This window comes from Prevotella sp. tc2-28 (genome assembly GCF_900107705.1).
Taxonomy (GTDB): domain Bacteria; phylum Bacteroidota; class Bacteroidia; order Bacteroidales; family Bacteroidaceae; genus Prevotella.
Window position 1 is genome coordinate 57,672 of the sequence record NZ_FNRE01000013.1, and the last position, 52,806, is coordinate 110,477.

Genomic DNA, 52,806 nt, shown 5'->3' on the forward strand with positions numbered 1-52,806 from the left:
TGGCGATGAAAGCAGGTAAACCCGTCTATGTGGAGAAACCGCTTGCTGCTTCGTATGAAGATTGTGCCCGCATCAACCGCGTGAGCGAGGAGACGGGTGTACCCTGTTTTGTGGCTTATTATCGTCGTTACCTGCCTTATTTCCAAAAGGTCAAGGACATTGTGGACAATGGCGTCATCGGCAAGACCATTAACGTACAGATTCGTTTTGCCGTTCCCCCTCGTGAACTGGACTATGCCAAGAATGGACAACTCCCATGGCGTCTGCAACCAGACATTGCCGGAGGTGGTTATTTCTACGACTTGGCTCCTCATCAGCTCGATTTGCTGCAACACATCTATGGCGTCATCACCGAGGCCCGTGGCATTTGTGCTAATCGTGGCGGACTCTATGAAGCAGAAGACTCCGTCTGTGCGTGCTTCGAGTTTGAGGGAGGACTGCCTGGCAGTGGCTCATGGTGCTTCGTGGCTCATGAGTCTGCGCGTGAGGATCGCATAGAGATTATAGGAGACCGAGGCTCTGTCAGTTTCTCGGTATTCGACTATGAGCCTATTAAGTTACATACCAGCGAGGGTTTGGAGACCATTACCATCCCCAATCCTCCCTATGTGCAGTATCCTATCATCAAGAGTGTATGTGAACACCTTCAAGGTATCGGGCTCTGCGAGTGCACCAGTGTGTCGGCAACGCCCGTCAACTGGGTCATGGACCGTATCTTAGGAAAGTTCTGAAAACGAGAGAGGACGAATGCGACGACTGGTGACGATAGTGCTGACGATGATGTGGCTTGGGGCTTGGGCTTCCGATACGCTCAACATTGACCAGCCCGACACGTTGACATTCCAACAGCCCAAGAAGGAGAGCAGCTGGTTGCGCCGCACCATTCGTGGCTTCAGCTATATCGACGAGAATTATGTGGAGCCGCAACACTACAACTGGTCGGTAATGGCACTGGGACGATACACGTGGGACTTCTATCGTCTCCGGTCTACAGGCGAAGAAGGTCAGTCGGTGTCTTTCTCACCACGTCATATCTTCAAGGTGGGTCCCTATTTCGGCTGGCGCTGGATATTCCTGGGCTACACGCTCGACTTGCGGAACATCAGCCTGAACTTCTCCTCCTCAGGATGGAAGGGCATTGATGCCAGTATCTACAGTGCACAGATAGGTGCGGACATCTATTATCACCACACCCGCAACAACTACATGCTGCGTGAGGTGGATTTGGGAAAAGGGGTTAAGGAGCGCCTGCTCGAAGAACTGTCCTTCGATGGTTTCAATGTGGGTACTACAGGAGTCAGTCTCTATTACATCTTCAACCATCAGCGCTTCTCCTATCCTGCGGCCTTTGCCCAGAGTACCTGCCAGAAGATCAGCTGTGGTTCGTGGATGGCCGGACTCGGCTATATGAGCAACAACCTGGAGTTTGATCATGAGGCTTTCCAGGAACTGGTGGACGAGCGCTATGGCAAGCAGAAGGTGAAACTGGATAGTGCACTGATGTTTAACAGCGTGAAGTATTACAACATCAACGCCTCCGTGGGCTACGCCTACAACTGGGTGTTTGCACGCAACTGCTTGTTCTGTGCCAGCGGATCAGTAGCTCTCGCCTACAAGAAGAGTCGTGGTGAGACGGCAAATGACGACAAGGGCGGATTCGATATTGACAATTTCAATTTGGATGCTATCGGACGCTTCGGACTGGTTTACAACAATACCAGATGGTATGCTGGTGCAAGTGCCATCGTGCGCTCCTACAATTATCGGAAAGAGCGCTTTGTGGCAAATAATGTGCTGGGCGAGGTGTGTATCTATATCGGTTATAACTTCGGACTCCGGTCGCGCTATAAAAAGAAATGACTATGAAGAGATATATAATAGGAATGATGGTTCTGCTGTTGAGCCTTTCGGTTTCAGCACAGACAACCTATACGAAGGCTGACAGCCTGACCGTCTGCCGGCTGTTGAAGGAGGCTCCTGCCAATGCTTCCACCTTATGGTTCGCACGCCAATTCCATGGTGTGCCTTATGTAGCACACACCCTGGAGGTGAACGACCGCGAACAACTGGTTGTCAACACTCGACAGTTGGATTGCACAACCCTTGTCGAGACGGTAACGGCATTGACGCTGTGTGTCAAGCAGGAGAAGCGCCAGTGGACTGACTATCTGCAGGCATTGCGCATTCTGCGCTATCGTCAGGGTGTGCTGAACGGCTATCCCAGTCGACTGCACTATTTCACCGACTGGATTCTGGATAAGCAACAGATGGGACTCGTTGAGGAGATTCAGCGGCCCAATCCTCCCTTCACGGCTCTTCAGCACATCAACGTCAACTTCATGAGTCAGCATCCAGGAAGTTATAAGGCACTGAAGGCGAACCCTTCGCTGGTGAAAGAAATTCGCCAGCAGGAAAAGGCGCTCACAGGCAAGACATTCCGCTATATCCCCAAACTTGCTGTCAAGAATACCCAGCTGATGCGGCAGACGGTGAAGGACGGTGATATCATTGCCATTACCTGCAAGAAAAAAGGGTTGGAGATCGCCCACCTGGGCTTTGCCGTATGGCAGAAGGACGGACTCCACCTGCTCAATGCCTCGCAACTGCATCACAAAGTGGTGACAGAACCCATGCCCCTTCGTCAGTATTTACAGAAGCATTCCACCCATACAGGCATTCGTGTCATCAGAATAAAATAGTCAAATAGTCAAATAGTCAAATAGTCAATTGTCAAATAGTAAATAATAAGATGGAATTACCCGATTTTATGAGCTATGCCAACAAGTTCTCTCAGTCGGACTTTGTTGAGAAAATTTCCAGTATTGCCAAGCGCGCCGGCGCAAAGCTGGTGTATGCCGCACTGATTCTTTATTACACGCTGCAGAGCGACAAGGTGAGCACCGCTAACAAGGCGATGATTATCGGAGCACTGGGTTATATGATCAGTCCCCTCGACGTCATCCCCGATGCAATCCCCATTGCCGGTCTTAGCGACGACCTCGCCGTGCTGTTGTTCGTGCTGAAGAAGGTATGGACTGATATCGACCCCGATATCCAGACAAAGGCGAAGGAGAAGCTTGCCAAGTGGTTTGACGAAGACGAGATAGACGAGATTAACGACCTGTTCAAGGCAGAATAATGATACAGGAGTATCAAGTTAGAGTACTGCCTCCTGTAGCTGCTAATGAGCAGTCGCTACGTAGTTGGCTTGCCGACGAGTATGGCTTTGATGTGCGCACGGTGACGAGTGTGCGCATCCTGCGTCGTAGCATTGACGCTCGTCAGCGTACTATCTTTGTCAACCTGAAAGTGCGCGTCTATATCAACGAACAGCCTCAGGACGATGAATACGTTCCTGTGGATTATCCTGATGTCAGCGACAAGCCGCAAGTGATTGTCGTGGGTGCTGGTCCTGGTGGACTTTTTGCTGCGCTCCGACTGATTGAGCTTGGCTTGCGCCCCATCGTGTTGGAACGTGGTAAGGATGTGCATGAGCGCAAGAAGGACTTGTCGCAGATTACCAAGACGCAACAGGTTGACCCTGAGAGCAACTACTGCTTTGGCGAGGGTGGGGCAGGTGCCTATAGTGATGGCAAACTCTACACCCGCAGCAAGAAGCGTGGCAATATCGAGAAGATACTCAACGTGTTCTGTCAGCATGGTGCCTCGACGAATATCCTCGCTGATGCGCATCCGCATATCGGCACAGACAAGTTGCCGCGTGTCATTGAGAATATGCGCAACACCATCCTTCGTTGTGGTGGCGAGGTGCATTTCCAGACGAAGATGACACGGTTGCTGCTTGAAAACAATCGTGTAGTCGGCTGTGCCACAGCCGACAAGGAATATCAAGGCCCTGTTATTCTCGCCACTGGTCATTCTGCGCGCGATGTTTATCGCTATTTGGCAGAGAGCAATATTGAGATAGAGGCGAAGGGCATTGCAGTGGGAGTCCGTTTGGAACACCCGTCGATGCTCATCGACCAGATACAATACCATAACAAACAGGGCAGGGGAAAATACCTGCCTGCTGCTGAATATTCGTTTGTCACGCAGGTCGACGGAAGGGGCGTCTACTCGTTCTGCATGTGTCCTGGTGGCTTCGTCATTCCTGCCGCTACCGACAAGCAACAAATCGTCGTCAACGGCATGTCGCCCTCGAATCGTGGCGGACAGTGGTCCAATAGCGGCATGGTGGTCGAAATTCGACCTGAGGACATCGAGGGGAATGATGCCCTGCGCGTCATGCACTTCCAGGAACAACTGGAGCGCGACTGCTGGCAACAGGGTAATATGCGCCAGACGGCACCTGCACAGCGTATGGCTGATTTTGTGAACAAGCGTCTGAGCTATGATTTGCCTCGTTCCTCTTATGCGCCAGGTTTGATATCCTCCCCCTTGCATTTCTGGTTGCCTAAAAGCATCAGCCATCGCTTGCAGGAAGGCTTCAAGCAGTTCGGTCGTCAGAGTCATGGTTTCCTGACCAACGAAGCACTGATGATTGGTGTGGAGACGCGCACCTCCAGTCCTGTGCGCATTGTGCGCAGTGCCGACACATTGATGCACGTCCGCTTGCAGGGGCTCTTCCCTTGTGGCGAGGGTGCTGGCTATGCCGGAGGAATAGTCTCGGCAGGTGTTGATGGTGAGCGCTGTGCAGAGATGTGTGCACAGTATCTGGGATTATAACAAGCTGTTCAAGCGATTGCGAAGCTGTTCGGCTTCGCTTTTTCTAATAGACAACACGATTTCGCACGTGTTGTCGTAGGTTTGTGAGAGGATGCGAGGATTCATGTCCTTCACGATGCGCATCACATCGTTCATCTGCGGATAGGCAAACGAGTATTTCACGATTTCCTCCACCTGGCGCGTCTCGACGTTAGCGTGTGCTATAGCATCGGCAGCAGCCTCGCGATAGGCTACGATGAGTCCGCTGGTGCCCAGGTTGACACCTCCGTAGTAGCGCACAACGACAATCAGGATGTCCGTCAGTTCGTTCGAGTTGATTTGTCCAAGAATGGGCTTGCCGGCTGTCGATGAAGGCTCTCCGTCGTCGTTGGCTCTGAATTCCAGCCGCTCTGCGCCCAGCATATACGCATAACAGACGTGGCGTGCATCATAGTATTTCTTGCGGTATTGCGCCACGATATCCTTCACCTCGTCCACCGTGCTGACAGGGTGAGCAAAAGCGAGGAACTTGCTCCGTTTCTCGGTGTAGTATCCCTCGCTTGTTGTTGCTATTGTCTTGAATTCGTCAGTCATGCTTTTTCTAGTTCTTCTAGATGCTCTAGATATTCTAGAAGTTCTAGAGCATCTAGAGAATCTAGTTATACCAATTTATGAATGACCAGTCCTGAGCGCAGCTTCGGCTCGAACCACGTAGCCTTTGGAGGCATAATCTTGCCCGAGTCGGCAATGTCCATAATCTGCTGCATGGTGACAGGGTAGAGAGCCAGCGCGGCACGCATCTCGCCACTGTCTACGCGGCGTTTCAGCTCACCCAGTCCACGCAGTCCGCCCACGAAGTCGATACGCTTCGACGAGCGCAGGTCGCCGATGTTCAGTATCTCGTCCAGTATCAGACGGCTCGAGATGTCCACGTCCAGCACACCGATGGGATCGGTATTGTCGTATGTGCCCTCCTTCGCCTTCAGACTGTACCAGTGCTGGTCAAGATAGAGCGAGAACTCGTGCAGCTGCTGAGGCTTGTAGATATCGGTGCCCTTGTCTTCCACGGTGAAGTTCACCTGCAGGGCAGCTAAGAACTCCTCCGAACTGAGTCCGTTGAGGTCTTTCACCACGCGGTTGTAGTCGAGGATAGTCAGCTGTGAAGCCTGGAAGCATACTGCCATGAAGTAGTTGTACTCCTCGTCGCCTTTGTGGTTGGGGTTCTGCTTCTGCTTCTCCTGACCAACCAGTGCGGCAGCTGCTGAGCGGTGGTGTCCGTCAGCGATATAGAGGCTGGGCATCTTGGCAAACTCAGCGGTGATGGTCTGTGTATCCTTGTCGTCGTCGATGATCCAGAACTGATGACGGAATCCGTCGATAGGAGCGATGAAGTCGTACTCAGGCTTCGTGGCGGCATAGCGCATGATGAGCTCGTCGAGCACCTTGTTGTCTGGATAGGCGAAGAACACGGGTTCTATGTTGGCATTGTTCACGCGGACGTGCTTCATGCGGTCTTCCTCCTTGTCACGACGGGTCAGCTCGTGCTTCTTGATGTTACCCTTCTGGTAGTCGTCGGTATGGGCGCACACCACCAGTCCGTACTGCGTCTTGCCGTTCATGGTCTGGGCATAGATGTAGTAGTGCTCCTTGTCGTCCTGCACCAGCCATCCCTTGTCCTGGAACTTCTGGAAGTTCTCAGCAGCCTTCTCATAGACGCGCGGGTCGTATTCCGACGTGCCTACGGGGAAGTCAATCTCAGGTTTGATGATGTGATACAGACTCTTCTCGTTGTCGCCGGCCTCGGCACGGGCCTCCTCAGAGTCCAGCACGTCGTAAGGACGGCTCTCTACCTGCTCCACCAGTTCCTTCGGTGGGCGTATTCCTTTAAATGGTTTTACTATAGCCATGATATTTATTTTCTATTAAACCATTAACCATTAACCGTTAACCATGAACCCTTACAGGTTGGCCTTGATCTTGGCTATCATTTCCTGGTATTCCGCATCCGTGAGATACACCTTGCCCGGGTTCATCTGGAACGTGCCGCCGTAGTCGGGACCATCCACATATTTCGGAGCCAGGTGGAAGTGCAGGTGCGACAGCTTGTCGCTATAGGCACCGTAGTTGATCTTCTCCGGATTGAAGGCCTTCTGCATGGCACGAGTCACCTGTGCTACGTCAGCCATGAAGGCGTTACGGTCCTCGTCGCTCAGCTCGTTCAGGTCGTTCACGTGGTCTTTGTAAGCCACGAGACAACGTCCGCGATAGGTCTGCTCCTTAAAGAGGAAGGCACGTGATACGCGCAGGGTTGCAAACTCAATCATCAGATTGTGTAGGGTCTCATTGTTCGTGCAGTATAGGCACTGCTTGGGGTCACTTTGCATAGTCTTTTTGCTTTAGAGTTAATTTGACGACAAAGGTACGAAATAAAGTGGAATATACAAAATAAAAGCGCTTTTATTTTGAATTGTCGGATATATTGCCTATATTTGCACACAAAACAATTCTAAATAGACAAGACAATGAGAAAACTACTCCATTTGCTTTCAGCAGCTGTTGTGATAGCCCTGTCAGTGACATCCTGTACTCCCGTTGACAACCCCGTTAGTCCTGTTACTCCCCCTGAACCTGTTGTGAAGGCTGACACAGCCCGCCATACCATTATCATGTATGGTGTTGTCGGCGGTGCCAGCGACCCGCAGATAGAAACGGCGTGGGAAATCATGAAGCCCTACCTGAATGACCGGAAAAACGTGCGTTGCGTGGTGTGTTTCAAATATGCCAAGCCCGAACACTTCGCGGGCAAGTATGCCAAGCCCGGCGACCTCGTCCTCTTCGAGCTCACCGACACGACCGACCTGATGAAGATTGGCGAGAACTATGCCATGAAGTGGTCTGACCTCGCCCTCTACGAGGAGTCGACGCTCACCAGCATCATCGACTTGGCTTCCACCGTAGCCCCCGCCCGCGAATACACCTTCCTGACCTATGGTCACGGAGGAGGCTTCGACAAGAACGTCGACTACGAGAAAGACCAGCGCAAGGCCCAGCCTAATAGCAACCGTGCGGTGCTTTACGACGAGTGGATAGAAACCTCCGCCGGACATGAGGCCATGAACATGTATGAGTTCCTGCGCGGCATCAACAATTCCAAGGTGCCCCATTTCAAGAGCATCTTCTTCCACAACTGCCTCATGGGCGGTGTCGAGAGCGTCTTCGACATCTCGCTGTTCTGCGACTACCTCGTTGTCAGCAGTCACTTGCTCGCCATGAATCCCGCCCCCATTCGTCAGTTTATCAAGGCCACGACCGAACAGAAGGACCTCAAGACGGCCTATCTCCAGATGCTTTCGAAGTTGAGTCCTGAGTGGGATAAAGGCTACCAAGGCTATGGCTTCAACGGTGACCTGAAGCTCATCGACTGTCAGAAACTGCTTGACGTGATTGATCCCGCCGCGAAGCTGACCAACCGCCTCAAGGAAATCTATCCCACCCAGAGCGAGATGCTCGACACCGCAATGGTTCATACCTATCAGTATTATAACGAGAAGAACTTCTACGACCTGGAAGACTACGCTGCGCAGGTGGCGAAATACACGGGTGACAGTCAGCTGAAAACCATTTCAGCGCAACTGAGCGAAGCACTCGGCAAAGCCATCCTCGGACGTGCTGAGATGCATTTCTCAACATTGGGCGACCTGCCTAAGTTCACCCTCTCCGTCGTGCTCAGCAGCAACAAGGACTATCAGGCAAAGACCGCGTGGGATTATACCTTCAAGGAGGCTTACGAATACACCAACTGGCATATCTTCACAGGCTTCGGCGATTGGCTCAACACCACGCGTCAGGGTCCCCGCGACCAGAGTGAAGGCTATCAGGGACAGCCTGTCGGACAATGCTTTAACCAACGACCATAGCACGACTAAGCCATGAACAGACTGGCGATTCTAATCATCCTCGTGCTACTGTCACTGACGGCAAAGTCACAGACTGTGGTGAGTGGCAAGGTGACTGACACCGATGGCCAGCCATTGGCACGCGTCAGCGTGATGGTGGAAGGCACGGAGATTCACACTGTGACCAACGACGACGGGATGTTTACGCTGAAGACACCTCAGCAGCCTCGACAGCTGCTGCTGAGCCACATCGGCTACAAGAGTCGCAAGGTGGTGCTGGAGGGTCGTCCGCAACCCCTGCACATACGCATGCAAGGTAATACCGTGGAGCTTGACGAAGTTCTCGTGTCCACTAACGACCCCATGGCAATCCTAAAGGCCGCTATGGCACGCATCGAACAGAACTATTCCAGTGAACCGGAACTGATGCGTTGTTTCTACCGCGAGACGGCACGCCGCGGCTCACGGTTCATCTCAGTAGCCGAAGCCGTCACGGAAATGTATAAAACCGACTATACACTCGGACCAGAGCGCGACGTAGTAGCTATTCTGAAAGGCAGGCGACTGATGAGCATGAAGGCGCGCGACACGCTGGGCGTCAAGATACAGGGCGGACCCGTGCTCCCCTTGATGGTCGATTTGGCTAAGAACCGCGAATACATCCTCAACGACGAGAACCTGGCACACTACAAGCTGCAAATGGAGATGCCCGTGCGCATTGGCGACAGGGCGCAATACGTGATAGGCTTGGAACCCGCCGGCATCCTGCTCTATCCAGTCATGTGGGGCAAGGTGTACATCGACCAGCAGACGCTGACCTTCACCCGTGCCGAACTGCAACTGGACGTGCGCGACTGGCGCTTGGCGTCGGAATATATGCTGGTGCACAAGCCCGCAGGACTGCGCTTCCGTCCCAAGGAACTCACAGTGACCATTGTCTACAACACCGACGAGCAGGGTAGGGCGCGCATGAGCTATGTGCGCAACGAGATGCGCTTCACGTGCGACTGGAAACGCCGTCTCTTCGCATCGCCCTTCACCACCGTCAGCGAGATGGTGGTAACCGATGTCAAGCAACGGGGCGACAGCGTGAAACGACCTCGCGGACGTTCCTCGTTCGGACTGAAGGAGCGTTTCTACGACAGGGTGGAGTATTTCGACGACCCCGACTTCTGGGCCGACTATAACATCATCGAGCCGACAGAGAGCCTGGAGAACGCCATAGGAAAACTGAAAAAGAAAATCAAGGAAACCAACTGATGAAGAAATATGTGTTAACCATGGTCTGCGTCCTGCTGGCGCTAGGCGTTCATGCACAGCCCAAGGGTGTTGTGCTCGACACGCTGAACGTACAGCATATCGACTTCCAAGGGAAAACGCGACAAGGCACCATTATCTGTAATCGGAAGATTACGAACGACCTGCGCGCTATCTTCGAAGCCTTGTACAAGGCGAAATACCCCATCGAGCGCATACAACCCATTTCCGACTACGACAACGACGACGAGCGCTCCATGCAGGCCAACAACACCTCGTGCTATTGCTATCGGCCTATTGAAGGCAGCAAGAAGCTCTCGAATCACGCGCTGGGAATGGCAATAGACATCAATCCCCTCTACAACCCCTGCGTAAAAAGAAGGAAGGACGGCACCCTGCTCATCCAACCTTCTACTGCTCGTCCTTACGTCAACCGCAGCAAGTCGTTTAAGTACAAAATCACGAAACAAGACCTCTGCTACCGCCTCTTCACCCAGCACGGCTTCCAGTGGGGAGGCTCGTGGCACTCCCTCAAGGACTACCAGCATTTCGAAAAATAAAATATTTCATCCCCCTTTGCTGATTCCTCCTACCACATCGTCATTGTCAATGGAGTGTTCCGCCTTCTTCACGCTGGCTTTCAGGGAGCCGAAACGCCAGGTAACGGAAAGGGTGAACGAGCGGGCATTGTTCCAAGACTGTTGGAAATCACGATAGTCGCCATTCACGGTTTCGGCCTCTGTCGTCCAGTATTTGTTGAATGGTGCATTGGCTCCGATGCGAACGGTCAGACGGTTGTCCTTGAGGAAGGAACGTTGCAGCGAGAAGTAATACCCCTGATAGGAGTGCTGCATGTAATAGATTCCATTGGGACTATGACCAATCTTGCCGTATGCCGCCATATAAAGCAACAATTTCCAAGGCAACTTTTGTGAGAGATTAGCATAGAAGTTGTCAGACCACCCAAAGGTGCGATAACCCAGGTTCGGATTCTCGTAGTGTTCGTATCTCAGATTATTGTTGATGACAACCGTTGTTCCATCGAAGGGCTTCCACTGTACATACTGCTCCACCGAGAATCGACGATAGCGAAGGATGTTGTCGTAGGTGGTATAGCGGATGTCGTTCCTGGCTGTCTGAATGGTGCTGATACCTTCTGAGCTGTAGTTGTAGGCAGGTGCTATTTGGAGCGTCAGTTTGGGCAGGATATAGGAATAAATCAGACTGATGCGCTGAGTGTGAGAGCTGACCAAGTTGGCATTACCATAATGAACTGACGTGGGCGACGTCACGACGGCAGGGTTCAGATAGGAGATGCCAGGACGGTTGATGCTAGTAGTATAGCTCAACTTCAAGGATTGTGCATCCGTCAGCTGGTACTTCAGCGACGCCTGTGGCACCCAGTCGCTCAAGTGCTTGTCGAAGGTGTCGCCCTTCCCGTCAGGATACTGCCCTTTCATATAACTGTATTCATAGCGCAGACCTGCCCGAGCCGACCATTTCTTGTGATTGTAGATATAGTCTGCATAACCTGCCAGCACACGAGTGGTATGTTCAAACTCGTTGTCGGTCAGCATGTCAATGCCGGTAAAATTCTGCGTGTTGTGGCTGTTGTTGTTACGATAGATATACTTGGTACCTATCTCTAACTGATGCCCTTTGCCTAGCGGACGGAGCCAGTCTGCCTGGAAGGTGTGTTCCGTGAAGCGTTCGCGTTCGGTTTGCAGACTGCCTGTGTAACAGAATGGTGCATTCACCAGGTCCGAATAGGTGTTCTCCTGATCTGTGTGTTGGCGCGTCAGGGCGAGCATGTAAGAGAGTGTGAGTCGCTCGCCCTTCCGCCGCGTCTTGTGTTCGTAGTCCATTCGTCCGTTCCACGAGGAATGGCTGTATCCTGGCATCCAGTAGTGATTGTTGAAGCTATAGACAGGCAGCCCTGAAGGATTGGTCAGTGCTGTCGAACCGTCACCTTGCACGTTTAGTTTGTAGAAATAACCACCGAACGAGGCAGACAGCAGGTTCAGCGAGTCGATGTCGTAGCTGGCATTCAGATTGCTATAGTGGATAGCGCCGGGATTCGTACCGTCTGAATGGGACTGCATGCGATTGCCTGTATCGAGATACCTGCGGTCTGTGTCTGAAATGCTTACTGTTGAGCGGCTCGACATGCCGCCATAGCCGTAATCAATAGATGCCAGCAGTTTTCCCATTTGTCCTGTCAGCGAAGTGTAGAGATTACGTTGATTATTTGTATTGTAACTTGCCGACACCACACCCGTCATACCCTGCATTTTCGAACCGTCAACCATCACGATATTCAGGATGGCATCCACACCCTCGGCATCCTCTCGAGCACCAGGGTCGGTAATAACCTCTATGCGCTTCACCATCGAGGCAGGCATCGACTTGAACGTCTCTTTGGCGTTCTTCGACAGGTTGGGGTCGTAGTGTCCGTTCTTGTATATCTTATAACTGCTGTTGCCCTTCACCAAGATGTTGTCCTGTCCGTCCACCGTCACCATCGGCACCTTGCGCAGCATGTCCATGACGGTCTGTGTCTTCGACTCCTCGTCAGCCTGCACGTCGTAGCCTATGCGGTCAATTTCTTGCTTGATGAGTTGCTTCTGCGCCTTTACCACTACGCCCTCCAGCTCTTTGCTCCACGTGATGGAGTCGCTACTTACGGTGGTTGAATCCTTCTGTGTTTGGGCCGTAGCTTTCCCTGCTCCCGCTGCCAGAAGCAGCAGGAGTAATATCTTTCCAATATGTTTCATAGCTTTATTTGTTCAGTCGTTCGCTACTCATCTCGAACATCTGTTTGAGGAAATCATCATTAGAAGCCTTCTTCATTTTTTCCAGTTCCTTGAGGACTATCGCCTTCTCTGCATCGTCCAGACAACCGGCATTCTTACATAGCTTGTAGATATGTGATACGTAATAGTTTGTTGCGGTGCCTGTTGGATTCTTCATAAACAGGTTCTTGAAGGTGTTGAACTCGCTGAGCCACGATTCAGGGGTCTTTTCGCGATAGGCCAACAAAGAATCGACGTTAATATTTATACCGTTGTTTATACCATCTTCAATCAGTTCACGAATACCATCGCGGGCAACTTCCATACCATTGATCTTAACGCCATCTAATATGATTCTGTCATCGTCGGCGTTGTCGTCAGAGTTTCTTTTTTTATACTCCTTACCATTAACGATAATGCGACTTACCTTACTCTTCTTTTTGCCATAGCTACTATCGCGTGCTTCTGGACGCAGGGCGTAAGTGACAGCCAGGCGAACCTTGGTCTTTTTTGCTTTCTCTACCCATTCCAATGCGTAGGCATAGCGATAGCGATGCTCGGGATCGTCCTTATCGGCAAAACAGGCATAGATATAGTCGGAACCCTTCATAGTACCGATAGACACAGACGAGTGCTTACCATCGCCTACGAAGAGGCTTACAGAGGGAAAGCCTATGTTTTCGAAAAGACTTGCAAAACTTTCCAGTTCCCCGTCTTCACCGCCTTTTTCTCGAATACCAGAGTTAACGGAATAGGCATCCTTCTTATCTATTTCAAAAGCCTTACGCACATCATCAAGGCGCTCGAGAGCAGACTTGGAGCTAATGGTAAAGTCATAAACATCAGCCATAGCCGTCATACGACCTGTTTCCGGGTCGCGATCAAGCACGTGATTTTCTCTGTTCTCTGTGATCTTTTCATTCAGCAGGGCATCGAATGCTTTCTTGATGTTCTGCTGCGCCATTATGGTTGAAGGCATGGCCAACAACATGGCTGCAAGGATTAAGTTTCTACTCTTCATATGCAATTAAATTTTCTTGTTCGTTAATATATACTATGGTACCATCTTCTTGCATGACTAGAACGTAGCCATAGGCTGCCATCTGGGCATTAAAAATTTCCATCTTTGCCTTGACTTGCTCGGCTTGAGCCGTGGCCTCTACCATCCGTGCCTTAGCCTGCTCGGCTTGCGCCATCAGCGCATAAGCCTTGTCGTAGTCGTGGATAGTGGGTTCGGCCTTACGCAGACTGCGCTTCTTGGTCTTTTTTGCAGGCTGCTGTGGGGTTACTACAGGCATTACGGGGTGAGCAGCTACTGTATCGATTCGTACTGCCGATTGGATATCAGACTCTACTGCCTGCTGGGCTATGGTGTCAACCTGGGCTGTGAGTGATGCTGTGGGCACAAGCTCTGTCTGGCGTGGTGGAACAGCGAGATACAACACTCCTGCCACAACGGCTGCAGCGGCAATGCCCCATACTCCCCAACGATGACGGGCCTTGGGCTGGGGCTTCATCGCTTCTATCTCCTGAAAGAGTTGCTGATAGTCTGCCCACTCCTGAGGAATGTCCTGTCCTCGGAAGTAGTCTGCAAGGATGTATTCTTCCTCGAGCGTCGATGTGCCGTCCATATATTTGTCCAGCAGTTTTGCAATATAATCTTTTGTATATTTTATCATTTATTCCTCCGTTTTATTTCTTCTAACAGTGTTCGTCTTGCCCTTGCCAACAGGGTGCTTACTGAGGTTGTTTCGATACCCAGTAGCTGGGCTATCTCTTCGTGGCTCCGCCGTTCCACTTGTCGCATATAGAGTAGGGTGCGTTGTGTGGTGGGCATCTGTTGCAACTTTTTTTCCAGCCATACTTCGTCCTCTTTTATCTCCAACAACGTCTGAGGACTGGTCTCTATCCGTATCAACTTCGCTTCGTCCAAAGCCTCGTCAGGTTTTCGTCGCTGATGGTTTCTCAGCTGGTGTCTTGCCATGATGGTAACAATGGCCTCAACTGACTGATAGCGCTCCAGTTCGTCGTGCATCTGCCACAGACGGAGCATCACATCCTGTGCGATGTCCTCTGCCTCTTCCTTGCCCGCTCCGTAGTGGAGGCTCGCGCTGACCGCTTTTTCTCGCCACGTGCGGGCTTTCTGTTCAAATGCACTTTTATCCATCTTTTCTTGTTCTACACTTATTAGACACACAAGCCCTACAAAACCAAACAACGTTTAGCAGAGTTTAACATATAGACCTCCATACCTTCCAATCGTCCACTTGCTGAATCAGTCGTTTTACTGCTCTTTCGCAATTGACAGGATATACGAGCATTTGAACGAACCAGAAACGACGGTGGCGTACGAATTTTGAATGGTAACGATAGTTTGGGATTTCGCTTCCGTTAATATATAATGGTCCTGAAAGCATGAATGAATCGTCGTGCATTACTTGTTCTTTGGCGTGATGCAGCTGGGCAAATCGTTTCATCCCTTCCTGCGTAGAAAGACTGTCTTCGTTGGGCACAACGCGCGTAGTCAGTTCTATCTGTACCCAGTTGTCCCAATAGCGAAACAGACTAAAACCTGGCTCGTCAATTAACGAGTCGGGCTGTTGTTCAAAGAATGAGGGATATGATACTTCGTAGTCGTAGTTGGTATCGTGATAAGTGCGCATGCGACAATAATGGATGGCTTCCTCTAATTTCTCAGGAAACTCCCGATGGTCTTCATTGCCACGCCACACCATATAGGATGTCACGCTAACGGCAAGCAAAATAGCTAATACTGTAAATCGGCGTATCGTCATATCGTTCCTTTTTTGTGCAAAGGTAAGTTGTTTGCACAAAAAAGAGAGAAAATAATGCCTGACATTTCTCTGACATTTGTCTGACAAACGGCTATCTATCTGATAGTCAAGCCGTAAGATTTACCTCTGTCAACTTCGATTTTGAGGTCGGAATGCTGTTCGATGATGGGTTTCAGTCTGCGGATAAGGGTATAGAGCGTCTCGCTGGCGTCCTCTTTCTTAGGCCATAGGGCATCGCAAATCTCCGTTTTCGAGAGCTGACGGGTAGGCGACTGCCACAACATTTCCATTAATTGCTGCTGCATAGGTGTTAGTTTCACCACACAGCCTTTGGCGTCAATGAAACGTCCCTGCTGCAAAGCCAAACCGCCATACAGTCCTAATGCCACAGAACGCCTGTGCTGATACAGGCAGAACAATCCCCAGAGCAGTGCAATGGTCCAAAGCATCATGGCTGGACGCTGGTCAGACAATGACAAGATGGTGGCTGTCGATACCTGCGGACGAGGTTGGAAACCCTTCTTGGTGTCTATTGCTAGGTATGCCTTTCCCTTTAGCGCCTCAAATTTCAGATAGCTGTTAAACACCTGAATGGTGTCGGCACTGATCATGTCTGACTGCTGTTCGTCCAACGCCTTCGACAGCGCCTGATTCATATCCTCAGCCACCAACTGTTCCGTAGCCCTATAACTTGTCAGGCTCACCAGGCTCGAAGCCATTATCAGTGCAAACAGCACCACTACTGCATATCTTTGTTTCATAGTCTTTGTTTTATAAACCGCACACAAAGATAATCCAAATTATTCTATTTGCATAGTTCCGTTAGCATAATTTAAACATAATGTGTGTCTTTGTTCCCGAATGATCATTACCACATCATCATGCGGAGGGATTCTTCTGCCGACTGTCGCATAGACTTGGTGGTATTGTTGTATTCCTTGTCCTTGGTGGCGTCGAGGAATCGGCTGAGGTATTCGCGGGCTTTGTCGAACTGGCGCAGTTGCAGATAGCATTTGCCCATCTGATAGGTGAGGGTGTTGACGTCCTTTTCCTCCGCATAGCGCATACACTCTTCTAGCTCCTGCAGACGGAAGTCTGGCTCGCCCTTCATGCGGAACGATTCTGCCAATTCCTGATGCAGACGGAACAGCGTCTTGCGGTCAGGTACCATCAGTTTTTCTGCCTCGCCTAAGTAGCTCAATGCCTCGGCACCTAAACCTATCTTGTTGGCGGCAATGCCTAACATGAAGAGACAATAGCCGTGGGTGTCGTTGTGGCGGGCAGTGGCGCGTGAGAGATATTCGTAGGCATCACCATACTGGGCTGTGTTCATAAATATCAAGCCCTTGGTATAGAGCACCTTGAAACAGGAATCGCCCAATGCCTCGAGATTAGCCAGTTCACGTAGTGCCAAGTCGTAGTTGCCCACCAGATAATAGGCATCAGCCAACTGACGATTGACTAGGATGTGAGTGGCATCCTGCTGCTTGTATCGCTCACAAATCTCAATGACCAGCCCCGGGTTTACGTGTTCCTTGTCAGCATTGTTCAGGCGATAGGTAAGGTCGGGAATGATGTCAGCCATAGGATTGCGCTTCACCACCCGCTTGCCCCAATAGATGAGCGAATCTGTCTGTCCCGTCTGACAGAAGCAGTCGTAGCGCAGACGCATGTCGTCGATAGAAAGACTGTCCTCATTGATGTTTCTGAGCAACTCGATGCTTTGCTGATAGTATCCTCGCTCAAAGAGATGCTTTGCCTGTATGCGAAGACTGTCTGCTGGAGTTGCTGATAAGATGAGGAATGAGAAGTGCGAAAAGAGAAATGTCATCAGTATCTTTTTCATTGTTTCCCCTCCTTCTTTAATAGTTCTTTCATGCGGTCTATCAGCAGGTTGCCACTGATGTTCTTGGCGATGATGCGTCCTGAGCGATCTACCAGGTAGTTGTGTGGAATGGTTCGGATGTCAAGGCGTTTCACCTCAGGCAGCATCTTCCCTGTCTTGTCGTTGAAGGCCCGCAGGTTTTTTATTTCGTAAGGATGCGCGTCTTTCGGGTGACTGCGCAGGTCGAGTTCCTTGACCTTTGACCACCATTGCTTCGATGTCTTGTCCATCGACACCAGTACCACCGCCAAGTCTTCAGGAAACATTTGTGCCGCCATCTTGATGTTGGGCATCTGTTGCAGACAAGGCTCGCACCATGAAGCCCAGAAATCGACATAGAGATATTGTCCGCGATAATCATTCAGATGGAGCACATTCATATAGTCGCCCACCTTCAGAGGACGAACAATGGAGTCTTCCGTCTCGTCGAAGAAGCGACGGCTATAGCGTTTCCAAAACATGCTGTTGATGGAAAAGCTCTCAGCAGACATGTAGTTACGTCCCAACACGCTGTCGTTGACAAAAGCCTGAATGGGGGGATAGTCGTGGAAGCGATTCAATACCGAGTGCATCATCTGGTCAACCTCCTTCTCCGTATAACCATGCATGGAAGGATTCAGCCTATGCGAGCCATAGACTCTGGACGCAGCACCCAACACACCGTAAGGGCTCTTGCCTGTATTGGCATAGTGTAGTGCCAAGCGCTCCTTAGCCATATCCAGTTCATGCCGAATCTTACCCAACGAGTCTGCTTCCTGTTCCGTGATGCCATAGCGTTGCATCTGGCGGTAAACCTTGCGATTCAGTTCGCTGATGCTGTCCATCTGCTGATAATAGCGCACGTACTCCAGCGTCGAGGGCGAACCCTCCACCTTGTCGATATAACGAATATTGAAACCATCGTCCTCGTCGCCCACATGTATCTTCATCCGGTCGCCGTTCTTTACAACGACGGGTACAATACCTGGTCCGCGACGACTGAACATCAGGTTAACATTATATTCGTAGGGCACCGTTCCATACAATGTTCCCTGACGGTGCACCGAGTCAATGCAGATGCTGTCGTGCAACGTTACCTCGCGCTCTATTTGCGAATAAAGATACACCTGTTGTGGCTGACTGGCTATGGCTGAGTCAACGGTTAGGGTGATGCTGAATTTGTCCTGAGAAAGAGCAGAGATGAGCGATAATTGGCTAACAATAAATAATGCTAATATCTTTTTCATTTTTTTGTTTTACTTTTTCCAAAGTTGGTTGTACGAAGTAGCATTTCAGCCTTTTCTGTCATCTCCTTTAATTGCTGGGTAGGCGTTTCTTCCTTGCGAGCCAGATTAAGGAACTTCTCATAGTAGGTTTTAGCCATTTGGCCATCGGGGAGATAATAGTAGTAGGCACTGGCGATGTTATAATAGGTAGCTATGGAGGATGGATTATAAGCCAGGTGCTCTTTCCATGCTTCTACGGCTTTATCGTAGTGCTCCGTCAAATAGTATGCTTCACCTTTCGAAAGCGTAATGGCTTTCATGGTGGTGGTATCTGGCAACAATAGTTGGTTGGCAAGATCCAGATAGCCAAGCCCTTCTTCAAATCGCTTGGTGTCAACACAGACAACCCCAAGTCGCCATGCACAATTTGCGTGTTGCATTTGAGAGAGGAAAAGGGCATCACGCAGATACGGGTAAGCTCGATCGAGATCTTTTATCATGGAGTAGCTTAAACCAGCAGAATAGAGCGTATTGAAAGTAGAATCGCCTTGTTGTAATAGGCGTTCATACATATTCACAGCCTTATCAAACTGACGATCCATAAAGTAGGCATCTGCTATAGCTCGATTCACAAGGATGTTAGTGGAATCTTTCAGATAGTACTTTAGACCACACTCAATTCCTTTCCAAGCTTGATTATCGCGAGATAGTCCAAGTGTCAGTCCTGCAACCATCTCACCATCCATCGGGAAATGCTCTACTAAACGTCCCGTCCAATAGACATAGGAACCATTGTCACCTTGGTTCTGATAGCTATAGGCTAACTGACGGAAAGACTCATGTGAGAGACTATCCTCAGGAGTGTTTTTCAACAACTCGGAACACTGGAAATAGTTACCTCGTTTGTAATAACAATCTGCGAGCTTGGCTGAGATATAATAGGGGGCTGTCGCACTTTTTACAGCTCCTGCTATCAATTGGTCGATGATTTTCTCTGCCTTTTCTTCAGGCATCTGGTCAAGATACTCAATAGGAAGCTTTAAAGTGTCTTTAGCCTGTTTGCCCGCAATGGCCTTCCCTAATTCGTATGCTCGTTGATAATACTTCAATGCCTCGAAAGTATTGTATTGCTTCATGCAGCTGTCGCCCTTCTGCAAACAAACGGAAAGGGAGTCAGAATCCTCGCCCTTGACGGGGAGTACCGTCAGCAGGGCGAGGGAGAACAATGTTAGGAATTTGTTCATTATTAATAGAGAGTGTGTTTATTCCTTCTTCTTGGTTGTGATGATAATCTTCTTGGGCTGGCCGTTCTCACCCTTTTCGATGTGCATGCTCTGGATGTCACCCGGGGGGATGCTGCCAATCTCGGTGTCGTCAGCCACCTTGCCGTCAATCTCTAAGATGTACTTTTCCTCTTTCACTTTTACGTCATTGCCGCCCTGCAGCTTGAAGGTGATGGGCACGGTGTATTTCACGCGGACGGGCTCGCCATTCTGCTTGCCAGGCATCCAGTTGGGCATACTTCCGATGACACGTAGCGCCTCTGCATCCAACGAAGGATGGACACTTCTTGCGATACGGGCATTGGTGATGCTACCATCCTTTTCAACAATAAAGGTAGCAATGACACGTCCCTCAACACCAGCCTTGTGAGCCTCCACGGGATATTTCACGTTCTGAGACAGAAACTGCATCAGGGCACTGGGACCGCCAGGGAACTGAGGCATCTGTTCCACCACGTCGAAGGCTTCTTTTTCTGCTTTTTCAACCTTCATGGCGTTGGGCATTTCCACGGGCTTTACTTCTTTCTGGTTGGCAGGGGCTTGTTCCACCACCACAATCTCATTGACTGGTCCAATTTTGAGCGTTGCATTCTTCTTGCCCTTCTTGATGATCTTCTTCTGAGGCTGTTGGTAGACCACATCGGTAACGGTCTCGGCGTTAATGGCTAAGGCAATGCCCACGATGGGCAGGAGGGCGAGCAGCTTCAACAGATGACTGCCCTGCGATTTCTTATGTAACATCATACGGATTCTGTTTTTAAGGGTACTGTGAGAGATGCCGTTAGCAATGGAGTACCCGCCAATGCTCGCGGCTTTTGTGATTAACAGGTATTGATATTGACGCGCATTGAACCCCTGTGAGAGTACTGCACCGTCGGCCTCGTATTCATGGATGGCGCGCAAGTCCTGGCGCAGCATCCACATGGCGGGGTTGAACCATTGGAGGGCGGTGAGGGTATCAACGAGCAACACGTCCCACGAATGACGCAGGCTGATGTGTCCCCGTTCATGAGCCAGCACAGCTTCGTTGTGCTCGGCATAGTCTTCACGATTCATGACGATATAATGCATCCAACTGAAGGGCGACACCTGACGGTCGGTGACGCACACCACGACGCCGTCTTCCTGCGGATGATGCTCGCTGTTCCTGATCAGCACCACAACTCTCAATACCGACAGCAGCGTATAGCCTAGCGTCAGCACCATACCTATTATAAATAGGGTGGGGAGCAGGGTGTGCAACCAGAGTGGTTGGGATTCCTCAACGACCATTGCCTGCATCTCGCCTACATCCACCGTTGGCACGGCAGCCACCGTCACCGTCTCGTGCATCGTGATGACACACAGTGGCATGATGAATGAAACTACCGACGTAGCCAGCAGTACCACGCGGTTGACCCGATGGAACGTCTCTTTGCTGAGCATCAGCCTGTAGAACATATAGAACACGGCTATCAGCACAGCTACTTTGGCATCGTATATCAGAAAGTCAAGCATTCTCAATCTCTTTAATCAGTTCTTTCAGTTCTTCTACGGAAATCTTCTCCTCTTTGACGAAGGACGATACGGCACTCAGATACGAGTCGTTGAAGTAGTTCTTGATGACTCCCGCAATGCTGGAGCGCCCATACTCCTTCTCCGACACGATGGGGAAGTACTGGTAAGTGTTGCCATACTGCTTATGGTCCAGGAACCCGTTCTTCTCCAGGATGCGAACCATCGTGGACAGCGTATTGAAGTGGGGGCGAGGTTCTGCGTAGTGCTCCAACAGCTCGCGCACAAACATCGGACCGTGTTGCCAATACAAGTCCATGATTTCCTTTTCTTTATTTGTCAGCCTTTTCATTGTCATTCATGCATTTGGTTTTCTAGTTCAAAATAGCGTCATTATCAATTACCTGCTGCAAAGAAACGAAAAATTTTAGTTCGTTGTAACTAAATTGTTTAGTTATTAAAGGAAATTAAGTAGTTTGTCTTTGAATTAACATTTGTTCAAAGAAAAATCGGAGCCTTGAGTGAGCTCCGATTCTTTGTCTTATCTGATGAACAGTAGTTCGCGGTATTTGGGTAAGGTCCAGAGGCCGTCTTCGACAATCAGTTCGAGCTTGTCAATCTCCGTGCGGATGTCTTCCATCTTGGGACAGACGGTGTCGTGGTACTGAATGGCGCGCTGGTGGATGTTCTCCACGCGGTTGGCAACACGACGAGCCTCGGTGAGGTCTTCAACCAGCTGCTCAATCCGCTCGGTACGCTCTGCAATTTCCTCGATGAGCTTCATGTTACGGGAGGACAGGCGGTCGGCCTTGTCAGCACTGAACACTTCCTTCATGCCCTGTACGTTCTTGATGAGCTTGGACTGATAGTGCGTGCAGACGGGGATGATATGGTTCATGGCGAGGTCGCCGAGTACACGGGCCTCGATCTGTACGGTCTTGACGTACATCTCCCATTTCACCTCGTTGCGGGCCTCCAGCTCCTTGCGGTTCATGACCTTGGTGCTCTCGAACATCTGGACGGAGGAATCGTCGAGGTAATGCTCGAAGATGACGGGACACGACTTCTCGACGTCGAGACCGCGCTTGGCAGCCTCTTTCACCCATGCCTCGGAGTAGCCGTTGCCATCGAAGCGGACGGGCTTGCAGGTCGTGATATCCTGGCGGAGCACTTCTACAAGGGCGTGGAACTTAGCCGTGTGACCTGTGCCTGCCTTGTATTCAGGACGTCCTGAGAATTCGGCAATCTTCTTGTCGACACGCTCCTTGAACGAGGTGAGTGCTTCAGCCATTGCGGCATTCAGGGCTATCATGGCTGAGGCGCAGTTGACGCTGGAACCTGGTGCACGGAACTCGAAGCGATTGCCCGTGAAGGCAAAGGGTGACGTGCGGTTGCGGTCGGTATTGTCGATGATGAGGTCGGGAATCTGCGGGATGTCAATCTGCATGTTCTTCTTGCCCTTGACCACCGACGTCTCACCACGCTCAATCTTGTCGAGCAACTCGGTGAGCTGGGTGCCCAGGAATGACGAGATGATGGCGGGAGGAGCCTCGTTGCCACCCAGACGGTGGGCATTGGTGGCAGACATGATAGAAGCCTTCAGCAGACCGTTGTGGCGATAGACCGCCATGAGTGTCTCCACGATGAAGGTGACGAAGCGCAGCGTCTCGTTGGCAGCCTCTTCAGCCTTCAGACCTTCCGTCTTGCCTGGGGCGTGCAGCAGCACTCCTGTATCGGTTGACAGGCTCCAGTTGTTGTGCTTGCCTGAGCCGTTGATGCCGTCGAAGGGCTTTTCGTGCAACAGCACGCGGAATCCGTGCTTGCGTGCCACCTTCTTCATCAGCGACATGAGCAGCATGTTATGGTCGACAGCCAGGTTGCACTCCTCGAAGATAGGAGCCAGCTCAAACTGGTTGGGAGCAACCTCGTTGTGACGCGTCTTCACAGGAATGGCTAACTCGAGGGCCTGTATCTCCAAATCCTTCATGAAGGCCTGTACACGGTCGGGGATAGTGCCGAAATAGTGGTCGTCCATCTGCTGGTTCTTGGCACTCTCGTGACCCATCAGGGTGCGACCAGTCATGAGCAGGTCGGGACGGGCAGAGTAGAGCCCTTCGTCGACGAGGAAATACTCCTGTTCCCAACCCAGGTTGACCTGTACCTTGTTGACGTCATTGTAGAAATACTGGCAGACATCCTTGGCGGCCTTTCCTACGGCATGCAGCGAACGGAGCAGGGGAGCCTTATAGTCCAAAGCCTCGCCGGTATAGGCGATGAAGATGGTGGGAATACACAAGGTGTCGTCGATGATGAACACGGGCGACGTGGGATCCCAGGCACTGTAGCCGCGAGCCTCGAAGGTGTTACGGATGCCACCGTTGGGGAACGAGGAAGCATCGGGTTCCTGCTGAACGAGCAGCTTGCCCGAGAATTTCTCTATCATACCACCCTTGCCGTCGTGTTCGACGAAGGCGTCGTGCTTCTCGGCAGTGCCCTCAGTGAGCGGCTGGAACCAGTGCGTATAGTGGGTGACACCCATTTCCATTGCCCACTGTTTCATGCCTGCAGCCACCGCATCAGCTATGGAACGGTCCAGACGGGCTCCGTTCTCCATGACGTCGACCATCTTGTCGTAGATGTCCTTGGGCAGGTATTTATACATCTTCTGTTTGGTGAAGACGTACTTGCCGAAAAACTCTGAGGGGCGCTCCTGGGGTGCCTTCACTTCAAGGGCTCTCTTCTTGAAAGCCTCTTCTACTACCTGAAATCTTAAATTGTTAGACATGATGACTATTTACTATTTGACGATTTACTATTTGACTATTTGACGATTTTGCCTTCATCGATGAAGCGACGGAGAATGTCGTTATAGGCATCAATGCGACGGTCGCGCAGGAAAGGCCACCAGCGGCGCACCTGTTCAGAGCGCTGCATATCGACATCGACGATGGTTTCCACTTCCTGACTGGTTGGGGCTTCGTAGAGCAGCTCTCCCTGTGGACCGGCTACAAAGGAGGTTCCCCAGAACGGGACACCATCCTCCTCACCCACACGATTGACGGTGACGACGGGAAGTCCGTTGGCAACGGCATGTCCACGCTGAACGGTCTGCCAAGCCGTGCGCTGGCGTTGCTGTTCCTCGGACGTGTCGTTTGGATCGTAACCAATGGCAGTAGGGTAGATCAGCATCTCGGCACCCTGAAGCGCCATCAGACGGGCAGCCTCTGGATACCACTGGTCCCAACAAACGAGTACACCTAATCGGCCTACGCTGGTGTCGATGGGTTGGAAGCCTAAGTCGCCAGGGGTGAAATAGAACTTCTCGTAGTAACCAGGGTCGTCAGGGATGTGCATCTTACGGTACATACCCGCAATGGTTCCGTCTTTCTCCATCACGACAGCCGTGTTGTGATACAGTCCTGGGGCACGACGCTCGAACAGCGAGGTGACGATGACGACACCCAGTTCCTTGGCGAGATTGCCATAGAACTCAGTCGAAGGACCAGGAATGGACTCAGCCTGGTCGAACACGTTGACGTCTTCTGTCTGACAGAAATACAGTCCGTTGTGCAACTCCTGCAGCACGATGAGCTCGGCACCCTCGTGAGCCAGTTTCTTGATTTTCTCTCCCAGCCGTTGGCGGTTGTCAGCCATGTTGCCGGTGTTGTGTTGTTGTATCAGTCCTATCTTCATATCGTCTTATTTCTCACCTCTCAATAATACTGCATGGTGCAACAGTGCAGACTGCCGTGTTGCTTGATGACAGCCCGACAGTCAATGCCAACAATCTCCCTGTCGGGGAAAGCCTGCTGGATGACGTGCATCGCCTCTTGGTCAAGGTCTGGCTGGTTGTAGGTAGGCACCAGTACAGCACCGTTGATGACCAGGTAGTTGGCGTAGGTTGCAGGCAAGCGATTGATGGCTGATGGCTGATGGCTGATGGCTGTCGTATCGTAGATGGGTCTCGGTAATGGTAGTTTTAACAACCTATACGGTTTTCCTTCCATCGTCCGTAGTGCCTGCAGTTCTTCTTCCATGCGTGCGAGGTCAGGATGGTCCTCATCGCCTCCTGTATATAATAAGGTGTCGTCGGGACAGATGCGCACCAGGGTGTCGATGTGTCCGTCGGTGTCGTCGCCAATGAGACTGCCGTGATGAAGCCATACGATGCGCTCGGCACCCAGGTATTCCTTCAGACGGTCCTCTATCTGTTGTGCTGTGAGCGGTTGGTTGCGATGAGGAGCCAACAGACAGCAGGCGGTAGTGAAAACAGTGCCTTTGCCGTCGCTCTCGATACTTCCACCTTCGAGTACAAAGTCCAGATGGTCTTCGTAAACACCCTTCACCAGTCCTTTGTCAAAGAGCTGTTTGTTAATCTGATTGTCCCGTTCCGCAGGGAATTTCTCACCCCATCCGTTGAACTTGAAGTCGAGGAGGATGAGGTCTGAGGTCTGAGGTCTGAGGTCAGATGTCTCTTCAACGGTGATGAAGCCGTGATCGCGAGCCCACGTGTCGTTGGAGGTAAATGTTAAGAGGTAAGAGGTGAGAGGTGAGAGGTGAGAGGTGAACTTTTCGGAGGCAACAATCAACAATGCCTCGCGCTTGCTGATTTCGCGAGCCATCTCTTCATAGACAGCCGTAATCTCCGGCAAGATAGGGGCCCAATCGGTATCCTTGTGCGGCCATGTCAGCTGCACACCACGCTGAGGCTCCCATTCAGCCATCATCCGCCTCTTGTTTCGTTTCATGGCTGCAAAATTACGAAATCGTGAGTTAAAAACCAAATTTTTCACTTTCTATATTTGGTTTTTCATTCGGTTTGCGCTACCTTTGCACCAAAATTATGTTATTAGAACTGCTTCATGTGACGATAGGCCAGCAGATTCGCTCGCTCTCGATGTCAGTAGGCGAGGGACAACTGGTTACCATTACGGGCTCGAAAGGCTCGGGAAAGTCGTTGTTGCTACGCGCCATTCTCGGACTGATTCCCGTTGACGATGGGTTTATCAGCATCGACGGTGAGCTGATGACACCACAGTCAGGGTTCTACTTCCGCAAACAGATGGCTTACGTGCCACAACACCTGTCGATGCCGAAGGGATATCATGGTGCCGGACTGGAGCGATGGGACGACCTGACGGCTGACGAGCGGTACCTGTTGTTGCTCAACAAGGCGATTGCGACAGACAAGCAGATGCTGATAGTTGACGAACCAGAGGATATGCTGACAACAGAGACGCAGGCTACTGTCGACCAGCTGCTGCAGGAAGCTGCACAGCGTGGAAAGACCGTGGTGGCTGTCAATCCACGAATCCAGAAAAACCAAGTCGTACTATGATAACCGCTTATGTCATATTGGTCATTGCCGTCGTGATATGGAAAGGCTACTTAGCATGGAAACGAGGCATGAGAACTTATCGGCGAGACCTGGAAGAACACGACTCGCTGCGAGAATACCTCTTGGGAAACGGGGCCTCAAGGCGTGAATCGTTGAGACCTTTTGTCAACCACGCGTTGGAAAGGGCGCTGAAACCCTTGAGTGCACAATGGCGACTGTGGCTGATACTGGTAGTGCTGGGACTGTTGGTGGCACTGTTCACCAAGGCCGACACACCCAAGAAGACCTCCAAGACCAACGACTTGACGATGGTGCGGGTGAACGAGGAAACCACCTTCCTGCGCCGCTATGCCTATAAATGCTGGTATTCTGAGACAATGCGCATCCCTCTGGCTGTATCCTGGTATCTGGTGGGTGACCACGTCACAGGAACCTTCAAACGCAAGGGGGTTGCCTTCCATGCCGACTACGACGTGAAAGGCGTGCCTGTCACAACACAAGACTATGTGCAGTCGGGCTACGACAGAGGACACATGTGCCCGTCGGGTGACAATAAATGGAACCAACTGGCTCAGGAACAGTCGTTCCTCATGACCAATATCTGTCCGCAAAGTCACCAGTTGAACACCAACGACTGGAATGATCTGGAACAGCGTTGCAGGAACTGGGCAAAGAAATACGGACGGATATACATTGTCTGTGGACCCGTGCTTAGAGGCGACAAGCACAAAACGATAGGCAAGCGAAAAAACCGCATCACCGTGCCTGAGGCTTTCTATAAAGTGGTGCTCAGGGCTGGTCGCGACACGACAGCCATAGGCTTCGTCTATGAGAACAATGACGAGCGACAGCCAATGCGACAGGCTGTGTGTACGGTTGACGAGGTGGAGCGACTGACAGGATTGGACTTCTTCCACCATCTGCCTGACGCTGTGGAAAGTAGGGTGGAGCAGTCGGCTCGCTTTGACGCATGGTAAGAAACAATAATATTTTAGAAAAAATCGGGAGCACTTTTGGAGGTTTCTCGATTTTTTTTGTAACTTTGCAAGCCGAAAACGTATAAACCGTTATTAATTTAAGGTAAAAGAACATTATGGGTGGCTTCTTTGGCACAATCTCAAAGCAGGACTGCGTAAACGACTTGTTTTACGGGACCGACTACAACTCGCACTTAGGTACAAAACGCGCCGGATTGGTTACTTTCGACAAGGAAAGCGGATTCCACCGCTCTATCCACTCGTTGGAACGCAACTATTTCCGCTCCCGCTTCGAGGATGAACTGGACCAGTTCAAGGGGCATCAGGGACTGGGCGTCATTAGCGACACCGACCCTCAACCCATTATCGTCAACTCGCATCTGGGCCGCTATGCCGTCGTGACTGTGGCTAAGATCAACAACCTGCGGGAGATTGCCGACGAACTGATGCAGCAGCGAATGCACCTCAGCGAGATGTCGGCAAACAATATCAACCAGACGGAACTGGTGGCACTGCTGATCAATATGGGAGATACGTTTGTGGAGGGCATCAACCTGGTGTACCAAAAGATTGAGGGATCGTGCTCCATGCTCATCCTGACGGAAGACGGCATCATCGCAGCACGCGACTTCCTGGGGCGCACACCGATTGTTATCGGACAAAAGCAGTTGCACCGCCTGTCACCCATCGGAACGGACGAATTCTTGCAGGCATACGCCGTGTCCAGTGAGACAACGAGTTTCCCGAACCTCGACTATAAGATTGTTCGTGACCTGGGACCAGGCGAGATTGTTCGACTGCGTGCCGATGGTATCGAAGTGATGCAGAAACCCTTCACACGTTGTCAGATATGCTCGTTCTTGTGGGTTTACTACGGCTTCCCTGCCAGTGACTATCAAGGCATTAACACGGAATTTGTGCGTGAGCGAAACGGCAGACTGATGGGTGAGAAGGATACCGGGATAGAGGCCGACCTCGTGTGCGGCATCCCTGACTCAGGCGTCGGTATGGCGCTGGGCTATTCCGAGGGCAAAAAGGTGCCTTATAAGCGTGCCGTACTGAAATACACACCCACATGGCCTCGCTCGTTTACCCCAGGAAACCAGAATCGTCGCGACCTGGTGGCTAAGATGAAACTCATCCCCAACCCCGCCATTCTGAAAGATCAGCGCATCGTCTTCTGCGACGACTCCATTGTTCGTGGTACCCAGTTGCGTGACAACGTGCGCACTTTCTTTGAAAACGGTGCCAAGGAGGTACATGTGCGCATCTCCTGTCCGCCCTTGGTCTATGGCTGTCCGTTTATCGGATTCACCTCGTCGAAGAGCGATATGGAACTGATTACACGGCGTATCATCAAGGACTTCGAAGGTGATGACAAGAAGAATCTGGATAAGTATGCCAAGACAGATTCGCCTGAGTATCAGCGGATGGTCAACGAGATAGCGCGTCGGTTGGGACTGACTAGTGTTAAGTTTGCCAGCATCGAGGACCTTGTCAAGTCGATAGGATTGCCCAAAGAAGGGGTATGTACGCACTGCTTCGACGGCAGTTCATACTGTCACGCACGACATGGTGAAGAGTGGTTTACGTAGAATTGAAGAATTGAAGAATTGAAGAATTGAAGGCTGCGTTTAAGCGAGAGCAGAACCAAGCTTGCTTGGGTTTTGCCGAGCGTGAGCAGGCTCGATGTGAAACATCAAAAATTAAAAAAACAAAAAAATAAAGGCACGGATTCTCATAATTCGTGCTTTTTTCGTATCTTTGCAGCCTAATTTCAATATGTAAGCGTGAAAATACGACAAGTGCTGAGCGCCCTTGAACAGTTCGCGCCCCTGCCCTTACAGGAAAGCTGGGATAATGCTGGCCTGCAAGTAGGACTAACAGAGGCGGAGGTTTCAGGGGCATTATTGTGTCTGGACGTCAACGAATCCATCATTGACGAAGCCATTGCAAAGGGATGTAATCTCATTGTGAGCCACCATCCCCTGCTGTTCCGTGGACTGAAACAGGTCTGTGGCACAGACTATGTGCAGCGCTGCGTCATCAAGGCTATCAAGAACGATATCGTCATCATTTCCATGCACACCAATATGGATAATGCCAAGAATGGTGTCAACTGGAAGATTGCTGATAAAATGGGGCTCCAGGAAGTGGCTTTTCTCGCTCCGCTCGCCTCTCCGGAAGCTGGCAGTGGCGTGATAGGCATGTTGCCAGAGCCAATGGCTGCCGACGACTTTATCCTGATGGTGAAGAAATGCTTTGGTGTGGAGTGTGCCCAGTGTAATGAACTGCTGCGACGCCCCATTCGTAAGGTGGCTGTTTGTGGAGGAGCAGGCGATTTCCTGTTGCCGGATGCCCTTGCCAAAGAGGCTGATGCCTTCATAACCGGAGAGATGCACTATCACCAGTACTTTGACTACGAGCAGAAATTACAGATATGTGTCATCGGTCACTACCAGAGCGAGCAATACACCTCAGAGGTGTTCCGCGACATCATACAGCGGGAGTGTCCAGGTGTGCGCACGGAAATAGCAGAAACGAATACAAATCCAATATTATACATTTAGATTATGGCAAAGAAAGACCCTACAGAAATGCCAGTTGAAGAGCGTCTGAAGACCCTTTATCAACTGCAGGCTACGCTCTCAGCAATCGATGAGAAGCGTGCATTGCGAGGCGAGCTGCCTCTGGAAGTACAGGACCTGGAAGATGAAATCGAGGGACTGACCACTCGTGTTGAGAAGATTCAGGCCGACATCAACGAGTACGAACGTGCCGTTTCCCAGAAAAAAGGCGAGATTGAAACCGCCAAGGCTAGTGTGGAGCGCTACAAGACTCAGTTGGACGAGGTCAAGAACAACCGTGAATACGATACGCTGTCAAAGGAAATCGAGTTCCAGTCTTTGGAAATCGAGCTCTGCAACAAGAAGATCAAGGAGGCTACCTTCAAGATTGAGGAGAAGAAAGGTGAACTGGCTCAGAATCAGGAGATTATTGACGACCGTCGCCAGGCTCTTGAAGTCAAGAAGAGTGAGCTCGACGAGATTATGGAGGAGACTCGCACCGAGGAGGAGAAACTGAAGCAGAAGGTCAAGGAACTCGAGGTGAAGATTGAGCCTCGTCTGCTGACTTCCTTCAAGCGCATCCGCAAAAATGCCCGTAACGGTCTGGGCATCGTCTATGTACAGCGCGATGCCTGTGGTGGTTGCTTTAACAAGATTCCGCCCCAGCGTCAGTTGGATATCAAGATGCACAAGAAAATCATCGTCTGCGAATATTGTGGCCGTATCATGATTGATCCTGAACTGGCTGGTGTCAAGATTGAAAAGCCCGTAGTAGAGGAGAAGAAGACACGTAAGCGTGCCATCCGCAAGACAGTGAAGAAGACTGACGACGAAGTGCCTGAAACGGAGGCATAAAAAGCCGATTAAAGGCTGGAAAAGTCGGGAATGACAGGCATGAATTCGTAAGCATGCCGCTCGTAGTCCATCTTGCAGCAGAAATGCTGAAGACCATTGCTGACCACGAGATAATCCACATGAAGCAACAGGTTGTAGACTGATATCTGGTCGAACACCTGTTGCTTGATTTTTATCGTAGGAGCCTTGTATTCGATAATCATACGGGGCGTGGTGTCCTGATGGTAAAGAATCGAGTCGCAACGCAGCTTCTTGTCGCTGATGCGCAGTTCAATCTCATTGCCCAGCAATCCCTTGGGATACCCCTTTCCCTCTACCAGCCAGTGCGTGAAATGCTGGCGTACCCATTCCTCAGGGGTCAGTGCCACATAGCGCTTGCGTAGAAAGTCGAAAATCTCTGGTTTTTCCTGCGTGCCGCGTAATTTGACGTCGTATGATGGTAAGTTTAATTCGTTCATTTCGGGGACAAAATTACGAAATTATTGGGATATTTCATAATTAATTCGTAATTTTGCAACGATTATGCCTGAAACAGCAATAACATATGAAAGCGTGATGCACGACTTGCAACAGCGCAAGTTTCGCCCCGTCTACTACTTGATGGGTGAAGAACCTTATTATATCGACAAGATAAGCGACTGGATAGCTGAAAACGTGCTGCAACCGGAAGGACGGGATTTTGATCAGACCGTACTCTTCGGATCGGACGTGAATGCTTCGCAAATCGTGGACGCAGCCAAGCGTTATCCCATGATGTCGGAATACCAGGTGCTGATCGTAAAAGAGGCTCAGAACGTCAAGAACGTAGAGGCGCTGGAGAAGTATATGAAGGCGCCCATGCCCAGCACTATCCTGGTGTTGTGCCATAAAAACGGGACGATAGACGGACGGAAACGGGAATATGTGAAGGCTATTCAGCAAGCAGGCATCCTGTTTGAGAGCAAAAAACTCCGCGAACGTGACCTTCCGGGCTTCATAGAACGCTATTTAAAGGCGCAGGAAGCCTCGATTGACACGAAGTCGACACAGATGATAGCAGAGGCCATAGGAGCCGATTTGAGTCGTCTTACGGGCGAATTAGACAAGGTTTTGCTGAGTTTGCCAGAGCAGGATAGGCGAGTAACTCCCCAGGTGGTGGAGGACCAGATAGGAGTGAGCAAGGATTATAACGCCTTTGAATTGCGTGACGCTATCGTAAATCGCAATATCGAGAAAGCCAACCGTATTATCAAGTATTTCGATGAGAATCCGAAGGCTGGTGGACTTTATGCATTGCTTCCGATGGTTTTTAACTATTTCCAAAATCTGATGTTGGCTTTCTACTGTCCGCAAAAGGGGAGTCAGGAGGCTTTGGCAAAATGGCTCGACATGAAATCTCCCTGGGGAGCACGTGACTATCTCACAGGAATGCAAAATTACTCCGGAATGAAAGTGATGCAGATTATTTCCAAAATAAGAGAAATTGACGCGAAAAGTAAAGGACTTGACAATCCCAATACCCCGCCAGGGGAGTTGATGAAGGAGTTAATTTTCTTTACATTTCACTAAAAAGAGGCACTTCGGTCGCCTCTTTTTTTCTAGAATCAAAATTTTACCGTACAAGAAATTTTGGGCTCAAACCCCGATGGTAAAAGGGATTCACCCTGATTATTCCCCTTCATATTTTGCGTATTTTTCTTTTTCCCTCCAACGGCCCAGAATTTGCCCAAAATCTCAAAAATCGACGGTTACGAAATGTTAAAATTCGGATTTAATAAATTTTACAGTTCGATTTTACGAATTTAGAAAACTAAAATTAAGGAAATATAAATCGGATTGGCAGTAAAACAAACAGATATTTGTGTTTGCAAAGATGAATTTAAGGAATTAAATATATAAATACAAATCAAAATCAACGCCTTAATATTTGCATATTCATAGATATTTAGAACGCAAATAACGCAATATATTGCTAAAAATCAGTAAGATATGCACATTAATGAAAATAACGCATCAAGAATACATCTTCTTTACCTTTCTAAAGATGCATATTGCCAGCCAAACACCCTATATATGGGGAATACATCATTAAAACCCAATAAGTTATGTATTTTTGCTCTAAGAAATACTTTGTAATGATTTGTGCTTGTAAATTCAAGTTCGTAATAACAAACCTAAAATTTGCACTTTCTTAATTTAGAATTTGGAATATTGAAATATAAATCTAACATTTAAAAATGAAAATTTTCTTCAGATTTCTTGCAGGATTCAAATAAATGCTTTACCTTTGTAAAATCAATCAAAAATGGCATTTTTTGCCCTATTTCGACTACAATGGATACAAAAGACCGTATTAAACTCATCATGGAAGATCAGCATATGACCCAGCAGGTGTTCGCTGACTTCTTACAACAAGCTCCTGCAACGCTGAGTAGTATATTCAATGGTAGGACCCGTCCTACCCTGAATATCGTTGATTCGATTAAAAAGAAAATTCCTGACATTTCTATAGAATGGTTACTCTATGGTACTGGTGAGATGTATATATCCCACCCTACAGAACCGTCTGAAGAGAATATGGAGACCTCTGGCGGTGTTCAGGATCTGATGTTAAACTTTGATACGCCTAGTGCTGTTTCGTCAAATTTGCATCAAAATGTGTCTCCTGGGGTTAATATGCAACAAGGTGTACGAAATACACACTTGGAATTAACGCGCGAAGAATTGAAAATGTTGGAGAAAGAGCCGCGTCGCGTTGTTGAGATTCGCGTGTATTACGATGACCAGACTTTCGAGACTTTTGTGCCCGCCAAGAAGCAATAGTCATCCTACCATCGAAGACTGTCTCCGATGCCTAACGCCTGATGCAGCCCTTGTGTCAGGCGTTTTAAGTAAGGTGTCGGCAGATCTCCTGCTCGCGTGTGCTGGCAGGTAAGATGCTGACTTTTAAATAGATAGGGGAATTTCTCATCAACAGCGGTCAGTGTGCTGTTGTTGTAAACACATCCTTTCATCACTACTCCTACTTCCGCTTTTTGGGGAAGCAGTGCAGTGTTTTTAAGTATGTGAAGCATCATACAGAAGATGATGCAATATATGGTATATATCAGAATTATTTCCATTGATTTCGCAAAGATAGTGTTTTTTTTCTAAACTTCCAATTTTTTTCCCGTTTTTTTTGTACCTTTGAACCGTGAAACGAAAGACTATGAAGAAATATGTGCTTGATCTGACGGTTCGACAGGTCGAACTGCTCAGTCCAAAACATGTGCTGTTACGACTGACAGACAGTCAGCCGCTCCCCCCGATGCAGCCGGGACAGTTTGTAGAAGTACGGGTAGATGGTTCTCCGACAACCTTCCTGCGCCGTCCTATCTCCATCAACTATGTCGACCGTGAGCAGAACGAGCTCTGGCTGATGGTGGCGATGATTGGCGATGGTACGCGTCAGCTGGGGCGCCTTCAGGTGGGCGATACGCTCAACTGTGTGCTGCCGTTGGGCAATACGTTTACCATGCCTGCCAGTGCTGACGAACGCGTCCTTCTCGTTGGCGGAGGCGTAGGAATGGCTCCGATGCTCTATATGGGTGCAGAGATGCAGCGTCGTGGGATACAGCCCACGTTCCTGTTAGGTGGTCGTACGGCAGCAGACCTGTTGGAACTTGACCTATTTAATAAGTACGGACGCGTGTGTGTGACGACTGAGGACGGATCAATGGGTGAGCAGGGCTTTGTCACCAATCATTCAGTGCTCCAGGAGTCTTTCGACCGCATCTGCACCTGTGGTCCAAAGCCCATGATGATGGCTGTTGCCCGCTATGCCCTGTCGAAGGACATTACGTGTGAGGCCTCATTGGAGAATATGATGGCGTGTGGACTGGGTGCCTGTTTGTGTTGTGTGGAAAAGGTTAAAACGGAAGACGCGCTCCCCACCAACGTATGTGTCTGCAAAGAAGGTCCGGTGTTTAATGTAAAACGATTGTTATGGCAGATTTAAGTGTCAATATAGGGCAGTTATCCCTGAAGAATCCCGTAATGACAGCCTCTGGCACCTTTGGCTACGGGTTGGAGTTTGCTGATTTCATCCCCCTTGACGGCTTGGGTGGCATCATTGTCAAGGGTACCACGTTGCATCCCCGTGAGGGCAATGATTATCCCCGTATGGCAGAGACAGCCCAGGGCATGCTCAATTGTGTGGGCCTTCAGAACAAGGGTGTCGACTATTTCTGTGAGCATATCTATCCCCAGATTAAGGATATCGATACCAATATGATTGTCAATGTCAGTGGTTCTTCTCCCGAGGATTATGCGGAGTGTGCGGCTCGAATAGATGCCTTGGAGAACATTCCGGCTATCGAGCTGAATATCTCATGTCCCAACGTGAAGGACGGTGGCATGGCCTTTGGTGTCACCTGTGCCGGTGCAGAGAGTGTGGTGAGGGCCGTCCGTGAGCGTTATCACAAGACGCTGATTGTCAAGTTGTCGCCCAATGTCACCAATATCGCAGATATCGCACGGGCCTGTGAGGCACAGGGAGCAGACAGCGTTTCGCTTATCAATACCCTGATGGGCATGGCTATTGATATCGAGCATCGCAAGCCTTTGCTCAGCATCAATACCGGTGGCTTGAGCGGTCCTTGTGTAAAGCCCGTCGCCCTCCGTATGGTGTGGCAGGTGGCCAAGGCGGTAAAGATTCCTGTTGTGGGACTGGGAGGCATCTCCAGTGCTACCGATGCCATCGAGTTCCTGATGGCTGGTGCGACAGCCATAGAGATAGGAACGGCTAACTTCCTCGATCCGGCTATCACCATCAAGGTTCGCGATGGTATCAACCAGTGGTTGGATGCCCATGGGTGCAAGAATGTTCAAGAAATCGTTGGATGTCTATGAACAATTTGAGGGTGGTCAATCGACCACCCTCAACCAACACAAAAACTAAACTAGACTTAACTAAAAGCAATCCGGATTTTCACAAACCCTAGATAGCCACTTGCAAAGTTAGTACAAATCTTTTAAACTGCAAGGCTTTTTATGATTTTTTTGCATTTTAATGCGGTTTTACCCCATTTTCTTCGTTTTATCTGACAAAAAAGCGTCTAAAATGGTTATTGCAGCCATGGCTTCCACGATGGGAACGGCTCGAGGCAATACACATGGGTCGTGACGTCCTTTGGCTGTCAGCGTCGTCTTCTCTCCGTGGATGTCTACCGTGTCCTGTTCGCGGAGTAGGGTGGCCACTGGTTTGAAAGCTATCCGACAGTAGATGTCTTGTCCGTTGGAGATACCTCCCTGTATTCCCCCGCTATGGTTGGTCTTTGTCCCGATGGGCTTGTTCCCGTCGGGGCTGCTATTGTTGACAAATACGTCATTCTGTTCTGAACCCCGATGGGTGACGCCGGCAAATCCCTCACCATATTCAAATCCCTTGACAGCATTGATGCTGAGCATGGCAGCGCCCAGCTGGGCATGTAGTTTGCCGAACTCAGGCTCGCCAAGTCCCACGGGACAGCCTGTTATCACACAGGTGATGACGCCTCCGATGGTGTCGCCCTCGGCCTTTACCTGTTCTATGAGGTGCATCATCTCAGCGGCTTTCTCCTCGTCCGGACATCTCACTGCGTTGTTCTCCGTCTTCGTCAGGTCATACAGGTGGTAGTCGCGGTCAAGGGCTATCTCGCCCACTTGTGAGGTATAGGCGGTGATGTGAACGCCGATTTCCTTCAGCGCCAGCTTAGCCAGTGCACCAGCCACACAACGGCTGATGGTGATACGTGCCGACGAGCGTCCACCGCCCCGGTGATCGCGTATGCCGTATTTGGTGTTGTACGTATAGTCTGCATGCGACGGACGATACACCTCGCGCATGTTGTCATAGTCATTCGAGTGCTGGTTGGTGTTCCTGACGATGAAACCAATGGGACATCCCGTTGACTTTCCCTCGAACACACCGCTCAGCAGTTCTACCTGGTCAGCCTCTTGGCGGGCCGTTGTGATGGCACTCTGTCCTGGACGTCGTCTGTTCAGCTCCTGTTGGATAAACGCCATGTCAATAGGGATTCCTGCGGGCATCCCGTCTACGACACCACCAATCGCCTCTCCATGGCTCTCGCCAAATGTCGTCAGTCTGAATATATTTCCTATCGTGTTCATGAATTAACCTTAACTAATTGCAGCCGCAGCCCTCGCTGCAGTCGCCTCCGCAGTCACCGCAGTGTCCGCCACAACCGCTGCATCCGCCTGTCATGTGCTTGATCAGGTGCTGTATTTCTTCGTTGGTGGCATCGCGACTCTCCAGAACTTTCCCTTCGAAAATCAGCTTCTCTCCAGCCAGCGGGTGGTTCAAGTCCACCTTTACCTTGTCTTCGCCAACTTCCAGTACATGGCCGTAGAATCGTTTGCCCTCTTCGTTCTGTAGGGGGATGATGGCATCTGCATAGATGTGCTCGTGGTCGAAGCGTCCGTCTACGCAGAACATCTCGCGCTCCAGGTCCAATACGCGTTCTTTCACGTACTCGCCATAGGCTTCCTCTTTCTCCAGTGCAAAGCTGAAGTCCTGTCCCTGCTCCAGGTTAGCCACCTGCTGTTCAAAGGCGTCGAGTGTGATGCCAAAGCCGGTGATAAACTGGAACGGCTGTCCTTCCTGCGTCTGTTCTACCAATTCTTTTCCGTTCTCGCCTTCCGTGTACAAGCTGTAAGCCACGGAAATCATTTTGTTCTTATTTTCCATTGATTTCTCTTACTGTTTCTTTGATTCGTGTGCAAAAGTAATATTTTACGGGCGAAAAACCAAAGGAATCCCGTTTTTTCTTTTATATAATAAGGTGTAATCCCCTTTAGATTGACCTACGTCAATGTTTCCCGACATTCTTTGATGAAGGTCAAGAATTCGGACTGTGTGCGCAAACAATTTGCTAAAAAGTTTGGAGCGTATGGATTTTTGCCTTACCTTTGCATCGTCAATCAAGGTAAAAGGGTTGACTAAAGGATAACAATTTAGGTATAATTAAAAGATTAAGAAAGGGTAACAAAAATGAAAAGAATGATTCTTACAATTGTAGCAATGCTTAGCATGACTATGACATTTGCAGAGAATGAGAATTTGAATGCTCTGAACAGTACCGAAGCTTATGATATGAACGTAAATATGAACAAGCTCAGTCAGGCTCTCGGTCTGTCAAAGGACCAGGTTGAAGGTGTGGCTGAAATCCACAAGACTTTCAGTGCAGAGATGATGTTCGCCGCACAGTATGGTAAGGAGGAACGTGCCAAGATGGTCGAGAAGGCTATCAACAAGGACCTCGCCTACATGAACTACATGCTGAACGAGAACCAGTACCGCAAGTATGTGATGCTGCTCAACGTAACACTGAACAATCGTGGTTTGAAATAATCAGACAAAATTTAACACAACTTATTAAACGCCATCGTTCCCCCCAGAACGATGGCCTTTTTTTTGTATAAGTTAAGGTTAACGTTAGCGTTAAGGTTAACGTTAGCGTTTTTTTCCAAAAAAAATACGTTTTTATAAAAAAATGTTGTATCTTTGCACCCAAATATGGCAGTTAAGACATGGGTGGTGGTCCGAACCTTCAATCGGAAAGAGATGGAAGTCAGTACATTCTTGCATCAGAATGGCCTTCCCCATTTCATACCTATGACCTATCACGAGAAGGTGATGTCAGCAGGCGAGAAGCCAAAGAAGGTGCTCGTACCCGTCATCCATAACTACATCTTTCTAGAGAAGACGATGGACGCGGTTCAGCTCCGTAGCAAGTTGTCCGAGTGCCGTGTCCCCGTTCATTTGATGTGTGACAAGGACAAACAGCGGATTACAGAGATTCGCGACAGCGACATGGTGGAGTTCCGCCTCCTTTGCGACCCTGACTATGCTCGCACACCTTCCGATTTCCTCGATGCAGAGGAAGCTGAGGCGCTCCCCGGCAAGGAAGTAGAGATTGTCCACGGTCCCTTTACCGGTCTCCATGGCAAGTTGCATAAGAAGAACCAGAAATACTGGTTTGTCAAGACCGTTGGTGGCGTCAGCGTCATGCTGCGCATCTCCCGCTGGTATTGTAAGGTGTTAGACAAATAAAAAACAAATACGATATGGAAATAAACGAAAAATCGTTCAATATGACTGAGATGGACACCGAGGAACGGTCCTCCCTGTTCAATCTTCAGAATATTCTGATGACCTTTGCCCTTCATTGGAAGTGGTTCATCCCCTCTGTTGTCGTCTGCCTGCTGATAGGCTTTGTCTATTGGTGGAACCAGCCGACCACGATGGCTGTGAGAGGCAAGATGCGCTTGATTCAGCAGACCCAGGATAAGGGTAATGCCGTCAGTGCCGGCCTTGCAGTGCTCAGCTCCCTGCCTTTGGGCATTGGCAACAACCTGAGCGCCAGCCTGGGTGGTGCCCAGGGTATTGATGTCGAGAAAGAGATCATTCTTTCCAGCGACCTCGTCACGGAGGTGGTCCTCGACCTGGGTCTTTACACCGAATACCGCATGGGTCGTTGGGGTCGTTCCTACGTGCTCTATAAGGACCAGCCTGTCACGGTGGCCCTCGACCGCACCCACCTGCTTTGGATGGATCGTGAGTTGCCTTTGCACTATCACCAGATAAGTCTGACACTCAGCAAGGATTCCGAAGGCTATCATGCTGACATCATTGCCGGTGGCAGGTCTATCCAGAAAAATTTCAAGGCCCTTCCTGACAAGGTGATGACCGAGGTGGGCACCCTCTTTTTCTCCCCTAACCAGTCGTTGACGCCCCAACAGCGTCGTGCCTATGCCGATGGTTTCCAGATGCAAGTCACCATCCGACCTCCGAAAACGGTGGCTGCTGGTTTTATCGGCCGCATGGTCGCTGAGGCGCCTACCAAGTCTTCTACAAACATGCTGCATATCACCGTCCGCGACGAGAACATGATGCGAGGCATCGATTTCATCACCCGCCTGGTTGACATCTACAACCAGCAGGGTAGGGAGGATATGCGTGATCAGAACCGACTCACCGACCAGTTTGTCAACCAGCGTCTGGTCAAGATCAACGAGGAATTAGGTATCAGCGACGATGCTTACGAGCAGTCCAAGGTGAAATACCAGATTACCCAGCCTGCTGAGGATGCTGCTGAGGCTGTTGGCAAGAAATCACAATACGACCAGCAACTCATCCAGATTGGCATCCAGCTCCAGCTTCACGACTATATGATGGAGTTTGCCCAGAACCCCGCCAACATCTACGAGGTCATTCCTGTCGTCAGTGGCGGTATGGGCATGGGTGGCAGCATGGGTATGGGTAGTACGGGTGGCGGAGGTCAAGCTTTGTCGCGCCATAACACCCTGGCTTTCCAGCGCAAGGAGTTGCTTAAGAGCATGAGCGACAAGGCGCCGCAGGTGCAGCGTGTCACCGAACTGATTGAGGAACTGCGCCCCACACTGCTCACCGAACTCTCTCGCACCCGTCAGGCAATGGTCATCCAACGCCAGAATGTGGAGCGTGAATACCAGAAGGCGATGGAGCGCATTGGCAGTGCCCCCCATATCGAACGCGTGTTCACCGATATCGAACGCCTTCGTGAAATCAAGCAGGGCGTCTATCTCGTCATGCTGCAGAAACGTGAAGAGCTGGCGATGGGTCGTGTCGATGTCACTGACAAGGGAAAACTCATCGAGAAGGCGCAGGTGGTTGGCGGCAGTGTCCTGCCTAACCGCAACATGATTATGCTGATTGCCCTGGCCATTGGCATCCTGCTACCCTTGGTGCTCCTCATCCTGTTCCAGTTCCTCCGTACCAAGGTCGGTATGCGTGCTGACATCGAGTCAGCCTCCCGCCTCCCCATTCTGGGCGAAGTCTTCAATGTCCACCAGGAGGAGGCACTCCGCACGGTGCGTACCAACTTATTGTTGCGCTTACAACCCGACCAGAAGACCCTTTTGGTCACCTCCGATGCCGTTGGTGATGGCAAGACCTATCAGGCCATCCAGTTGGCACAGGGCTTGGCACGCTTAGACAAGAAAGTAGTCCTCGTCGACCTCGACCTGCGCCATCCGGGCATAGCCCAGGCATTGGGCATCACTGCAAAGGGGGGCACCTTCTCCCTCTTGAGCCTCACCTCTCCGGCAGCTGCTGATGTGCAGTCGCAGCTTGTCACCGTTGACAATATCGATGTTCTCCCGGCAGGCACCCCCTCTCAGGTTCACCCCTCCGACCTCCTGTCTCGCGACAGCCTCGTCCAGGTGCTGACCCTGCTGAAGGCCCGTTATGACTATGTCGTCATCGACGGTCCTGCCATGGCTGGCAATAGTGATACCCTCCAGATTGCCACCCAGGCCGATGCTACCTGCTTCATCGTCAAGGCTGACCATACCGCTAAGGCTGTTGTCAAGGCCATCGACAAGGAGTCGCGCCTCCCCCATACCATGTTCATCTATAATCTGATTGATATGTCAAAGAAGAAAAACAAGTTTTTGTATAAGCAGGTGCTGATGCTCCTTTCCTTCGTGCTGGTACTCTCCTCCTGCTCTGTCAAGAAGTTCGCCTATTTGCAGGGAGCCGACAAGATAGACCTCAACAAGCAGAGCGCCCTCTATGATGCCCGCATCATGCCCAAGGACCAGCTGAACATCCATGTCTACACCATCAACGCCGGTGCAGCCACCCCCTTTAACATGGGTTCGGTCAATGCCACCAGTTCTACGATGGGTGGTGCTGCCAATCTCTCTACGGCTACAGGCAATCAGAACTACCTCGTCAGCAATGACGGCACCATCAACTTCCCCATCCTGGGTCGCATCAAGGTGGTTGGTCTCACCAAGGATGAGTGTGAGGACATGATTCTCGAGAAAATCCGTCCCTATATGGCAGAGAGCGAGCGTCCCATCGTGACCGTCCGTCAGGCCAACTATTCCATCACCGTACTTGGTGAGGTTGGTGCTCCAGGCACCATCCAGGTTTCCCGTGAGAAGATTAACATCTACGAGGCCCTTGCCCAGGCTGGCGACCTTACCGTCTATGGCATCCGCGACCGTGTCAAGCTCATTCGCGAGAATGCCAATGGCGAGCGTGAGATTCACATGCTCGACCTCAGCGATGCTAACATCATGAATTCTCCCTATTTCTATATGCAGCAGAACGACATCCTGTATGTTGAGCCCAGTATCGTCAAGAAGCAGCAGGGTAACATCGTCACCAGCCTCGTGATTCCGCTGACCACCTCTCTGGTGTCCTTCTCAGCCCTCCTCATTGCTATTTTCAAGTAACAGCGCCTAATGGTCAAGCCGTTGGATTTGCAGGCAATCACCCTCCAGCATGCAGCAGCGTACAAGGCAGCAGTGGAAAGGGTAGTGGACTCCGGCTGGTTCCTGCAAGGCGAGGAAACCCGTCGGTTTGAGTCAGACTATGCTCGTTATATCGGCACGCAGCATGCTGTTGCCGTTGCCAATGGATTGGATGCGCTGAGGCTCATCCTCCGAGGGTATAAGGAAATGGGAGCCATGCAGGACGGCGATGAGATTATCGTTCCTGCCAACACCTATATCGCAACCATCCTCGCCATCACTGACAACCATTTGGTCCCTGTCCTTGTAGAACCCACCTTTGACCATCTCGAACTTGATATCGACCAGGTAGAGCAGCACATCACCCCCAAGACCAGAGGTGTGATGACCGTTCACCTCTATGGCAGGATAGCCTATAACGACCAACTGGGTGAGATTTGTCAAAAACACCATCTGAAGTTAATGGAAGACTGCGCACAAAGCCATGGATGCGGGTTCATGGTTAAAGGTTCAAGGTTCACGAAGACGGGAGCGTTGGGCGATGCCGCAGCCCATTCTTTCTATCCCGGCAAGAATTTGGGTGCCTTTGGTGATGCCGGAGCAGTGACCACTAACGACGAAGAGCTGGCTGCTGTCATCCGTGCCCTCGCTAACTATGGCAGTCAGCGTAAATACGTGTTTGCCTACACAGGTATGAATAGCCGCATGTCGGAGATTGATGCTGCCGTGCTGGACGTCAAGCTGAAATACTTGGACGAAGACAATAGGAAGCGCCAGCAGTTGGCAGCCTATTATTACGAGCATATCAACAATCCTCTCATCACCCTCCCTAAGCGCATCCCTGACGAGAACAACGTCTACCACCAGTTCCCCATATTCTGTGAACGGCGCGACGCACTGCAGCAGTTCCTGGCCAACCAAGGTATCCAAACCCTCATCCATTACCCCATCCCTCCTCATAAGCAAGCGTGTTATAGGGCGTGGAACCACCTCAGCTATCCCATTACAGAGCGGATACATGCCCAGGAACTGTCCCTCCCGATGAACCAAGTCATCACCCCCCAACAAGCCGAAACCATAGTCCAGGCCCTCAACACCTTCCTTTAATTTTTCCCCTTCCGCTTTCTCCTTTCAATTTTTATCTGTATCTTTGTACCCGATATAGTATACAATTCCAATAAATCTACGGGCACAGAGCCCTCGTGTAGAGGTGGTAATTCGCTGAACTATACCCATTTAGGTTAACCTTAACCCTGTCCATTTACATAGTAAATAGGACAGGGGAAAGACGTACCCTAAGGGCAACTTCCAGCAATTCCCCTCTATATATTATGTGATACCGATATCTTGATTGCCTTCCATGCTGGTCAAGAAACGTGTTTTTAAATCATACGTCTAATATATAAAACAAGATAATTATGTGTACAGTAAGTGTTAAGGTAAACGAGGCATTGCTTCGTGGCATGCGACCGGAGCTGAACTCCACGGCAGCTATTCGCCGGTGGGTGCAGCAGCAGATAGACTTGCGTATTCAGCAGATGGAACTCGACGACCAGGAAACGATGACTATCGAGGAAGCCCGCGAGATGACTCATCGTGCAGTAAGCCGTGAATATGCTCTGGATCGTGATATGACACCAGAACAGCTGTATGCGGTGATTTCGGAAGAGATTGATGATATCTACGCTAATGGCTGATTATCGCTATATCATCAAGCCTCGCGCATCTCGTAAGATATTCTCTTTTTATCAGAATGTGGCGAAGAAATACCGTCATACGTATGATAAAGACGATCTTAAACGTGACGTGCAGAACGCAGTTTTCTCAATCTTTCGCATCGAGAACGGACTCCTCCGTCGCGAGCCGACCATCTCCCAATGGGCAGGATACCACATGGCTAATACCGACAAGTGGTACTTCGCCTACACGATAGATGGCGACACCATCACGGTAGTCGATGCTCGCCATGCACAAAACATGAGGAGCAGTGAGAGCAGTATCTAGCTTGCTTGAATACTGCCGAGTCGCGTCTCATGTCGATGAACATCAACATGTACGAAGAACTTGGTCATCGACTTTGTCGCTTGGCTCGTCCAAGAACCTGAACAAGTCCCCTGTCACATACAGCGGCAAATAGATGAATTGTTGAAACAGATATAAAATAAACAAAGCGAATAATTATGTGTCAGACAGCAGTTATCCGGTCTGCGTTCTTCATTCCAACGCCAATTGGAAGAATCCGCTAACCGCTAACCTCTTAACGATAACCGATAAAAAAAGAGTCCTTCATCCATCAAACATCTTACATCTATCGCTGACACCCACCTGACACCTGTCATAAATTACACATCAAACATCATCCATCTTAACGACATTCATCAGACATCCGGGAAATTGAGCCTTTTCCGCTCATTTCTATACAAAGGCACGGTTAAGCGAGAGAAATGTGAGCTCGCTCAAACATTTCCGAACGTGAGTGCTTTCGACCTTCAGGTCAAAGGTAGCCATTTTTACCCAATTGGGCAATAGCTTTAAGAAAGTTTTACACGGAAGTGTAAGGAAGTGTTAAGAAAGAGGCGGTTTAGGATGGTAGTTCTGAGGACAGTGAAGAGTGCTCGGAGCGGAAAACGGAAAAATCGGGTAGGAAAGTGTCAAGATAAAATTTGAGTTGAGACGAAAGAGATAAGAAATTGGTCGAAACCAAAAATAAGTATTCATAAACATTGTTTAACTAAAACGACGAGATACTGACAGGAGCACGGCTCTTGTATATCATTATGAGGATACGCAAGATAAAATACAATAATCACCCAGTTATAGGAAATCTGGAATTAGACTTGGTAAACCCTAATACGGGATTGCCATACGATACTATTGTATTTGCTGGAGAGAATGGAACTGGCAAGACAACGATATTATCAACGCTGAATGCATTTCTATGTCTTGGCCCATTTGAGGCATTTGAAAGGATTGAATATGAAGTAGGTCGTCATTTGTATGCTGTAGTATCAGCAGGTACAGAACATGATAATAAGATGGGTTTCCATCACCGTATAGATCTACAGACAAATACAACATCCAATATTCAGCGAAATAGAAATAATGATAGAGATGGTATAGCCAGAGATAATCTTGACCTTCGACACTATGGTTGTGTCTATTCCAAGGCGCGTGCTGATTTTAGTGTTAGAAAGCTTACGGGAACTACTTCTCTTGATATAGATGCTGACTCATACGATGACGATAGCAAGGAAGATTTCAGCAGTTTAAAACAGCTTGTTATTGACTTGCAGTATGAAGACAGTGGTAAATTGCAAGAAAAGATTGAGGCTTCACCGACGCATAGTCTAACTACAGCAGAGTATAATGCATTTATGCAGTCTGCAAAGATGTACCGATTTAGGTCTGCATTTGATAATTTCTTTGAGAACATCAAGTATAAAAAAGTAGAAAGTGCTGATGGAGAGAAGAAAGTGTTGTTTACCAAACACGGAACGGATATAACTATCGATGACCTGAGCACTGGCGAAAAGCAGATTGTATATCGCGGTATCTACTTGCTCCGTAATGTGGGCAAACTTGATGGTGCAGCCATCATGATAGACGAGCCTGAGCTCAGTATGCACCCGAAGTGGCAGAAGCGAATACTCAAATACTTTAAGGATTTATTTGTGGGGGATAACGGCTCTCAGAAAGTGCAGTTGTTCTTTGCTACCCATTCAGAGTACGTATTAGGAGAAGCATTAAAGGATTCTGCTAATACCTTGGTCGTAGTACTCAAGGACAATAACGGCTCAATAGAGAAGAAAGAAGTTACAGCACCATTGTTGTTGCCAACTTTGGTAGCGTCTGAGGTAAATTATGTTGCTTTTGATGTTTGCTCAATAGATTACCATATTGCTCTTTATGGCGCTATTCAGTCAAATTATAATAAACACAGTATTGCAAGTTGTGACCAGTTTATTGCGACTCAATGTGCACCTTATTATACAGCAGCTCATAGTTGTGCCACTAGCTATAATGGCATAAACTACACTACTTTGCCAACAAAAATTAGAAATCACATCGATCATCCTGATAACCCTTATACATTTACAGAAGAAGAACTCAGAACTTCAATTATCTTGATGAGAGATATTCTGGAAAATATATAAGATTTCCCATTATACGGCTTTCACATTCTCATTAGAGGAGTAATTCAATTTAGACTTTTATGACTGATACAAAGGCTATAGAAAATTTGAACGTGTTAATATCGGAGATTCCCGGAATAAAACGTAATTCTTCTGAGCACACCCGGTGGCTTTCGAATGTGTTAAGAGTTCTGGATGAAAAATTCGGAACAGATTCTCAATACAGCACAACCATACGAGCTTTTCCATGGAAGGAAACTGCTTCTGGAATTTATAGCGCTTATAATTATCAATCAGAAAGAGAGCTTGACCATCAAAATGCTTTCTGTCGCCAAATGGAACAGGCAAAGGGTATCATCTTGTCGGCTATTGATGCATTGACAGAGAAACTTGAAGAATCTGAAATAGATGCCGCACAGGAAAATAAAGGAACATCTTTTGGAGCTTTTGATTCTAAGAAAGTTTTTGTTGTTCATGGACATGATACTAATGCCCGTAACGAAGTTGAGCTTTTTGTGAAAAGCATAGGCTATGAGCCTATAATACTCTGCAAAAGAGCTGACATGGGTGATACTATCATCGAGAAGATAGAGCGCGAAGCCAAAGATGTTTGCTATGCCATTGTTATCTATACTTCTTGTGACTTAGGTAAAGATAAGGATGATGCAGACTTGAAACCAAGAGCCAGACAAAATGTTGTTTTTGAGCATGGTTTTATGTGTGCTCATTTAGGTAGGTCTCATGTATGTGCTCTTCTTGAAGAAGGTGTTGAACAACCAGGAGATTTGAAAGGTGTCATTTATAAACCTTTGGATGTAGCTGGCGTATGGAAGTACTTGATAGCTGACGAAATGAAGGCTGTGGGCTTAGAAGTTGATAAAAATAAAATCTGATAATCTCAAAGAGGCTTGTAGCAACATTTCGATTCAGAAAAGCGGTGTTTATTACTTCTGCAAAGAGATAAGATTGTTAATCGGCTACCGCATCAATACAGATGACTACGAAAGTTTGGGTTGTTTCTTTAATCATATCGGCAATAATAACTATCGTGCTGATTATCTTATGTGACCATTTTTGGCCTGAAGATAAAGTTATGACAAAGGTAATATCCTTAGTTATTGGTGCGTTAATAAACAACTATATAAGAAAGTCATACGATGGCCTATTTGATATTTTCAATCGCAAATCAGAGAAACCTTTTCTCGGTGTATTAATCAAGACTAATCATAAATCCCGTAGAATTATAGGCTTTGGGTCATCATGTGGAAATGTTGTGCCAGCGGGTCATTTTAAAGCAGATTATGAAGTAGAAGTAGAATTGAATGTTATAATTCAAAACGAATCTCCCTACACTGTTTATGAAGTTGATGTTAGCTATGCACCAAATCAATACTCCGAAAAATATACTCTGATAGATAAGCGTGAGAATAAGCTACAACCTTTGGAAGGTAATAAGCACTTTGATTTCACACTTCGGATAATGAAACATTATTATGATGTATATGCATCTGATGTTGATCAAGAACTTTATCGAATCGGGAAAGGGATTAGCCCTTTAAATGGTTCAAAACTTATTATAAAATATAAAGATTCAAAACATAAGGCGCAATTTAAAACGCAGGTTCTGGAATAATGACTTTTGCATTTTCCTTCATTTCTGCGAGAATTGAAACTTGAATCTTGAATCTTGAATCTTGAATCTTGAAACTTGAAACCAATAGTATGTCCAAAGTCCAGCGTTTTGAAGACCTGACCATCTTTCAGATGGCTCGTGACCTCTGTAAGGATGTGTATGCTATCACCAAGGACGGCGAGTTCCATAAGGACATGAGGTTTGTTCAGCAAATCCATGCAGCCGCAGGCTCTATCATGGACAACATAGCCGAGGGCTACGAACGCGATGGCAACAAGGAATTTATCAATTTCCTGTATATTGCAAAAGGCTCCTGTGGCGAAGTCCGCAGCCAGATCATCAGAGCTACTGATGAAGGTTTCATTGATAAGGACACGGCCCAAAAACTATATAATGATAGTCTCAATCTGAGCAAAGCAATAAGCAAGTTCATCACTTCCCTCAAAGGAAGTTCCATCACAGGCTTAAAACACCTGAAACCTGAATCTTGAAACCTGAATCTAAATCTCTTGAATCCTGAAACTTGAAACCTGAGTAAGCAGCCAATTCTGACGTATTGTGCATGAAATGGGAAAATGATACCTTTCTTCGACAGACGAAGCGACAAAGTCGATTACGGAACAAGCGGCTTAGCCGAGCGGGGCTCGAGTTTAGCCATCCCTTATTAAAGGATTCTAAATCTATGGGAAAAGACTAATTGATTTCAATGATACTATGAACACTCGGCTTTGCCGCTTTCATCAAGCGTAGCGACTGAAAGAATATGTTACCGATGACCATCGGTATAAAAAACAAAGTTTAATCAATCTTAGACGCTTCAGGTGGCCTAATCGTTTCTCCAAAACGCTTCGCTTGCGAAGAAAGCCGCCCTAAAGGCTGCGAGTAAGCAAGTGGAGAACCGAGCTTGTTTGAGTTATCTCGAGCGTGAGCAGTCTCGATTGTTGGTCAAAGGCTGTTTTTAAGCTTGGACGTCAAAATTGACAGTTTACCATACTTTAGGCCTCTGACATCAGACATCAATAGGTGTTTATCACTTTTGACAAAGAGATAAGATATATCCTCGGCTAGCGCATAAAAGCAAATTATGAATAGAATAGTAACAATATGTTTATGGTCTTTAGGATTTTTTAGCGTTGGAATGCTACTTTTCCGTTGGGGCATTATTCCTCCCGTTTTTGGTGATGCACCTAATGCTGATGCCAGGAATGAGGTGATGCTTAATCTGTCTTATAGCTATCTTGCTGGTGCTGTCTTCTATTTCTTCGTGACGTGGTTTCCATATAAGCTTCGTTCTCGAAAAATGAGGCCGTTTATAGAAGGAAAGAAAAAGATAATTAAAGGTAAAATGTTCGATTGCGCTTTAAACGCAATGCCTACAAATCTGATATTACAACACCGCCCTTCTGATGAAGAAATTATCAACCATTTGGAGAATACAAGTTTGTTGAATGCCCCAACATTTATGTCTTTATTGACGCCAGGTGTTGATATTCATACCCATTGGAGACTTCAGCGTGACGAAATTAAATCAGTAATAAAAGACGTATTAGAGTTTAAAGAGTATCTTTCTAATAAAGAACTTTATGTTCTCGGACAAATACAGGATTGCCAGTTCTTTTATATGATTAATGGCATATTCCCTATTACTGACCAACCAGAGTCTCGTAAAAGAATTGCAATAGACCTCGTGAATGCAATTGCATTGACCAATCAGTTATAAATCAGATGAAAATCTCTACTATCCAGATAAAGGATTATCGTAGTATTTCGGAGGCAAGGCTTTCCTTAGGTGAAATTACCATTTTGTTAGGTAAGAACAACGAAGGAAAGTCCAATCTTCTAATGGCGGTTAATATCGCGATTTCTACTCTCCAAGAGTTTGCAGAAATAAAAAAGAGGAGATTGTTTTATTCGCGTTTTCGTACTTTTGAACGGTATTCGTGGGAGCGTGATTACCCAATTGCAAAGCAAAAAGGTGATAAGCGTAACAAGAAATCTACTTTCATCCTTGAGTTCACTTTAGATACTCATGAGGTTGAGGAGTTCAAGAAAAATATTGGCCATCAGTTAAACGGCACCTTGCAGATTAAGATAACCTTCGGTAATGAAAACCGCCCAGATATAAAAGTTGTTAAGCAAGGTAAAGGAAGTAAACCTCTGAATGAGAAGTCGCAGAAAGTAGCACGTTACATAGCTGAGCATATAGAGTTCAACTACATTCCTGCTGTTAGGACTGTTGATCATACAATGGATATCATAAATGAGCAGATAGCAGAACGCTTGCAGGGGGAAAGAAAAAATAAAGATTACCAAGATGCGCTTGATAAAATAAACGAAATAGAGAAAAATGTCTTGAGTAATCTCTCGGGTGAAATTAAGAACACTCTTACAGAGTTCTTACCCGAAACGAAGAACGTTAAGTTGACATCAGATGATATTGGTATAATGATACGTCATCGTCAAGATATTAATGTTTTGATAGATGACGGAGAAGAAACAAACCTTTTGAGCAAAGGTGATGGTGTAAAGAGTCTTGTAGCAATGTCTCTACTCAAAAGCAAGAAACTGATAGCAAATTCAGTGTCAGTAATAGCTATTGAAGAGCCAGAATCGCATTTGCATCCATCTGCAATAGATGCTCTAAGAAAAGCAATCCATTCACTCTCTGGGCACTCTCAGGTAATTATAACCACACATAACCCTCAGTTTGTTAATCGTAATGATATTGGTAGTAATATCATTGTGGATGATGGTAATGCCAAGAAAGCAGAAAACATTCGTGAAGTACGAGAGATTTTAGGTGTAAAATTGTCTGACAACCTCTTTAATGCGCGATTGTTGTTATATGTAGAAGGTGTAACCGACAGAATGGTATTAATGTCTTTACTAAGTCACTATTCTACAAAACTGAGAGATGCGATTGCTGGAAATGAGTTGGTGATTCAGCCTATGAGCGGAACCCATCATATTGAGATGCATCTTGCATCTGCCAAAACGATGTTAGCAGATTATCATTTGTTCTTGGATGGAGATATCGCTGGCCGTAATTCGGTAAGTAGAGCTTGTGGACTTGGATTGTTGGATCCTCGTGATTATACTCTTACTCATTATTCGGATATGCCTTTAGATTCTGAGATGGAGGATATGCTTGATTTAAATGTATATAGAGATGTAATACTCGATAAATATGATGTAGATATTTCATTAGACGGCACGTTCCGAGCTAGAAATAGGAAGTGGTCTAGCAGAATAGAAACAGTTTTCATAAATGCAGGAAAGATTTTCGATGATAATACTCTAAATGACTTAAAGTTCTTGGTGGCAAGTAGAGCTGCAGATAATCCTGCAATAGCGATGAGACCTGAAGGTTTAGTAATGCTGCAAGGATTAATTAGTACCTTAGAAGGGAAACTTTAGATATTTAATATACAGTATATTGATTGATTTCTGCGTTTTCTGCGATATCTGCGGGGCTTGAATCTTGAAACATGAAACTTGAAACCAACTTCACTGTATGACGAAAGAATGAACAAGACCCAACTTATCTCCATGATTCACTTCCTTGAGGAACGTGATGAGGCGAGTAAAAAGGAGAACGAAGCTCTAAAGGAACTCGTTAAGGAACTGCAAGAAACCCATAACCAGAAAGAGAAGTCACAGGCTGACCTTTTAGCTTCGATTGACAGATCGACTAAGCAGGTGGCTGATCTGACTGAAGACAACAAGAAACTCCAGCAGCAAATTGAAGAACTGTTGAAACAGATGAAATAGAAACGGATAGAAGTATCAATAAAAACGTCTGTAAGCTGTCAATTTTGACGTCTTGTGTATGAACTGGGAAAATGATACCTTTGGACTCGTTTTAAGGATGAGACAAATGGTATACAGTAGTAAAGATTTTGAGAGCCTTTGGTTTTTGTACCAGGCTGAGGGCCTTCCGAAGAATATCTCGATAGAGGAATTCTGCACAAAGCACGGAGTTGACTATCCAACTTTCGATAAATGGTACCGCAAGACGCACAAGAGGATATATCCCGTGACAGTGACTGGTAATCCGGCGGAGGACGCGGAGATCCAGACGGAAGCGGAGAAGGTGAGTGAGGAGAGCAAAGTCCATGATCCTGTCAGTCACCCCTTCAAGTACCCCACAGACCGGGTGGCAAACATTAACAAGAAAATCTCCATCTCCATCAAGTTCCCTGACGGAATGAAGATTGTGAAGACAGGCATTAGTTTCACTGAGCTCAAGCATCTGATTGAGAGATTGGAGGTGGTATGCTGACCATCTCCGGATTGAAGAAATTCTACTTCGTACCTGATATAAACGATATGCGCTGTGGCGCTCACAGGCTGCTTGAAATCGTAAAACACAAGCATCATCTCAACACCAGCAATGGTGACGTATTTATCTTCATGTCGAAGAACCACAGGACGGTAAAGATGGTGAATTTTGAGAAGAATGCCTACTATGTGCACCAGAAGACTTTTGCCAACGGGTATACGTTTATGAAACTGAAGTTTGTAGAGGACAAACCGGTCTATTCCATCGACTGGAAAGATCTGGTGGCAGTGCTCGAATCACCTGTAATCAAGCAGCTTACAATAAAATAAAACGCCTGCAAAACGAAGTGTTAAACTTTGTGTAAAACGTTGATAATCAGTAAATTAAATGACTAAAAAGCTTGCATATCTCGAAAATTTTTCGTACCTTTGTAGAGTAATTAGAAGGTATGGAGAAGGACGAATTATTGAAGCGAGTGCTGATGATG

At 48.5% G+C, this 52,806-nt stretch carries 53 protein-coding genes (1 of these 53 cut by a window edge); 32 read left to right on the forward strand and 21 right to left on the reverse strand.

The genetic code is table 11. The features are described 5' to 3' along the window. The 5 genes in view from BLU47_RS11475 to BLU47_RS11495 are tightly spaced (at most 50 nt apart) and all read left to right on the forward strand, a layout consistent with a single transcriptional unit that may run on beyond the window. Positions 1-731 carry the 3' portion of a Gfo/Idh/MocA family protein gene (locus BLU47_RS11475; protein ID WP_091962757.1) on the forward strand. The gene continues 253 nt to the left of window position 1, outside the view, so 731 of the gene's 984 nt are visible here — the last part of the coding sequence; its start codon lies beyond the left edge, outside the window; its stop codon occupies positions 729-731. A gap of 16 nt (positions 732-747) precedes the next feature. Beyond that, positions 748-1,860, forward strand: coding sequence for a DUF4421 domain-containing protein (locus BLU47_RS11480; protein WP_255402175.1), 1,113 nt, complete (start codon positions 748-750; stop codon positions 1,858-1,860). A 2-nt stretch (positions 1,861-1,862) separates the two neighbouring features. Continuing rightward, a complete protein-coding gene (locus BLU47_RS11485; RefSeq protein WP_176780571.1) occupies positions 1,863-2,699 on the forward strand; it encodes an N-acetylmuramoyl-L-alanine amidase-like domain-containing protein in 837 nt (278 codons plus the stop codon). A gap of 50 nt (positions 2,700-2,749) precedes the next feature. Next, complete coding sequence (locus BLU47_RS11490) at positions 2,750-3,139, forward strand: YkvA family protein (protein WP_091962762.1); 390 nt, start codon at positions 2,750-2,752, stop codon at positions 3,137-3,139. Beyond that, a complete protein-coding gene (locus BLU47_RS11495; RefSeq protein WP_091962765.1) occupies positions 3,139-4,686 on the forward strand; it encodes an NAD(P)/FAD-dependent oxidoreductase in 1,548 nt (515 codons plus the stop codon). Before BLU47_RS11490 ends, BLU47_RS11495 begins: the two co-directional genes overlap by 1 nt. Here the strand turns inward: BLU47_RS11495 and BLU47_RS11500 are convergent. The 3 genes from BLU47_RS11500 to BLU47_RS11510 form a co-directional block, all read right to left on the reverse strand. Continuing rightward, on the reverse strand, positions 4,681-5,259 hold the full coding sequence (locus BLU47_RS11500; RefSeq protein WP_091962768.1) for an IMPACT family protein: 579 nt from the start codon (positions 5,257-5,259) through the stop codon (positions 4,681-4,683). The genes BLU47_RS11495 and BLU47_RS11500 overlap by 6 nt on opposite strands. 65 nt (positions 5,260-5,324) lie before the next feature. Next, complete coding sequence (locus tag BLU47_RS11505; RefSeq protein ID WP_091962770.1) at positions 5,325-6,572, reverse strand: DUF1015 domain-containing protein; 1,248 nt, start codon at positions 6,570-6,572, stop codon at positions 5,325-5,327. 51 nt (positions 6,573-6,623) lie between these two features. Continuing rightward, on the reverse strand, positions 6,624-7,049 hold the full coding sequence (locus BLU47_RS11510) for an HIT family protein (RefSeq protein ID WP_091962772.1): 426 nt from the start codon (positions 7,047-7,049) through the stop codon (positions 6,624-6,626). Between the two features lie 138 nt (positions 7,050-7,187). On the opposite strand from BLU47_RS11510, the gene BLU47_RS11515 reads away from it, so the two are divergent. Genes BLU47_RS11515 through BLU47_RS11525 form a run of 3 tightly spaced genes read left to right on the forward strand, consistent with a single transcriptional unit; the run spans position 7,188 to position 10,378 of the window. After that, complete coding sequence (locus tag BLU47_RS11515; RefSeq protein WP_091962774.1) at positions 7,188-8,582, forward strand: clostripain-related cysteine peptidase; 1,395 nt, start codon at positions 7,188-7,190, stop codon at positions 8,580-8,582. Positions 8,583-8,594: 12 nt separating this feature from the next. After that, complete coding sequence (locus BLU47_RS11520) at positions 8,595-9,821, forward strand: carboxypeptidase-like regulatory domain-containing protein (RefSeq protein WP_091962776.1); 1,227 nt, start codon at positions 8,595-8,597, stop codon at positions 9,819-9,821. Next, the gene (locus tag BLU47_RS11525) at positions 9,821-10,378 is read left to right on the forward strand and encodes a M15 family metallopeptidase (protein WP_091962778.1); all 558 of its coding nucleotides are present in this window, start codon (positions 9,821-9,823) and stop codon (positions 10,376-10,378) included. Before BLU47_RS11520 ends, BLU47_RS11525 begins: the two co-directional genes overlap by 1 nt. Before the next feature lie 6 nt (positions 10,379-10,384). Here BLU47_RS11525 and BLU47_RS11530 read toward each other — a convergent pair whose 3' ends face one another. From BLU47_RS11530 to BLU47_RS11595, 14 genes are all read right to left on the reverse strand, one after another. Continuing rightward, positions 10,385-12,592 (reverse strand): outer membrane beta-barrel family protein, encoded by a 2,208-nt coding sequence (locus tag BLU47_RS11530; protein WP_091962781.1) that lies wholly within the window; start codon positions 12,590-12,592, stop codon positions 10,385-10,387. Between the two features lie 4 nt (positions 12,593-12,596). Continuing rightward, positions 12,597-13,631, reverse strand: a complete 1,035-nt coding sequence (locus BLU47_RS11535) for a hypothetical protein (protein ID WP_143025553.1) — start codon at positions 13,629-13,631, stop codon at positions 12,597-12,599. After that, on the reverse strand, positions 13,621-14,289 hold the full coding sequence (locus tag BLU47_RS11540; RefSeq protein WP_091962785.1) for a hypothetical protein: 669 nt from the start codon (positions 14,287-14,289) through the stop codon (positions 13,621-13,623). Before BLU47_RS11540 ends, BLU47_RS11535 begins: the two co-directional genes overlap by 11 nt. After that, on the reverse strand, positions 14,286-14,777 hold the full coding sequence (locus BLU47_RS11545; RefSeq protein WP_091962897.1) for an RNA polymerase sigma factor: 492 nt from the start codon (positions 14,775-14,777) through the stop codon (positions 14,286-14,288). Before BLU47_RS11545 ends, BLU47_RS11540 begins: the two co-directional genes overlap by 4 nt. Before the next feature lie 64 nt (positions 14,778-14,841). Further along, positions 14,842-15,405: a hypothetical protein gene (locus BLU47_RS11550; RefSeq protein ID WP_091962788.1), complete on the reverse strand. Its 564-nt coding sequence runs from the start codon at positions 15,403-15,405 to the stop codon at positions 14,842-14,844. Positions 15,406-15,500: 95 nt separating this feature from the next. Next, positions 15,501-16,166 carry a helix-turn-helix domain-containing protein gene (locus tag BLU47_RS11555; protein WP_091962790.1) on the reverse strand — a complete coding sequence of 222 codons (666 nt, stop codon included), beginning with the start codon at positions 16,164-16,166 and terminating at the stop codon, positions 15,501-15,503. Positions 16,167-16,273: 107 nt separating this feature from the next. Continuing rightward, positions 16,274-17,251: a tetratricopeptide repeat protein gene (locus BLU47_RS11560; protein ID WP_091962793.1), complete on the reverse strand. Its 978-nt coding sequence runs from the start codon at positions 17,249-17,251 to the stop codon at positions 16,274-16,276. Further along, a complete protein-coding gene (locus tag BLU47_RS11565) occupies positions 17,248-18,516 on the reverse strand; it encodes a TlpA family protein disulfide reductase (RefSeq protein ID WP_091962796.1) in 1,269 nt (422 codons plus the stop codon). The genes BLU47_RS11560 and BLU47_RS11565 overlap by 4 nt, the downstream gene beginning before the upstream one ends. Continuing rightward, on the reverse strand, positions 18,513-19,739 hold the full coding sequence (locus BLU47_RS11570) for a tetratricopeptide repeat protein (protein WP_143025554.1): 1,227 nt from the start codon (positions 19,737-19,739) through the stop codon (positions 18,513-18,515). The genes BLU47_RS11565 and BLU47_RS11570 overlap by 4 nt, the downstream gene beginning before the upstream one ends. 18 nt (positions 19,740-19,757) lie before the next feature. After that, complete coding sequence (locus BLU47_RS11575; RefSeq protein ID WP_091962802.1) at positions 19,758-21,275, reverse strand: M56 family metallopeptidase; 1,518 nt, start codon at positions 21,273-21,275, stop codon at positions 19,758-19,760. Beyond that, the gene (locus BLU47_RS11580; RefSeq protein WP_091962804.1) at positions 21,268-21,624 is read right to left on the reverse strand and encodes a BlaI/MecI/CopY family transcriptional regulator; all 357 of its coding nucleotides are present in this window, start codon (positions 21,622-21,624) and stop codon (positions 21,268-21,270) included. The genes BLU47_RS11575 and BLU47_RS11580 overlap by 8 nt, the downstream gene beginning before the upstream one ends. Before the next feature lie 189 nt (positions 21,625-21,813). Next, positions 21,814-24,057 carry a glutamine synthetase III family protein gene (locus BLU47_RS11585; RefSeq protein ID WP_091962807.1) on the reverse strand — a complete coding sequence of 748 codons (2,244 nt, stop codon included), beginning with the start codon at positions 24,055-24,057 and terminating at the stop codon, positions 21,814-21,816. A 35-nt stretch (positions 24,058-24,092) separates the two neighbouring features. Further along, positions 24,093-24,965 carry a carbon-nitrogen hydrolase gene (locus BLU47_RS11590; RefSeq protein ID WP_091962810.1) on the reverse strand — a complete coding sequence of 291 codons (873 nt, stop codon included), beginning with the start codon at positions 24,963-24,965 and terminating at the stop codon, positions 24,093-24,095. A 20-nt stretch (positions 24,966-24,985) separates the two neighbouring features. Continuing rightward, the gene (locus tag BLU47_RS11595) at positions 24,986-26,020 is read right to left on the reverse strand and encodes an agmatine deiminase family protein (RefSeq protein ID WP_091962812.1); all 1,035 of its coding nucleotides are present in this window, start codon (positions 26,018-26,020) and stop codon (positions 24,986-24,988) included. A 95-nt stretch (positions 26,021-26,115) separates the two neighbouring features. Between BLU47_RS11595 and BLU47_RS11600 the strand changes: the two genes are divergently transcribed. The 5 genes from BLU47_RS11600 to BLU47_RS11620 all read left to right on the forward strand — a co-directional run bounded on the left by BLU47_RS11600 (position 26,116) and on the right by BLU47_RS11620 (position 31,009). Continuing rightward, positions 26,116-26,610, forward strand: a complete 495-nt coding sequence (locus BLU47_RS11600; RefSeq protein WP_091962814.1) for an ATP-binding cassette domain-containing protein — start codon at positions 26,116-26,118, stop codon at positions 26,608-26,610. Then, entirely contained in the window at positions 26,607-27,587 is a 981-nt protein-coding gene (locus tag BLU47_RS11605; protein WP_255402177.1) for a DNA/RNA non-specific endonuclease, read from the forward strand. The genes BLU47_RS11600 and BLU47_RS11605 overlap by 4 nt, the downstream gene beginning before the upstream one ends. Before the next feature lie 116 nt (positions 27,588-27,703). Continuing rightward, positions 27,704-29,182 (forward strand): amidophosphoribosyltransferase, encoded by a 1,479-nt coding sequence (locus BLU47_RS11610; protein WP_091962817.1) that lies wholly within the window; start codon positions 27,704-27,706, stop codon positions 29,180-29,182. 195 nt (positions 29,183-29,377) lie between these two features. After that, entirely contained in the window at positions 29,378-30,157 is a 780-nt protein-coding gene (locus BLU47_RS11615; protein WP_091962820.1) for a Nif3-like dinuclear metal center hexameric protein, read from the forward strand. 3 nt (positions 30,158-30,160) lie between these two features. After that, positions 30,161-31,009: a zinc ribbon domain-containing protein gene (locus BLU47_RS11620; protein WP_091962825.1), complete on the forward strand. Its 849-nt coding sequence runs from the start codon at positions 30,161-30,163 to the stop codon at positions 31,007-31,009. Between the two features lie 8 nt (positions 31,010-31,017). Here BLU47_RS11620 and BLU47_RS11625 read toward each other — a convergent pair whose 3' ends face one another. Then, positions 31,018-31,467, reverse strand: coding sequence for a type I restriction enzyme HsdR N-terminal domain-containing protein (locus BLU47_RS11625; protein WP_091962828.1), 450 nt, complete (start codon positions 31,465-31,467; stop codon positions 31,018-31,020). A gap of 64 nt (positions 31,468-31,531) precedes the next feature. On the opposite strand from BLU47_RS11625, the gene holA reads away from it, so the two are divergent. Continuing rightward, positions 31,532-32,557 (forward strand): DNA polymerase III subunit delta, encoded by a 1,026-nt coding sequence (gene holA / locus BLU47_RS11630; protein WP_091962831.1) that lies wholly within the window; start codon positions 31,532-31,534, stop codon positions 32,555-32,557. A 765-nt stretch (positions 32,558-33,322) separates the two neighbouring features. Further along, positions 33,323-33,811, forward strand: a complete 489-nt coding sequence (locus tag BLU47_RS11635) for a helix-turn-helix domain-containing protein (protein WP_091962833.1) — start codon at positions 33,323-33,325, stop codon at positions 33,809-33,811. 5 nt (positions 33,812-33,816) lie between these two features. On the opposite strand, the gene BLU47_RS11640 is transcribed toward BLU47_RS11635, so the two are convergent. Further along, positions 33,817-34,110, reverse strand: coding sequence for a hypothetical protein (locus BLU47_RS11640; protein ID WP_091962836.1), 294 nt, complete (start codon positions 34,108-34,110; stop codon positions 33,817-33,819). Positions 34,111-34,196: 86 nt separating this feature from the next. On the opposite strand from BLU47_RS11640, the gene BLU47_RS11645 reads away from it, so the two are divergent. Together BLU47_RS11645 and BLU47_RS11650 are read left to right on the forward strand one after the other, a co-directional pair. Continuing rightward, positions 34,197-34,985 carry a dihydroorotate dehydrogenase electron transfer subunit gene (locus BLU47_RS11645; protein WP_091962839.1) on the forward strand — a complete coding sequence of 263 codons (789 nt, stop codon included), beginning with the start codon at positions 34,197-34,199 and terminating at the stop codon, positions 34,983-34,985. Then, positions 34,973-35,878, forward strand: a complete 906-nt coding sequence (locus tag BLU47_RS11650) for a dihydroorotate dehydrogenase (protein WP_091962842.1) — start codon at positions 34,973-34,975, stop codon at positions 35,876-35,878. Before BLU47_RS11645 ends, BLU47_RS11650 begins: the two co-directional genes overlap by 13 nt. 168 nt (positions 35,879-36,046) lie before the next feature. On the opposite strand, the gene aroC is transcribed toward BLU47_RS11650, so the two are convergent. Both aroC and BLU47_RS11660 read right to left on the reverse strand, forming a co-directional pair. Continuing rightward, positions 36,047-37,138, reverse strand: a complete 1,092-nt coding sequence (aroC, locus tag BLU47_RS11655; RefSeq protein WP_091962845.1) for a chorismate synthase — start codon at positions 37,136-37,138, stop codon at positions 36,047-36,049. Between the two features lie 13 nt (positions 37,139-37,151). Further along, positions 37,152-37,715, reverse strand: a complete 564-nt coding sequence (locus tag BLU47_RS11660) for an FKBP-type peptidyl-prolyl cis-trans isomerase (protein WP_091962847.1) — start codon at positions 37,713-37,715, stop codon at positions 37,152-37,154. A gap of 303 nt (positions 37,716-38,018) precedes the next feature. Here BLU47_RS11660 and BLU47_RS11665 point away from each other — a divergent pair, with 303 nt between their 5' ends. The 15 genes from BLU47_RS11665 (at position 38,019) to tnpB (ending at position 52,648) form a co-directional block, all read left to right on the forward strand. Next, complete coding sequence (locus BLU47_RS11665; protein ID WP_091962850.1) at positions 38,019-38,378, forward strand: hypothetical protein; 360 nt, start codon at positions 38,019-38,021, stop codon at positions 38,376-38,378. Between the two features lie 165 nt (positions 38,379-38,543). Further along, a complete protein-coding gene (locus BLU47_RS11670; protein WP_091962852.1) occupies positions 38,544-39,080 on the forward strand; it encodes a UpxY family transcription antiterminator in 537 nt (178 codons plus the stop codon). A 14-nt stretch (positions 39,081-39,094) separates the two neighbouring features. Beyond that, positions 39,095-42,253: a polysaccharide biosynthesis/export family protein gene (locus BLU47_RS11675; RefSeq protein WP_091962855.1), complete on the forward strand. Its 3,159-nt coding sequence runs from the start codon at positions 39,095-39,097 to the stop codon at positions 42,251-42,253. Between the two features lie 9 nt (positions 42,254-42,262). Next, complete coding sequence (locus BLU47_RS11680) at positions 42,263-43,378, forward strand: DegT/DnrJ/EryC1/StrS family aminotransferase (protein ID WP_091962857.1); 1,116 nt, start codon at positions 42,263-42,265, stop codon at positions 43,376-43,378. A 311-nt stretch (positions 43,379-43,689) separates the two neighbouring features. After that, on the forward strand, positions 43,690-43,968 hold the full coding sequence (locus tag BLU47_RS11685) for a hypothetical protein (protein ID WP_091962860.1): 279 nt from the start codon (positions 43,690-43,692) through the stop codon (positions 43,966-43,968). Beyond that, positions 43,946-44,275 (forward strand): hypothetical protein, encoded by a 330-nt coding sequence (locus tag BLU47_RS11690; RefSeq protein WP_143025555.1) that lies wholly within the window; start codon positions 43,946-43,948, stop codon positions 44,273-44,275. The genes BLU47_RS11685 and BLU47_RS11690 overlap by 23 nt, the downstream gene beginning before the upstream one ends. 773 nt (positions 44,276-45,048) lie before the next feature. Beyond that, positions 45,049-46,425 (forward strand): AAA family ATPase, encoded by a 1,377-nt coding sequence (locus tag BLU47_RS11695; RefSeq protein ID WP_091962865.1) that lies wholly within the window; start codon positions 45,049-45,051, stop codon positions 46,423-46,425. A gap of 59 nt (positions 46,426-46,484) precedes the next feature. Continuing rightward, positions 46,485-47,297, forward strand: coding sequence for a TIR domain-containing protein (locus BLU47_RS11700; RefSeq protein ID WP_091962868.1), 813 nt, complete (start codon positions 46,485-46,487; stop codon positions 47,295-47,297). A gap of 200 nt (positions 47,298-47,497) precedes the next feature. Then, positions 47,498-48,037: a hypothetical protein gene (locus BLU47_RS11705; protein WP_143025556.1), complete on the forward strand. Its 540-nt coding sequence runs from the start codon at positions 47,498-47,500 to the stop codon at positions 48,035-48,037. An 89-nt stretch (positions 48,038-48,126) separates the two neighbouring features. Continuing rightward, entirely contained in the window at positions 48,127-48,528 is a 402-nt protein-coding gene (locus BLU47_RS11710) for a four helix bundle protein (protein ID WP_091962874.1), read from the forward strand. 593 nt (positions 48,529-49,121) lie between these two features. Beyond that, positions 49,122-49,757, forward strand: a complete 636-nt coding sequence (locus BLU47_RS11715; protein ID WP_143025557.1) for a hypothetical protein — start codon at positions 49,122-49,124, stop codon at positions 49,755-49,757. Positions 49,758-49,762: 5 nt separating this feature from the next. Then, positions 49,763-51,454 (forward strand): ATP-dependent nuclease, encoded by a 1,692-nt coding sequence (locus tag BLU47_RS11720; RefSeq protein ID WP_091962880.1) that lies wholly within the window; start codon positions 49,763-49,765, stop codon positions 51,452-51,454. 108 nt (positions 51,455-51,562) lie between these two features. Next, positions 51,563-51,808 (forward strand): CDK-activating kinase assembly factor MAT1, encoded by a 246-nt coding sequence (locus BLU47_RS11725; protein ID WP_091962882.1) that lies wholly within the window; start codon positions 51,563-51,565, stop codon positions 51,806-51,808. A gap of 106 nt (positions 51,809-51,914) precedes the next feature. Next, positions 51,915-52,319 carry a hypothetical protein gene (locus BLU47_RS11730; RefSeq protein ID WP_143025558.1) on the forward strand — a complete coding sequence of 135 codons (405 nt, stop codon included), beginning with the start codon at positions 51,915-51,917 and terminating at the stop codon, positions 52,317-52,319. Next, positions 52,313-52,648 (forward strand): IS66 family insertion sequence element accessory protein TnpB, encoded by a 336-nt coding sequence (gene tnpB / locus BLU47_RS11735; RefSeq protein WP_091962887.1) that lies wholly within the window; start codon positions 52,313-52,315, stop codon positions 52,646-52,648. The genes BLU47_RS11730 and tnpB overlap by 7 nt, the downstream gene beginning before the upstream one ends. The last annotated feature ends 158 nt before the right edge of the window (positions 52,649-52,806 follow it).

Bases quoted from the DNA above. Each gene is read 5' to 3' on its own strand.
- BLU47_RS11480 (WP_255402175.1), top strand. From the start codon at position 748: ATGCGACGACTGGTGACGATAGTGCTGACGATGATGTGGCTTGGGGCT.
- BLU47_RS11485 (WP_176780571.1), top strand. From the start codon at position 1,863: ATGAAGAGATATATAATAGGAATGATGGTTCTGCTGTTGAGCCTTTCG.
- BLU47_RS11490 (WP_091962762.1), top strand. From the start codon at position 2,750: ATGGAATTACCCGATTTTATGAGCTATGCCAACAAGTTCTCTCAGTCG.
- BLU47_RS11495 (WP_091962765.1), top strand. From the start codon at position 3,139: ATGATACAGGAGTATCAAGTTAGAGTACTGCCTCCTGTAGCTGCTAAT.
- BLU47_RS11500 (WP_091962768.1), bottom strand. From the start codon at position 5,259: ATGACTGACGAATTCAAGACAATAGCAACAACAAGCGAGGGATACTAC.
- BLU47_RS11505 (WP_091962770.1), bottom strand. From the start codon at position 6,572: ATGGCTATAGTAAAACCATTTAAAGGAATACGCCCACCGAAGGAACTG.
- BLU47_RS11510 (WP_091962772.1), bottom strand. From the start codon at position 7,049: ATGCAAAGTGACCCCAAGCAGTGCCTATACTGCACGAACAATGAGACC.
- BLU47_RS11515 (WP_091962774.1), top strand. From the start codon at position 7,188: ATGAGAAAACTACTCCATTTGCTTTCAGCAGCTGTTGTGATAGCCCTG.
- BLU47_RS11520 (WP_091962776.1), top strand. From the start codon at position 8,595: ATGAACAGACTGGCGATTCTAATCATCCTCGTGCTACTGTCACTGACG.
- BLU47_RS11525 (WP_091962778.1), top strand. From the start codon at position 9,821: ATGAAGAAATATGTGTTAACCATGGTCTGCGTCCTGCTGGCGCTAGGC.
- BLU47_RS11530 (WP_091962781.1), bottom strand. From the start codon at position 12,592: ATGAAACATATTGGAAAGATATTACTCCTGCTGCTTCTGGCAGCGGGA.
- BLU47_RS11535 (WP_143025553.1), bottom strand. From the start codon at position 13,631: ATGAAGAGTAGAAACTTAATCCTTGCAGCCATGTTGTTGGCCATGCCT.
- BLU47_RS11540 (WP_091962785.1), bottom strand. From the start codon at position 14,289: ATGATAAAATATACAAAAGATTATATTGCAAAACTGCTGGACAAATAT.
- BLU47_RS11545 (WP_091962897.1), bottom strand. From the start codon at position 14,777: ATGGATAAAAGTGCATTTGAACAGAAAGCCCGCACGTGGCGAGAAAAA.
- BLU47_RS11550 (WP_091962788.1), bottom strand. From the start codon at position 15,405: ATGACGATACGCCGATTTACAGTATTAGCTATTTTGCTTGCCGTTAGC.
- BLU47_RS11555 (WP_091962790.1), bottom strand. From the start codon at position 16,166: ATGAAACAAAGATATGCAGTAGTGGTGCTGTTTGCACTGATAATGGCT.
- BLU47_RS11560 (WP_091962793.1), bottom strand. From the start codon at position 17,251: ATGAAAAAGATACTGATGACATTTCTCTTTTCGCACTTCTCATTCCTC.
- BLU47_RS11565 (WP_091962796.1), bottom strand. From the start codon at position 18,516: ATGAAAAAGATATTAGCATTATTTATTGTTAGCCAATTATCGCTCATC.
- BLU47_RS11570 (WP_143025554.1), bottom strand. From the start codon at position 19,739: ATGAACAAATTCCTAACATTGTTCTCCCTCGCCCTGCTGACGGTACTC.
- BLU47_RS11575 (WP_091962802.1), bottom strand. From the start codon at position 21,275: ATGCTTGACTTTCTGATATACGATGCCAAAGTAGCTGTGCTGATAGCC.
- BLU47_RS11580 (WP_091962804.1), bottom strand. From the start codon at position 21,624: ATGAAAAGGCTGACAAATAAAGAAAAGGAAATCATGGACTTGTATTGG.
- BLU47_RS11585 (WP_091962807.1), bottom strand. From the start codon at position 24,057: ATGTCTAACAATTTAAGATTTCAGGTAGTAGAAGAGGCTTTCAAGAAG.
- BLU47_RS11590 (WP_091962810.1), bottom strand. From the start codon at position 24,965: ATGAAGATAGGACTGATACAACAACACAACACCGGCAACATGGCTGAC.
- BLU47_RS11595 (WP_091962812.1), bottom strand. From the start codon at position 26,020: ATGAAACGAAACAAGAGGCGGATGATGGCTGAATGGGAGCCTCAGCGT.
- BLU47_RS11600 (WP_091962814.1), top strand. From the start codon at position 26,116: ATGTTATTAGAACTGCTTCATGTGACGATAGGCCAGCAGATTCGCTCG.
- BLU47_RS11605 (WP_255402177.1), top strand. From the start codon at position 26,607: ATGATAACCGCTTATGTCATATTGGTCATTGCCGTCGTGATATGGAAA.
- BLU47_RS11610 (WP_091962817.1), top strand. From the start codon at position 27,704: ATGGGTGGCTTCTTTGGCACAATCTCAAAGCAGGACTGCGTAAACGAC.
- BLU47_RS11620 (WP_091962825.1), top strand. From the start codon at position 30,161: ATGGCAAAGAAAGACCCTACAGAAATGCCAGTTGAAGAGCGTCTGAAG.
- BLU47_RS11625 (WP_091962828.1), bottom strand. From the start codon at position 31,467: ATGAACGAATTAAACTTACCATCATACGACGTCAAATTACGCGGCACG.
- holA (WP_091962831.1), top strand. From the start codon at position 31,532: ATGCCTGAAACAGCAATAACATATGAAAGCGTGATGCACGACTTGCAA.
- BLU47_RS11635 (WP_091962833.1), top strand. From the start codon at position 33,323: ATGGATACAAAAGACCGTATTAAACTCATCATGGAAGATCAGCATATG.
- BLU47_RS11640 (WP_091962836.1), bottom strand. From the start codon at position 34,110: ATGGAAATAATTCTGATATATACCATATATTGCATCATCTTCTGTATG.
- BLU47_RS11645 (WP_091962839.1), top strand. From the start codon at position 34,197: ATGAAGAAATATGTGCTTGATCTGACGGTTCGACAGGTCGAACTGCTC.
- BLU47_RS11650 (WP_091962842.1), top strand. From the start codon at position 34,973: ATGGCAGATTTAAGTGTCAATATAGGGCAGTTATCCCTGAAGAATCCC.
- aroC (WP_091962845.1), bottom strand. From the start codon at position 37,138: ATGAACACGATAGGAAATATATTCAGACTGACGACATTTGGCGAGAGC.
- BLU47_RS11660 (WP_091962847.1), bottom strand. From the start codon at position 37,715: ATGGAAAATAAGAACAAAATGATTTCCGTGGCTTACAGCTTGTACACG.
- BLU47_RS11665 (WP_091962850.1), top strand. From the start codon at position 38,019: ATGAAAAGAATGATTCTTACAATTGTAGCAATGCTTAGCATGACTATG.
- BLU47_RS11670 (WP_091962852.1), top strand. From the start codon at position 38,544: ATGGCAGTTAAGACATGGGTGGTGGTCCGAACCTTCAATCGGAAAGAG.
- BLU47_RS11675 (WP_091962855.1), top strand. From the start codon at position 39,095: ATGGAAATAAACGAAAAATCGTTCAATATGACTGAGATGGACACCGAG.
- BLU47_RS11680 (WP_091962857.1), top strand. From the start codon at position 42,263: ATGGTCAAGCCGTTGGATTTGCAGGCAATCACCCTCCAGCATGCAGCA.
- BLU47_RS11685 (WP_091962860.1), top strand. From the start codon at position 43,690: ATGTGTACAGTAAGTGTTAAGGTAAACGAGGCATTGCTTCGTGGCATG.
- BLU47_RS11690 (WP_143025555.1), top strand. From the start codon at position 43,946: ATGATATCTACGCTAATGGCTGATTATCGCTATATCATCAAGCCTCGC.
- BLU47_RS11695 (WP_091962865.1), top strand. From the start codon at position 45,049: ATGAGGATACGCAAGATAAAATACAATAATCACCCAGTTATAGGAAAT.
- BLU47_RS11700 (WP_091962868.1), top strand. From the start codon at position 46,485: ATGACTGATACAAAGGCTATAGAAAATTTGAACGTGTTAATATCGGAG.
- BLU47_RS11705 (WP_143025556.1), top strand. From the start codon at position 47,498: ATGACAAAGGTAATATCCTTAGTTATTGGTGCGTTAATAAACAACTAT.
- BLU47_RS11710 (WP_091962874.1), top strand. From the start codon at position 48,127: ATGTCCAAAGTCCAGCGTTTTGAAGACCTGACCATCTTTCAGATGGCT.
- BLU47_RS11715 (WP_143025557.1), top strand. From the start codon at position 49,122: ATGAATAGAATAGTAACAATATGTTTATGGTCTTTAGGATTTTTTAGC.
- BLU47_RS11720 (WP_091962880.1), top strand. From the start codon at position 49,763: ATGAAAATCTCTACTATCCAGATAAAGGATTATCGTAGTATTTCGGAG.
- BLU47_RS11725 (WP_091962882.1), top strand. From the start codon at position 51,563: ATGAACAAGACCCAACTTATCTCCATGATTCACTTCCTTGAGGAACGT.
- BLU47_RS11730 (WP_143025558.1), top strand. From the start codon at position 51,915: ATGGTATACAGTAGTAAAGATTTTGAGAGCCTTTGGTTTTTGTACCAG.
- tnpB (WP_091962887.1), top strand. From the start codon at position 52,313: ATGCTGACCATCTCCGGATTGAAGAAATTCTACTTCGTACCTGATATA.